A 57671-nucleotide genomic window follows, 5' to 3' on the forward strand; every position below is an offset into this window, starting at 1 on the left:
CCCGCTTCTGCTCGCGATGCTGATGCGTCGCCGTGGGGAGGGCGAGGAGGAGAGTGGTCTCGACCACCCGCTCCTGCTCGCGATGCTGATGCGTCGGCGCAGGGGAGGCGAGGAGAGCGGCATCATGCACCCGCTTCTGCTCGCGATGCTGATGCGTCGCCGTGGGGAGGGCGAGGAGGAGAGTGGTCTCGACCACCCGCTCCTGCTCGCGATGCTGATGCGTCGCCGTAGGGGAGGCGAGGAGAGCGGCATCATGCACCCGCTTCTGCTCGCGATGCTGATGCGTCGCCGTGGGGAGGGCGAGGAGGAGAGTGGTCTCGACCACCCGCTCCTGCTCGCCATGCTGATGCGTCGCCGTAGGGGAGGCGAGGAAAGCGGTATCAATCACCCGCTCCTGCTCTCCATGCTGATGCGCCGCCGCGGGGAAGGTGAAGAGGAGGGCGGCATCGACCACCCGCTCCTGCTGGCCGCCCTCGCGAACCGGTAGTGGCGACTCCCGATCCACGGCAAAAGGAGTCCCTCAGCTCGCGCGAATCGACAGCTGGGGGACAGATCACATCGACCGCAGAGGAGCAACTCATGGCGTCAGAGGAAGCCGCCGATCCGACAGGGCATGACCCGGTGGAGTCGCTGATCGACGACGTCATTCGCGACATCCTCAACGAGGCCGGCCAGTCCACCAAGGGTCTTGCCCGCGGCGGGGACTCCATGGCCACCCTGATCGAAACAGCCCTCACGTCGGCACCGCGCGCGATGCTGAAGTCCTCGGCCATCGAAAGGCTCCTGCTCGCGCAGGTGCTGGCCTCCGCTCTGGCCGATGCCCTCGCGCCCGCGCTGGCAGAGGCGCTGACTCCCGAGATCATGAAGGTCCTGGACCAGTCCACCGCCCACGCCACCAAGGCCGGTGGTACGAAGGCCGCGAGGACGACCACCGCCACCACAGCCAGGGGAAGCAGCACCAGAAAGAAGACGTGAGACGTATTGGGTTGTGGGCACCGGACAACTGGTGCCCACGACTACGTTTTCAACGCGGCGATCATTGGAACGCGTAGCACTCCACCTCGGCCCGGCGGAATGACAGGTGCTTGGCCACGGAGTCCCGTACGCAGGCGCGTTCGCTGCTGCTCAGCTGCAACGTGCCGCACACGGTCACGCTGGAATAGGTCCGGCAGTCCAGCATGGGGTCACGCCGCCCCACGCGGTAGTTCGTCCTGACCGCAGTGCGGCACCTCAACCGTGCGTGCGAGGTGCTGGCGTACCTGCATTGACCGATCAGGACCTCATATTGGGACCTGCTCACCTCGTGCCGGTCGCTGCCGTCCCACGTGTGGACCATGCCGAGCATGGGAATCAGCGACAACCCGGCGGCGGCGATGATGATTTTCATGGCTTCCCTCCAACACACGTGAAGTACTGGCGGGGAGAAGTCGTAGTCCACATCAGCTACCCCTGTCAGGATACTTCAGTCGCAGGTCGTGGCCTTGTGGTGGCTGGCTGTCGCGGGCCGGGTCCTCAGGCCCTGAGGCCGGTTCTGCGGGTGTTCCTGGCGGCTCGGTTCCACAGGGCGGGCCAGCCGCCGTGGCCGAGCCACGTGGGTGGGACGCGCAGGCCGCCGGTGGCGACGCGGTCCCAGAAAGTGGTGAGGTCGGCACCCAGTTCGGCGGCGGCCGGGAGCGCACGGTGCCAGGGGCCGTTCTCGTCGGAGAGGGTGGACGCGGGGAAACCCGGCACGCCGGTGTGGGCGGGCTCGGTGACCGGGACCGTTTCGAGTGGCCAGATCGTGGTGGCGATGACGAGGGCGCAGAGGATGTCGGTGTCCGCGCCCCGGCCGATGGCCTGGGCGAGCACCGGGTCGGCCGCGCGCGCGAGCCGGCCGATGGCCGCCCTGATCCTGCGTACGACCAACTCCGCCGTCCGTGCGGGAGCGATCGCCCGGTGCCGGGCCAGCCCGCGCAGCGATCCGGGCAGCGGCGCGTCCACCAGCAGCAGGCCGAGCTGGTCGTAGCGGTCGCGGAGCCCGGGATCCAACTGCTCGATCGCGCCGGCCAGCGGACGCACCCGCGTCGCCGCCCACAGCTCGCCCAGCCGGACCGCCGCCGACCCGGGCGAAGCCGTCCCCGCTGACGTCGGCCGGGCTGAACCCGTCCCCGATGGTGTCGGCCCGGTTGAGGTCTGTCCGATCGGGGCCAGCGCGGTGCGGCAGGCCTCAGTCAGTCGGCCGGGACGCATCCTCCGCAACGCGACCAGCACCTCACCGCTCGGGCCACCACCACCACTGCCGCCGACGGCGCCGTCCAGCGACTCCAGTACGCGGATCGCCCCCGCGGCCGACGGGGTGGCCATCGCCTGCGCGGCCAGGGCCGCCAGCGGTTCGGCCAGATCGAGGAAGGCCTGGTTCCGTGGGCGCCTGGCGGGCAGCCGTTCGCCGGGTATCCGGGGTGCGGGGGTCTGCTCCGGCAGGGCCGGCGGCGCGATCCCGGCCACGAACCGCAGCACCTGCTCGCCCACTCCGGGCTCCGGTTCGGTGTTGAACCTGGCCTTCATCTCGGTCACATGCCAGCGCCGTGTCGCCAGCCGCAGCTCCACGTTGACGGCGATGACGCCGTCGCGGTCGCGCAGCGCCAGCAGCCCGCACTTCCCGGCCGTCGCGTCCGCCACATAGATGGGGGAGGCGATGCAGTTGCCCATGTACGACGACCATTCGGCGAGCGTCCGCGGGCCGCGCGCCAGCTCGACGCGGAGCCCGGTGCCGGGGACCTCCTGGCCGTCCACCGCGGTCAGCGGCTCCGGCACCTGGAAGGCCCCGGTCAGCGCCTGCGCGAGGTCCACGTCGCCGATGAGCCCGTCGACCAGCTCCTTCCAGGTACGGCAGCGCCGCTGCGCCCGCGCGCCCAGCGAGACCAGTTGCGCCGCACCCGCCACCGCCAGCGGCAGCGAGTCGAGGCGCGGGTCCAGCGGGACGGGCTCGCCGGGCGGCGGGTCGACGGTGACATCCGGCGCCTCCGGGCCGACATGGACGACGATGGCGGCGTCGTGGCCGTGCAGGCGGGCGACCGCGTCGGCGAGCTCGCCGTACCAGAGCAGGTCACCGGCCTCTTCCACCACGTACGGCACCGCGTCCGGCTGCGCCGCCAGCCGTCGCGCGAGCGGCTCCTGCTGACCGGCGACCGGGATCTGCTCCCAGTATTGCGGGGGCCTGGTGGCGGTGTAGCCGACCGCTTCGCGCCACCTGCGCAGGTCGGTGCTCGCCCATGGCCCCAGTCGGTCGCCGGCGGCTGCCAGCAGCTCGGGGACGGCCTCGAGGACGACGAGCCCGTACTCGCGGGCTCTGGCCAGCCGCTGCCTGACGTACGGCTCGGGCGGATCAGCCCTTCTCGCCAGGTCGCGGACGTAACAGCCGGGCCGGGCGGGCAGGCCGCACAGTCCGGGGACCCGGCGGGAGGCCCGGCCCGCCGCCTGGTCGTCGAGCCGGGCGGCGGCGGCCACCAACTGGTCGCGGCAGCCTGCCAGGCCGTCTGTCACGCCGTGCTCGGCCACCGCCACCGCGGTGCGGAGCAGGACGGTCGCGGCCAGCGCGTTGTCGAGCGCCCTGTGCAACACGTGGGCCCAGTGCGGGGTCCAGCGGGCGACGTCGGCGAGTGAGGGGTGCGGGCCCAGCTCCATGCGGACCCGGTCGAGCAGCAGCTCGTCCTCGTGGCTCCGGTAGCGCCGGGTCAGGTCGGGCAGCCGACTCTGGCGGGCCTGGGTGGCCATGAGCCGCTGCTCGCGATGGAGCTCCGCCTGGCGCGCGCCCACCTGGTCCCACAGGTCGAGCAGTAACTCCAGCCGCCTCGGGGCGGGGAAGGGGCTCAGCACGCGAGCCAGGTGGGCGGCCAGGGCGGACGGTGTGACGCGCCCCATCGGGTCCGGTTGCCCGGGAGCGGCGCTCAGCGCGAGGAGGCGTTCGAGCTGTTCGGGCCCGAGCAGGTCGCTGGCCGCCGAGGCGAGCTGGAGCGCGGGCCAGCGTCCGTCGATCGCGGCCTGGCCGGCGGCCGCGGCCACCCGCTTGGTCGTGGCCGGTCCGAACAGGGCGACCAGGATGCCGGTCCGCTCCCCGAACCGGCTCATCCCCGCCGCACCCAGCACCTTGAGCGCCGCCAGAACGGCATCCCGCCGATCGCCCCCGGCTCCGTCGAGCCGCGCGGACCTGAACCCCTGGCTCAGCTCGATCCCGGCCCCGGCGACCACCACGCCGCCCGCCTCGACCAGCCGGGCCAGCTCGGCCGCCGAGCTCCGGGGGTCGCCGTTGGCCGGGCCCACGACCACCGCGGACCCGGGGGAATCGCTCGCGGGACGGCCACGGACGTCCCATACCTCCTGGTCCCGCCCGGACACCACCCCAAAGGCCAATCGCATCACATCCCCATGGTTCTGGCCCAGTACGTGGTGAGGCAACCGGTATTCCGGGGCTGCTGAGCTGACCTCGTTCGAGGGACGCCGCGCGTCAGGTCAGAAGTACTTCGAGGTGAGGTCCGTCGTCGGCCACGTGGTGATCTTGACGGCGTTCATCTGGCCGTCGATCACGTCGAAGTCCGGGGTCCCGGTCTCCTCGCGCCGGTTGAACACCGCCGCGTAGCTCCAGCCGTTCTGCAGCCGCGCCAGGTACGAGAACGTGCCCGGCATCGAGCCGTTGTGCCAGGTGTTGAGGTGCCCGGTCACCTGCCGGACCCACCAGCCGCCGCCGTACCAGGCGCCGGAGGAGTTGACGCCGGTCTCCGGCTTGGCGAACAGCTTGGCGATCGACGCCGAGCTCAGCACCGTGCCCGGCCGGTCGTAGGCGAGCGTCCACCGGACGAGGTCCACGGCCGAGGCCAGCCAGCCGCCGTTGGCGTCCTGGTTGGGCATGTTGAAGCCGCCGTACGGGTACGGCACGACGGTGCCCGACTCGTCCATGACCGACTTGTTGGTGTACTGGGAGTCGTAGATCACCTCGCCCGACGCGGCCTCGGTCCTGAGGCTCTTGCCGAGCCGCATCCGCGTGATGCCCAGAGGGGCGAGCAGCTTCGCCTTGACGTACGTCTGGTACGGCAGGCCCGACACCTTCTCGATGATCCGGCCCAGCAGCATGTAGCCGTAGTTGCTGTAGACCATTTTCGACCCGGGGGCGAAGTCGAGCTGCCGGCCGGTGGCGTACTTGATGATGTCGGCGTGGCTGACCGGCAGCGGCACGTCCAGCGCGGCCGAGATCGTGTGGTCCAGCCAGAGCTGGTCCTGCTTGGAGGTGTCACGGTCCCAGCCGCCCAGGTGCTGCATCAGCCTGAGCACGGTGACCTGGTTCATCCGGGTGTCGGCCGGGGTGAGGCCGAGCAGCGTGGTCACCTTGGCCGAAAGGCTCAGCTTGCCGTCCTGCACCAGCCGCATGATGGCGGCGGAGGTGATGTTCTTGCTCAGGCTGGCGATGCGGAACAGCGACGTCGGCGTCACGGTGGGCAGCGCCTGGGCACCGGTGTTGTAACGATAGCCGCGGGCCAGGACGATCTTTCCGCTCTTCATGACCGCCAACTGGGCGCAGGAGATCTCGCGTTCCTTCACGAAGGTCTTGATCACATTGTCGAACGCGGCCAAGGACGCGGGAGCGGTCCCCGACGTCACCACCACCGGGACGGGCGCGGCGAGCGCCGGCCGAGCCGTCATCGCGGCGGCGGGTACGGCGATGGCCCCCGCCTTGAGCAGACTCCTGCGAGTGAGCATCGTCACTTCTGGCTCCTAGGTAACGTCCGTGCAAAGTAGGCGTCGTATCTTACGGACATGGACCACCCGGCGCAGCCCGGGTTGCCTGGGAAGTTCTGCGCCCCTCTGGGGTGTTATGAGGTGGGACGAAAGCCCCGGAGGGTGTGGGAAACTGATCGTCCGCTAAAATTCGGTCCGTTCCAAAGAGACTTTTCGGATATTTCGCCATATGGGCGATGTTGGAGGGTGTGGCATGACGACGGCTGCCCTGCAGACCGTGTTGACCGTTCCTGAGCGCTTCAGGGGCCCGGCGGGAGTCGCCAACGGCGGCTGGATAGCCGGGACCATGGCGGAGGCGACGGGCGGCCATCGATCAGCGGTCGAGGTCACGCTGCACGCGCCCACCCCTCTGGAGACCGACCTGTGCCTGGAGCACGTCGCCAACACGGTGTACCTCCACGAGGGTGACAGGCTCCTGGTCGAGGCCATCCCGGTGGCCGAGGACCTGACGGCGCCCGAGTTCGTGCCGTTCAACGACGCCGCGCGCGCCGAGGCCGGGTTCCCCGGCTGGCGGGGCCACGCCGTCCCCGAGTGCTTCGCCTGCGGGCTGCGCGAGCCGGGCGACGGGCTGCGGATCTTCCCCGGCCCGGTGGAGGGGACCGACCTGGTGGCCGCTGGGTGGCTGGTGCCGTTCACGGTGGCCGGCGAGGACGGCGTGCCCGCCTCCGTCGTGGGGGCGGCGCTCGACTGCATCACCGGCTGGGCCCACTTCGGGCCCGGCGAGTCGGCGCTGCTCGGGCGGCTGACCGTACAGATCCATCGGCGGCTGTACGCGGGCGGAGCCTACTCCGTCGTGGCCCGCGCGACCGGCCGCGAGGGGCGCAAGCTGTTCGGCGAGAGCGCGATCTACGAGGCGGACGGCACGCTGGTGGCCGCCGCGCGGGCCACCTGGATCGCTCCACGAGAAGCGTAGGAAAGACGTGACGGCCCGGCACGGAATCGTGCCGGGCCGTCCGGCTGTTCAGCGGGATCCGGACGTGAGCCGGTCGGCGACGATCGAGGCGCAGCGGTCGTCGAACATGATCGTGTAGTGGTTGCAGCCAGGGATCACCTCGTCGGCGAGCCCGGGCAGGCGCGCGGTCCACGTGGCCGCCAGCGCGTCGGGCAGCATGCCGATGTCCTGGTCGAGCAGCCCGCGCGGCGCCCTGATCAGCGAGAGCGGCGCCCGGATCGCGGTCAGCGCCGCGCCGATGCGCTCGGACTCGGTGCGCATCCACCGCCCGTCCTCGCGCACCGCCTCACCGGCCACGCGCGAGCGCAGCGCGCCCTCGGTCCCGGTCAGGTCGTAGCGCACGTACGCCTCGGCGTCGGCGTTCCATCCGTGCAGGAAGGCCGGGTGCGCCTTGAAGAAGTCGACGTACGCCTCCGGTGACGGGAACGTCCGGCGCAGCCGCTCCAGGGCCGGTCCCAAGGTGGCCTCCAGGACCGCGTCGGGATCGGCGCCCTCGGGCAGCGGCAGCGGGAGCCCGCCGTCGACCAGCACCACGCGCGCGAACTCGCGTTCGGCACCGGCCAGTGCCGCGACGTAGGCGCCCATGGAGTGCCCGGTCAGCACGGTCTCGGGTCCCGCGCCCACGTGGTCGGCCACGCGCAGCACGTCCTCCGCGTGCCTGGCCAGGCCGTACGGGCCGGGCAGCGCGGCGCTGTGCCCGCGGCCGCGCAGGTCCATCGCCACCAGAGACCAGTCGTCGGGCAGCCACCGCGCCACCGTGGCCCAGGCCATCAGCGAGGCGGTGATCCCGTGCACCGCGATGATCAGGCGCGATCCCGTGCCGAACGTGGCGACCCGCATGCCGTCGACCTCGTCGAGTCTCATAGCCGGATCTTACGGACAAACCTTCTGATACGGCACTCCTGGCACGAAGCTTCGCCACTCGCCGAGGCTCAGCGACCGGCCCGCGCGGGCGCAGATCGCGGCCACCACCTTGCCCGGTTCGACCGGCCGCTCGCGCACGGCCCCTGCCTCGTCCAGGGTGATCACCCCCGAGCCGTCGGCGGTGAACGCCGGGCCGTACAGGTCGCCGCCGTGGTCGCTGTCGCCGAGCGTGCCCAGGTCCGCGCCGCCGGCCAGGTCGACGAGCCGTACCCGGTGGTCGTGCGTGACCAGTGCGACCACGTCCTCGCGGGGTGACCTGGCCGCGACGTCCCCGCCCGCGAGCCGGCCCAGGGCGACCTGGCGTACCCGCTGCCTGGTGGCGGTGTCGTAGACGTTCACGCGACCGCGGGAGTCCACGACCGCCAGCGACCTGCCGTCGTGGGTGAAGACCACGTCGGTGACGGTCGTGCCCTGGCCGGTGCCCCCGAACGGCTTGCCCAGCCGCAGGCCCGACGCCGCGTCGAACAGGTGCTGCTCGCCGGACCCCACCGCCAGCACCTTGCCGTCGGGGGAGAAGTCGGCGTCGTGCACCTCGCCCACCGTGGCCGACCACAACTGGCGCTTCGACTTCCAGTCCCAGACGCTGACCGCGTACCGGGTGGACACGTCCACGTCGCCGTAGCGCAGCCCGGTGACCAGGTTCGTGCCGTCGGGGCTGAAGGTCAGGAAGGAGATCTCGTATTCCGCCAGGTCGCCGTTGGGCGCCGCCTTCGCGAGCGTGCGCCGTGTGCCGGTGTCGAGGACCGTGAACCCGCGGATGCCGCCCACCGCGGCCAGCCGTCCGTCGGGGCTGATCGCCGCGGCGTCCGCCGGGTCGGAATCGGGCCTCTTCAGCACCGGGGCGCCGAGTGGCCCGCGTGGGTCGGCGAGGAAGATCTGGTAGCCGTCCTCGGAGCTCAGGACCTGCCGTGCGCCGGGACCGAACTTCGCCCACGACCACGAGGGCGCCTCCTTCGGCGCGCGCACCGCGAAGTCGCTCAGGTCCGCGGTGAGGACGCGGTCCTCGCTGAGATAGCGCAGCGTGTGGCCGTCGAAGCCGACCTGAGGCAGCGGCACGGAATCATCCTCCGTGCCGCCGGGCAGGGTCAGCGTGGTGAGCAGTTGGTCGTACGCCCGCCAGACCTGGATGTTCTGCCCGGTTACCGAGGCGAGCAGCCGCCCGTCGGCGCTGAAGGTCACCTCACCGCCGTTCCAGCTGTCCACCTCGTTCCCGAGGGTCTCCGCCGGTCCGCCCGCGCGGTCCGTGATCCGCAGTTTTCCGCCCACGGGCCGCACCACCGACTTGCCGTCGGGTGAGACGACCGGGCGCACGGAGAGGGGGCCCTTCGTCCGGGTATCGGACCGCAGGTCCCAGGTGTATTCGTGCTGCTCGAGGCGGATCAGCGCGTACCGGTCGGCCGTCCCGTACCGGACGCCGACCGATGCGCCCGTGTCGTCGCCCACGTCATGGCCGAACGTCCACGTCCCGGCGGTCTTGCCGGTGCGCAGGTCCCACACCCGCGCCCGCTTGTTGGTGGCCACCAGCAGGTTCTGGCCGGTGGGGGAGAGGGCGGCGGTCAGGGGCCGCTCGCCCGCGATGCCCAGCCGGCCGATGCCGCCGGTCCGTCTGCCGGTGCGTACGTCCCAGAGCCGCACCGCGTCGCCGCTCACACTGGCCAGCGTCCTGCCGTCGCCGCCCAACACCCGCAGCGCGGCACCGGAGGCGACAGGATCCTTGAACACGGCGACCTCGCGCTGCGCCAGCGAAGCGGTCAGCGCGGCCCTGGTCTGCGGGGTCCGGTCCAGCCGCCAGGCGGCCACACTCAGCAGCATCGCCGCCCTCGGGTCGCTCTTGCGCAGCGTGCCCGCGAACTGCGCCAGCCGCGCCGCCTCCGCCTGGTCGCGCTGCGCGGCGATCCGGTCGGCCCGCTCATCGGCGACCGCGCTCTGCTGGACGGCCAGGCCGGTCGCCAGCAGCGAGATCACCAGCAGGGCCGCCAGGCTGACGGAGACGAGCCTGGTCCGCCTGCTCCGGCGCCTGGACAGATCGGCGCCCGCGTCGAGGAAGTCGCGTTCGGCGGTGGACAGGGTGATGTTACGGCGGGCCGTGGCCGCCCACCGCAGCGCGTTCTCCAGGCTGCTGCCCTGGAACAGGTCGCCGTCCCTGCGCCCGGCCCGATTCCACCGCTGCGCGGCGGTCAGGATCTCCTTGTGCACGGCCAGGCCGTCCCGGTTGGCGTCGACCCAGCGGCGAAAGCGCGGCCAGGCGAGTGGCAGGGCGGGGCGGGCCAGCCAGACCTCCTCGCCTTCCCTGGACAGCAGGTAGCCGAACACCTCCAGGATCCGGGTGACCGACGAGACCTCGGGCAGCGGCCGGCCTTCGACGAGCTCGGCCAGTTGCGCCCGCCGTACCGCGAGGCCGCCCTGCTCGCTCAGCGTGACCAGCCGGAGGAAGACCTCGGGCGCGAGCTCGCGCTCGTCCGCGGCGAGCAGCGCGTACGCCTCCTCGGCCAGGGTGCCCAGCGCGGGATCGTGGGCGGGGACGCCCGCCCGCGCGGCCTCCTTGCCGCCCGCGGCGAGCAGCAGGCCGGTGTCGAGGCCGCCCTCGGCGCTCACCAGGCCCAGCAGCAGCTCGCGAGCGGACGGGCGCTCCAGCGGCTCCTTGCTGAGCGCCGCGGCCACCAGCGGCCGCAGCGTGGTGGGCAGCACGCTCAGGTCGGGTCTGGCCGACAGCACCCGGTGCATGACCGCGCCCAGGTTCTCGGCCTCGAACGGGTCCGTGCCGGTGGCCGCGTAGACCATGACCGCGCCCCAGGCGAACACGTCGGCGGGCGTCCCCGCCCGCTGCCCGCCGAACACCTCGGGCGCCATGTACGTGGGCGTGCCCGTCACCAGGCCCGTCGCGGTGAGCGACATCTCCGCGGTCCGCGCGATGCCGAAGTCGATCACCCGCGGGCCGTCCGGGCCGAGCAGCACGTTGTCGGGTTTCAGGTCGCGGTGGATCACGCCGGCGTCGTGGATGGCGGTCAGCGCGGTGGCCACGGCCGTCGCGAGCCGGTGCAGGTCGCCGCCGCCGAAGCGACGCCCCTCGGTGACGGCCTTGCGCAGGGTGGGGCCCTGGACGTACTCGCTGACGATGTACGGCCTGGGCCCCTCCAGCTTGGCCTCCAGGACGCTCGCGGTGCAGAACCCGGCCACCCGCCGCGCCGCGGCCGCCTCCCTGGCCAGTTGCGCCGGCTGGTCGCCGTACAGCACCTTGATCGCCACGCGGCGGCCGTCCTCGGCGTAGCCCTCGTAGACCACGCCCTGGCCGCCCGCGCCGAGACGCCCGGCCAGCCAGTAGCCGCCCAGCCGCTGAGGGTCTCCGTCGATCAGCTCGTTCACGGGCTGTTTGATGCGCGTGGTGTGACGAAAGTTTTTGGGCGGATAAATTACTCCGTATGCGCATAACGGTCATCGAGCATGAGGCGGACGCGCCGCTCGGCTACTTGGGCGGCTGGCTGGGGCCGGTCTGCGACGTCGTCCGTCCGTACTTGGGCGAGGAGGTCCCCTCGCGGGCCGCCGACGGGCTGATCGTGCTCGGCGGGGAGGCGGCCGCGTGGGAGGACGAGCGCTGCCCGTGGCTGCCCGCCACCCGCGACCTGCTGGCCCGCTCCGTCGAGGAGGGGACGCCCACGCTGGCCATCTGCCTCGGCGCGCAGCTGATGACCCTGGCCTTTGGCGGCACGGTGGAGCGGGGCGGCGCCGGGCTGGAGGTGGGCGCCTGTGAGGTGGTCGCGCTGCCCGCCGCGGCCACCGATCCGCTGTTGTCGGGTGCCGGCACGGCCGTGGCCGTCCAGTACCACCAGGACGTGATGGCCCGGTTGCCCGAGGGAGCGGTGCCGTTGATGACCGGCGCTCAGTACCCGAACCAGGCGTACCGGCTCGGCGAGGCGGCCTGGGCGGTGCAGTTCCACCCGGAGGCCACGCCGGAGATCTTCACCTCGTGGACCACGGCCTCGGGCATCGACTCGGCCCGCGAGCTCAACGCGGCGGTCGTCGCGGCCGAGGAGGCGCTGGTCGCCACCTGGCGGCCGATGGCGGAGGCGTTCGGGCGCGTGATCCTGGATCTTGGCCGGGAGCCGATTCAGGGGATGTACTAGGTCGTTCCCTGACGCGAGCGGCTGCCGGGCGGTCCTACGCTGCCTCATCGATCGAGCTTTATCGATGGAGCTTCAACGATGGAGCAAGGTAGGACGTTCATGAAACGACGCACGGCAGTGCGCGCAGCCCTGGCGGTGTGCGCGACGATCGGTCTGACCTTGGCGGGGCCGGTGGCGGACGCGGCGGCGCGTTCGGCCCCGCCGGTCGTCAGGGTCTCTTCGCAGACCGGTAAGGACTCCGCGAAAGCGAAATCGGCCCGCGCCCGCTGCCCGCACGGCACGCGGGTGATCAGCGGTGGCGCCTCCATCGAGGGAGGTACGGCGGGGCAGGCGCCGAACGCCACCGCCCAGGTGGTGCTCACCCGGCTGGAGCCGGTGGCCCACGGCTCCGGGCACTTCTTCGAGGCCGCCGCGCACGAGGACGGCAACGGCTTCGGCGGCCAGTGGCGCCTGAAGGTGTACGCGGTGTGCGGGAGACTTCCCGGGCTCGTCTACCTCGTGCAGCGAGGGACGCCGGGCTCCCCGCCCAGCGACGCGCAGACCGTCAACTGCCCGGCGGGCAAGGTCGCGCTGGGGACCGGTGGCCGGATCGACGGTGGTGACGGGAAGGTCTTCCTGACGGAGGTCGGCCTCCAGGACGCCTTCACCTTCGCCAACGCCTACGAGGCCGAGGGCGGGTTCGCGGGAAGGTGGCGGGTGACGGCCTTCGCCGTGTGCGGTGACCAGCCGCCGGGCTACGCGGTGGAGATGCCCGCCCAGGTCCAGGGCAACTCCGTCAGCCCCAAGAGCACCCTCGTCGCCTGCCCGAACCCCGCCCAGCGCATCGTGGGAACGGGCGTCGGCAACGGCGGCCAGCAGAACCAGGTCATCCCGATGGCCGTCTTCCCGTCGGCCGCGTTGAACGAGGCGACCACGAGGGCGGCCGAGGACGAGACCGGCCTGGCCGGGCCCTGGGACACGGACCAGTTCCTGGTCTGCGTCGACTGACACGCAGCGCCGGTCACCGGTCGCCCGGCTCCGGGCGGGCTTCCGGTGGCCGCGCGGCGCGCGGTGGGCTACCGGCGGTGGGTGCGGCGTTTGGTGAGCGCGTGGGCGAGTGCGTGGACGCCGCCCAGGACGAGCGGCAGGGCGGCCAGCCCCGCCAGGGCCGACCGGCCGCTCGCCGCCGGCACACCGGACGCCTTGAGCCGCCGCCACGCCCACACCGTGAACGGGATCACCACCACCGGCGCCGTCACCACGCCGGGCGTGTAGCCACGCGCGACCGCCGACTGCGCCAGATGGCCCACCCCATGCAGGCCGAACCCGGCCAGCACCGCCTGGAACACCGGGCTACGCCCTCCGGTGAGCGCCCCCGCCGCCGACGCCCCGGCCATGACACCGCCCATCAGCCCGATCGCCACGTTGACCTGCCGCTGCGACAGCTCCAGCCGCTGCCACGGGACGCGCGGGTAGCGCCGCTCCAGCTCCGGCCGGGCCTCGCGGGTCCAGCGGGCCATCGTGGCCAGCTCCTCCGCGTCGTGCACCGCCCAGGCCGCGAGCAGACCCCACGTCACCGCCGCCGGTACTCCGTCCATCCCAGAACCTCCATCAAATGCAACGCAACGTTGCGTTTAACTTTAGGCTCCAGAACCGGCGGGCTGTCAAGATGGGGGTGTGCCGAGGATCGAGTCCACCGCCGCCCGCCTGGCAAAGCTCGGCTTCGCCGACGGCGCGCGGGCCGCGACCCTGGTACGACAATCGGGGGCCGAGCTGGACGACCTGCTCAAAGGACTGGTAGCCGTGGCCGATCCCGATCTGGCGCTCGCCTCCCTGGCCAGGCTCGCCGAGCGCGAGCCCTCTGTGCTCGACACGCTGCGCGCGGATGAAGACCTTGAGGCCCGGGTGCTCGCGGTGCTCGGCGTGAGCGCCGCCTTGGGGGAGCATCTGGTACGCCATCCCGAGCAGCTCGGGCTGATGGCCGTACCCGAGCTCGGAGACGCGCGGGCGGAGCTGCTGCGCGCGGTCGGCGCCGAGCCGGAGGAGGACGAGCCGCGCGCGTCGGATCCCGACGCGCTGGTGACGCTGCGGGTCGCCTACCGCGGGCGGCTGCTGCACCTGGCCGCGCGGGACCTCACCGGGCAGATCGGACTGCCCGACGTCACCGCCGAGCTGTCCGACCTCGCGGGCGCGGCGCTGGAGGCCGCGCTGGCCATCGCGCGGGCCGAGGTCGACGCGAGTGACGTACGGCTGGCCGTGGTCGGCATGGGCAAGCAGGGCGCCAGGGAGCTCAACTACATCAGCGACGTGGACGTGATCTTCGTGGCCGAGCCGCGCGAGGGCGCCGACGAGACGGCGGCCCTGCGCGGCGCCACCCGGCTGGCCCAGGCCATGATGCGGGCCTGCACCGCGACCACCCCGGAGGGCTCGCTGTGGGAGGTGGACGCCGGGCTGCGGCCGGAAGGCCGGGCGGGGCCGCTGGTACGCACGCTGGGCAGCCATCTGGCCTACTACCGGCGCTGGGCCAAGACCTGGGAGTTCCAGGCGCTGCTCAAGGCGCGGCCGGTGGCGGGCGACCTCGCGCTGGGCGCGGCCTACGTCGAGGCGGTCAACGAGTTCGTCTGGTCGGCGGCGACCCGGGACCACTTCGTCGAGGACGTGCAGGCCATGCGCCGCCGCGTCGAGTCCCACGTACGGGCCGAGGGCGAACGGCAGATCAAGCTGGGCCCCGGCGGGCTGCGTGACATCGAGTTCGCGGTGCAGTTGCTGCAGCTCGTGCACGGGCGGCTCGATCCGCTGCTGCGGCGCAAGGCCACGCTGCCCGCCCTGGCCGCGCTCTCCCGCGGCGGCTACGTGGGGCGTGAGGACTCGCGCGGGCTGGCCGAGGCGTACACGTTCCTGCGCCAGGTGGAGCACCTGCTGCAACTGCACCGGATGCGCCGTACGCACGTCCTGCCGTCGGACCCCGGCGACCTGCGCAGGCTGGGCCGCGCGCTCGGCATGCACGCCGATCCGGTGGGGGAGTTCACCGCCAGGTGGCGGCGCCACGCGAGGGAGGCGCGGCGGCTGCACGAGAAGCTGTTCTACCGGCCGCTGCTGCAGGCGGTGGCCCGGCTGCCCGAGTCGGAGTCCCGGCTGTCCACCACGGCGGCGGCCGCCCGGCTGCAGGCGCTCGGCTACGTCGACCCCAACGGCGCCCTGCGCCACATCGCCGCCCTGACCACGGGCGTCTCGCGGCGGGCGGCGATCCAGCGGACGCTGCTGCCGGTCATGCTCGGCTGGTTCGCCGACGCGCCCGACCCGGACGCGGGGCTGCTCGGGTTCCGCCAGGTGAGCGACAAGCTCGGTGCCACGCCGTGGTATCTACGGCTGCTGCGCGACGAGACGGCCGTGGCGGCGCGGATGGCGCGGGTGCTCGGCACCAGCCGCTACGCGACCGGCCTGCTCATGAACGCGCCCGACGCCGTCGGGCTGCTGGGCTCCGACGAGGGCCTGGCCCCGCGCTCGCCGGACGCGCTGCTGAAGGAGGCGTCGGCGGCCGTGTCGAGGCACGGGTCCGACATGGAGTCGGCGGTGGCCGCCGTGCGTGCGCTGCGGCGCAGGGAGCTGTTCCGTACGGCCGTAGCCGATATCGCCGGACTCATGAGCATCGAGCAGGTGGGGGTGGCGCTGTCGTCGCTGAACGACGTGACCATCCAGGCCGCGCTGGACGTGGCGATCGGCAAGGTCGAGGTCGAGCGGCGGGCGGAGCTGCCGACCAGGTTCGCGGTGATCGCCATGGGACGGCTCGGCGGCATGGAGTCCTCCTACGCCAGCGACGCCGACGTGATGTTCGTGCACACGCCCGTGCCCGGCGCCTCCGAACGCGACGCCACCGACGCCGCCTACGCGGTCGCCAACGAGCTGCGCCGGCTGCTCGCCCTCCCCGCCCCCGACCCGCCGCTGCTCATCGACCCCGACCTGCGCCCCGAGGGCAGGCAGGGCCCGCTCGTCCGCACGCTGGCCTCCTACCGCGCCTACTACGCGCGCTGGTCGTCTCCGTGGGAGGCGCAGGCGCTGCTGCGGGCCCGCTTCTCCGCCGGTGACGCCGCGCTCGGCGCCGAGTTCATCTCCGTGATCGACAAGCTGCGCTACCCGCCTGACGGCCTGCCCGACGACGTCGTACGCGAGATCAGGCGGATCAAGGCCCGCATGGAGGCCGAACGTCTGCCGCGCGGCGCCGACCCCGCCCTGCACACCAAGCTGGGCCCCGGCGGCCTGTCGGACGTGGAGTGGGTGGCGCAGTTGCTGCAGCTCCGCTTCGCGGCCGGGCACCCCGCGCTGCGGACCACCCGTACCTTGGAGGCGCTGCGCGCGGCCGAGGCGGAGGATCTGCTCGCGAGTGCCGACGCGGCCGTGCTGACGGCGGCCTGGCGCTTCGCCTCCCGCATCAGGGACGCGGTCATGCTGGTCAAGGGCCGTCCCGGCGACAGCGTCCCGGCCGACGTCAGGGAGCGCAGGCTCATCGCCCGCATGCTCGGCTACGCTCCCGACGGCTCGGAGGACTTCCTCGACGACTACCGCCGGGTGACCCGCCGCGCCCGCCAGGTGGTCCACCGGGTCTTCTACGACTCCTGACCCCTGCTGTCACAGCTTGGCTACAAGCCGTGCGGCGGTGCCTCGCCGGGTGTATCAAGGCGCGGGGTGATCGATTGTGCTTTCCATTTACGTTGACCTGGCTTTAGGTCTGGTGCTCGCGTTCCTCATGCTTTCGCTGCTGGTGAGCGGGCTGAACGAGGCTTTCGTACGGCTGCTCGGCATCCGCAGCAAGTTCCTGTGGGCCTACCTCCGCGACACCATGGACGGCAGCGACGCCCAGGGAAGGTCCTGGCTGCCCGCCAAGGTGGCGGACGTGTTCGCGTCGCTGCCGTTCGTCCGCGACCCACGGCCGGTCCACAACGACCAGCCGGCCCCGGTCGAGGCGGTACAGGCGCCCGAGCACGAGACCAAGGCTGAAGACGCCATGACGAAACTCCTCTACCAGCGGGTCCAGGAGATCGACCACCCGAAGCGGGGCCGCACCAGCATCGCCAACATCCCGCCGGAACGCTTCGCGGTGGCGCTGATGGAGATGGCGGCGGGTGAGGAGGGCGGCGTCGAAGGGCTGCTGGCCAAGCTCAAGGCGATGGGCAGCCCGCTGCACGGCCATCTCAAGGGCGTGTGGGACTCCGCGCAACGCGACATGGACCGTTTCCGGCAGGGCGTGGAGACCTGGTTCGACGGCGAGATGCAGCGGCTGTCGATGCTCTACAAGCGCTACGTCAAGTGGGTCGTCGCCCTGCTCGGCATCGTGGTGGTGCTGCTGTTCACGATGGACGGCTTCGAATACGGCAAGACCCTGCTGCGCGACAACGCCTTCCGCGCCTCGGTCACGGCCGTGTCCGAGGCGGGGCCCGACGCCTACAGCGAGCTCAAGGAGCAGTGCGCGCAGTCGAACCCGGTGCCGTGCATCACCGACACGCTGAGCCAGCCCGCGCTGGTCAAGGTGTTCGACCACGCGATCGTCAACGTCGTGATCCCGGCCGAGGGCGACCCGAGCGTCAACTGGAACGGCGGCATGTGGTGGGACCGCCTCACCACGCTCAGCCACTGGCCCGGCTATCTGCTGACGTTCGTGGCGCTGTTGTTCGGCGCGTCGTTCTGGTGGGACCTGCTGCGCCGTCTCACAGGCATCCGCGGTCGCCGTTAGATCTGGGTTAGTGTTGATCGGATGGAGACAGAACGGCTCATCATGCGCAGATGGCGCGACGAAGACAGGGACCCGTTCGCGGCGATGAACGCCGACGCCGAGGTGATGGAGCACTTCCCGGCCCTGCTGAGCAGGGAGCAGAGCGACGGCTTCGTCGACCGGATCGAGGAGGGCTTCGAGGCCCACGGTTACGGGCTCTGGGCGCTGGAGGTGCGCGAGAGCGGCCAGTTCATCGGGTTCACCGGGCTGGTCCTGCAGACGTTCGAGGCGCCGTTCACGCCGGCCGTCGAGGTCGGCTGGCGGCTGGCGAAGGCGGCGTGGGGGCACGGGTACGCGATCGAGGCGGCCAGGCAGGCCGTGCGGTACGGGTTCGACGAGGCGGGACTGGACGAGATCATCTCCATGACGACTGTGCGGAACACCCGCTCGCGCAAGGTCATGGAACGCCTGGACATGACCCGCGACATAGCCGACGACTTCTATTTCCCGGGCATCGCGGAGGACAACCCGCTCCGCCCGCACGTCCTGTACCGGCTCAAGCGCGGCCAGGCGATTTAGCGCGGTGGAGCAGTCGCAGACCATGAGCACCATGGCAACCGGCAACCGCTTCACGGCGTCCAGGATCACCGCACACTAGGACGAACCACGTAAATCCCGCAGGCCCGGGTGGTGGGCAACCTGCGCGCATTATTTAGGAATGATTGTTCTTGACCATTCGTTCCTAAACGCGTATGGTCGTCTCATGGGACGACCGAGAGGGTTCGACGAAACCGAGGTGATCCGGGCGGCGGCGGCGCTGTTCGCGGACCGGGCCTACGACGGTGTCTCCGTCGACGACCTGGTCACCCACCTCGGCGTGCACCGCAACAGCCTGTACAAGACCTTCGGCAGCAAGCGGGGCCTGTACCTGGCCGCACTGCGATGGCACGTGAAGCACCAGGTGCACCCGCTGGTCTCCGCGGTCGGCGCGGCCGGTGACCTCGCCGAGGCGGTGCGCGGCACACTGGCCGCACCCGACGACGGAGGCGCACTGGACCTGCTGCTGATGGCGGCGGCCGAACGAGCCCCCGTGGATCAGGAGGTCCGCGCCGAGGTCGGCGCCGCCTTGGACGCTCTCGACCAGGCCATCGGCACCGCCCTGACCGGCGCCTCACCCGACCGCGCCGACGCGCCGGCGCTGGCCGGGGCACTCACCGCGGCGCTGATCGGGCTCCGGCTACGCGCCAGAGCCACCACCGCCGCCACCGAATCCGACCGGGCGGCGGCGGCTCTGGCACAGCGCCTCGCCCCTCACCCACCATCTGAAAACCAGGAATAAGGAGTACGACATGGCACACCTGCACATCGACGGCGACACGCTGGTCGTGGAGATCGAAGGACTCGACAAGCTCTGGGCGCTGAAGAGCAGCCTGACGATCCCGCTGGCCAACATCCGCGGCGCGACCGCCGACCCCGGCATGATCAAAAGCCCCAAGGGCATCCGCGCGCCGGGTGCCCACATTCCCGGGGTGATCACCGCCGGCACCTTCCACCTCGACGGCGAACGCGTCTTCTGGGACGTCCACGACGCGGCGAAAGCCGTCGTCATCGAACTCGCCGACGAACGCTACGCCCGCCTGGTCATCCAGGTGGACGACCCCCGCGCCACCGTCGACCTGGTGGAGAGCCACATCACCCGCGCATGAGCCGCCCGCCGCCAACCGTCCGGCATGCCCGGGATCGCGCAGCTCAGGCGAGTTCGGCATCGCACGTGGAACGGCCCGGAAGGCGGAGGATCCGGGAGCTGTCCTGCGCGGCTACTGGGCGGCTGTGCCATCGCGCGCCTCGATCAGCGCGGCCATGAATCCCTGGAAACGCGCGAACTGCTGCTGATCCATCTTCAGCGGCACCCCGTTGGTGATCCGGTCGTCGTACCTGGTGCCGATCGTGACCTTGAAGCCGTCACCGTGTGGTTTCGCGTCCACTCCGAGGAACGCCACGTGGTATCGCTTGGCTTCCGCCAGACGGTGGAAGACGTCTAAGGTCCTGCCGTCGTGCACCAGGATGTACTCGCCGATCGCGAACTCCGCTGCCATGGCTTCCCGTTCATGCCGCTTGATGTGCCGGGTGTCAGGGTCATCCCGGGGCACACGTCATGAAGGGAGACTCTTCTCCATTACACCGCAGATAGCTGACGCCGACCCACGCGGGACTCTGTACCTCCGACGGCGATCACCACCGCCGACAAGCCCGGGTTCTCACCTCCGACCCGGACGACCTGGAAAAGCTCCTCGGGCCGCGCGGCGTCGGAAACTCCAAGGTCAAGGTCGTTCCAGTCTGACCCACTGCGCCGAGTTCGCGGAGACCTGCGCAGGGTCCCGGCGGGAAGTCAGTGCTCAGGGGTCCCCACTCGTTCTCATGGTGAAGCCGACGACGGCTCCGCCTTCCGGGCGGAGCGTGGCGAAGGCGGTGCCGCCATGGCGGAGCGCGACCTCCTTGACGATGGCCAGGCCCAGGCCCGAGCCGGGCAGACCGCGGGTGGCGACGGCCCGGTAGAAGCGGTCGAAGACGCGTTCCAGGTCGTGCTCGGCGATGCCCGGACCCCGGTCGCGGACCTCGATCCTGTCGCCTTGCGCGACCAGCTCGATCGGTGCGGTGCCGACCGGGTCGAACTTGACGGCGTTGTCCAGCAGGTTGGAGATGGCGCGCTGGAGAGCCGCCGGGCGCGCCGTGACCACGGCCGGAGTGGCACGTACGCGGATCTCCCGCCCGCTGCGCCGCCTGGACATGGCCGCGGCCTCCTCGGCGAGTTCGGCGAGCTGGACCTCGACCGGTTCCTCGTCCTCGCGCTCGTCGACTGCCAGCTGCACCAGCTCGTCGACCAGGTGGGTCAGCTCGCGCGCCTCCTGAGCCAGGTCCCGCAAGAGAGAGTCTCGCTCTTGAGGCGGCAGTTCAGTGACGCGGTGCAGGACCGAGATGTTGGTACGCAGGCTCGTGAGCGGCGTGCGCAGCTCGTGCCCCGCGTCCTGGACCAGGCGCTGCTGGTCGTGCTTGGAGCGGGCCAGGCGGGCGAGCATACCGTCGAAGGAGCGGCCGAGCCGGCCGATCTCGTCCTGCCCGGTGACCGGCACGAGCACGTCCAGCCTGCCGGTGGAGGCGACCTGCTCGGCGACGGCGGTCAACCGGATCAGGCGGCCGGTGCTCCTGCGCGCCAGCCACCATCCCGCGGCCGCCGCGATGACGACGACGGCCCCGGCCAGCAGCATGACGCGCCGCCCCAACTGCGCCAGGAGGTCGTCGGTGTCGCTGAGCCGCTGGGTGATCCTGACGGCGCCCCGGCCGTCGCCGAGCGGCATGGTCGCGGTGCGATAGCGGACGCCGCCGATGGTCACCTCTCCCGCGACGCCCTGCCCGGGCGGCCGATCGGCGCCCGGCCTGCCCGAGAGGAGGGGGACAGCGTGGGGGCCCAGGATCTGGATGCTGATCCGGGAGGCCCGGAACAGCCCGGGCAGGAGGTTCTGGCCGCGGTCGTCGGTGGTGAAGTCCTCGGCCGCGAAGCGGCCCTGCCGTACCTGGATCCACAGGTCGTTGCGGATCGCCGCGAAGACGGCCGCCTCGTCGGCGCGCACCATGCCGGCGGCGGTGGCGTAGCTCAGCCCGCCGACGAGCACTGTGACCAGTGCGCCCATGGCGGCGAAGGCGAGTGCCAGAGTGGTGCGCAGGCTGCGGCGGCTCATGGCCGTCTCAAGGTGTAGCCGACGCCGCGCACGGTGTGGATCAGCGGCGGCTGCCCGGGCGGGTCGAGCTTGCGGCGCAGGTAGCCGACGTACACGGTGAGGTTCTTGGCCCCGGGCCCGAAGTCATAGCCCCAGATGCGCTCGTAAATCGTGGCGTGGCCGAGCACGATGCCCTGGTTGCGGGCCAGCAGTTCGAGCAGGTCGAACTCGGTGCGGGTGAGGGCGAGCTCACGCGGGCCGCGCCAGGCGCGCCGGGCGGCTGGGTCCAGGCGCAGGTCGGCGAGCTGGATGACGGCGCCGTCCGCCTTGCCGTGCCCGGCGCGGCGCAGCAGCGCGCGCAGGCGGGCGAACAGCTCCAGCGGCTCGAACGGCTTGGGCAGGTAGTCGTCCGCGCCGGCGTCCAGACCGGCGATCCGGTCGGAGGTCTCGACCCGGGCGGTGAGCATCAGGATCGGCGTCTGGTCGCCTTCGGCGCGCAGCACCCGGCAGACGCCGAGCCCGTCGACGTCCGGCATCATCACATCCAGCACCAGTACGTCGGGGCGCCGGTCGTGCGCCGCGGCCAGCGCCTGGACGCCGTCGGCCACGGCGATCACGTCGTACCCCTCCAGGTGCAGGGCCCGGACCAGCGAGTCCCGGATGGGCCGGTCGTCCTCGGCGAGCAGCACGGTGTAAGTCACTCGCGAATTGTGCCAATGACGATAGGTATGTCGGCGTTTTCTTACCTTCTTCTTGCCTCGCTCACGTGGTCCTGTTGTCCGGCCCGGCCAGGCTGGCACACCATGGTCACGGAGAACATCGCGGGAGAGCCCGTCATACGGGTGGACGCCCTGCGCAAGGAATACGGCGAGGCCGCGGCACTGGACGGCGTCTGCCTGGAGATCCGCGCCGGAGAGTCGGTGGCGGTCATGGGCCCCTCGGGCTGCGGCAAGTCGACCCTGCTCAACATGGTCGCGGGCCTGGATCGCCCGACCTCGGGCACGGTCCTGGTGCACGGGCAGGACCTGGGCGGGCTGGACGAACGGGGCCTGGCGTTGTTCCGGCGCCGGCACGTCGGCATGATCTTCCAGTTCTTCAACCTCATCGACGACCTGCCCGCGCTGGACAACGTCGCCCTGGCCGCGCAGCTGGCCGGCACCCCGGCCAGGCAGGCGCGCCTGCGCGCGCTCGAGCTGCTCGGCGAGCTCGGCGTGGCCGAGCGCCGCGACAGCTACCCGTCGACGCTGAGCGGTGGCGAGCGTCAGCGGGTGGCCGTCGCGAGGGCACTGATGAACCGCCCGGCCCTGCTGCTGGCCGACGAGCCGACCGGAGCGCTGGACAGCCGCTCCGGCCGGCAGGTGATGGACCTGCTGGTCGAACTCAACCGGCTCGGCCACACCCTGCTGATCGTCACCCACGACCCGCAACTGGCCACCCGCTGCGCCACTCGGCTGGTCGAGTTCGCCGATGGCAGGGTGGTGCGCCAGAGCGCGCTGGAGCCGACCTCATGAGCGCGGTGTGGCAGGCCGCGCGGGCCGCTGTGTGGCGGCGCAGGCTCCAGACGGTGGTGATCGCTCTGGTCGTGCTCTGTTCCAGCACCACGGGCATGCTCGCGCTGGGGCTGCTCGACGCCGCCACCTCCCCGTTCGACGAGGCCTTCGGCAAGCAGAACGGGGCTCACGTGGTCGCCGCCTTCGACACCGCGAAGGTCTCGCGCGCCCAGCTCGAGAAGACCGTACGGCGGAAGGGCGTCGAGGCCGCGGCCGGCCCCTTCGACCAGACGACGGTCACCGTCCCCAAGGGGTCGCCCGCCGTACCCGCCGGACCCCTCGTCGTGGTCGGCCGCGCCGATCCCGCAGGTGCGGTGGACCGCGTCGAGGTCGTCAACGGACGCTGGCCCGCCGCCCCCGGCGAGATCATCATCAACCAGCGCTTCAACGTACCGCCCAAGCCCGGTGCCCTGGGCTCGAAGCTCAAGCTTCCCGGGGGCATGTCGCTGACCGTCGTCGGCTTTGCCACCAGCATGAGCCAGTCGGCCGGCGCGTGGGTGCGCCCCGGGCAACTGGCCTCGCCGGCCACCAGCCAGATGCTCTACCGCTTCACCTCGGCCGCGACGGAGGAGCAGATCCGCGCGAGCCTGGCCGCCGTCACCGCGGAGCTGCCCAAGGGGGCGCTGGGGACCTCCCGCTCCTACCTCTCCGTCAGGAAGGCCTTCTCCGGCCAGAGCGACGACTACCTGCCCTTCATGATGGTCTTCGGCGTCCTCGGGCTGGTGGTCGCGGTACTGATCGTCGGCAACGTGATCAGCGGCGCGGTCATCTCGGGGTTCCGGCACATCGGCGTGCTCAAGGCACTGGGCTTCACCCCGAACCAGGTGGTCGCGGTCTACCTCACCATGGTCTGCCTGCCCGCGCTGGCCGGCTGCGTCCTGGGGACCGTGCTCGGCGGCCTGCTGACGAAGCCCGTTCTCAAGTCCGCCTTCGCGGGGATCGAGACCGGCAACGCCACCATCGGGGTCGGCTCCTGGGTTCCGGTCGTCGTCCTGATCGCCATGCCCGTGCTGGCCGCGCTCGCCGCGCTGATCCCCGCCATGCGGGCGCGCCGGCTCTCGGCCGCCCGGGCCATCAGCGGGGGCAGCGCGCCGCGCGCCGGCCGGGGGCTGCGCGCGCAGCGTCTGCTCGGCGCGACCCGGCTGCCGCGCTCGCTCAGCCTCGGGCTGGGGCAGCCGTTCGCCCGCCCTGGACGTTCGCTCATGACCATGGGCGCCGTCATCCTCGGGGTGACCACGGTGGCCCTGTCCACCGGCTTGAGCAGCACTCTCGTCGTCTTCGCCAAGGCAAGCAGCGGCGGGGCCACCGAGTTCTTCGTACGCGCCGGCCGACCGGGGATGGGCCCCACACGGAAGCTGAACGACCCGGAGACCGAGAAGATGCTGCGCTCCCTGCCCGGCACCCTCAAGGTCACCCCGGGCATCTTCGTCGGCGTGCACCTGGCCGGCTCCCAGCAGCCGCTCGACGTGCACTTCCTGCGGGGAGACACGCCGAGCCTGGCCTCCCAGATCGTCGAGGGGCGCTGGATGGAAGGGCCGGGTGAGGTCATCGTCTCGCCGGCGTTCCTGGTCGAGCGGGGCCTGAAGATCGGTGACCAGGTCACGCTGACGGTCAAGAAGAAGCAGGCGCGGGCCACCATCGTCGGCAAGGTCATGGACGGCGGCGCGCGGTTCATCTGGTCCTCCTGGGAGACGCTGGCCGCTCTCGCTCCGCAGATCCCGGCCGACGTCTACAAGGTCCAGCTCAAGCCCGGCACAGACACCAAGGCCTACGCCCGGGCGGTCCGGTCCGCCGACCCGGGTCTGCGCGCGGAGATCGACGCGGACGAGGGAGAGTCCATCAGCACCCCCACCGTGGTCGGCTTCTCCTCGGTCTTCACCGTGCTGCTCACCCTCGTCGCGGCGCTGGGCGTGTTCAACACCGTCCTGCTGAACACCACGGAGCGCCGCCGTGACCTGGGCATGCTCAAATCGATCGGCATGACACCGCGGCAGGTCATGGTGATGATGATGGCCTCCATGGCGCTGCTGGGCACCGCGGCCGGGGTGCTCGGCATCCCCCTCGGGATCGCCGGGCACCGCGTCCTCGTGGACAGCGTCGCCTCCGTCGCCTTTCCCGAGTCGGCCAAGGAGATCTGGCACGCGCCGCAGCTCGCTCTGATCGCCCTGGCGGGCGTGGCGATCGCCGTTCTCGGCGCGCTGGTTCCCGCGCGGTCGGCGGCGCGGCTGACCATCGCCAAGGTGCTGCACACCGAGTAACGGGACTCCGGCGCCGCATCCGGCCGCGGCGCCGAGGTCAGCAGTCTCAGGCCCGCTCAGACGCTCATCGCGTACAGCACGTCGCGCAGGGCGGCCTCGCGGCTGCGCAGCCAGACCAGCCGCAGGGCCAGCGTCGGCGCGTCGTAGTCGAGCGGGACCGGTACGCCGGAGTCCGGCGCCGTCTCCAAGGGGCGGTCGCGGGGGACCGGCGCACCGTCCTTCTCGGGCGTGAAGTCGAGGGGGAGCGGCGCACCACGCGTCTCAGGGGTGAGGTCGAGCGGGATCAGCGCGCCGGAGGCGAGGTCCGCTTCCAGGACGAAGTCGGGGAGCAGCGCCCTCCCGAAGCCCTGCCTGGTCCACTCGCGAGCCGTGGCGATGCTGGTCAGCTCTCTGCGCGGCACCCGGGCACCGAACAGCTGGTCGGCCGCCAGCCGGATCGAGCAGCCCGGGGTGCTGACCAGCAGTGGCTCCCTGTCACCGTCCGGAGCCGCCACCAGCAGCAGCCTGACCTCGCCCACGTCCAGGAAGTCCAGGTCGGCCGGAGGAGTGAAGCCCAGGCCGCCGATCCGGGGACCGGAGTCGAGCAGGAGCGCCGCGTCCAGACCGCCGCCGGCCACCTCGGACAGCAATGCCTGCCTGGTCAGCGAGCATACGTCCACGTCCAAGTCGGGGCGGCGTTCGGACAGGTGGCGGACGATGGCGGGCAGCTTGGCCGCGGCCAGCATCTCCAGCGCCCCGATCCGAACCCGGTGACGCTCGCCGGTGACCGCACGCCGTACCTCGTCCGCGTGATCGAGCAGGTCCTGCGCCCGCGTGAGCAGGGTGACGCCGGGTCCGGTCAGGCGCATGCCCTGGGGCGTGCGCTCGAAGAGCGCGACGCCGAGGCTGTCCTCCAGTCGGCGCACCTGTTCGGACACCGAGGCCGGGGCGAGACCGAGGGTGTTCGCGGCCCCGGTGACGGTGCCCGCCCCTGCCACCGCCACGAACCCTCGCAACTGACGCAAGTCCACAAATGTCAGCATACGGTTTTCCCGAATGCCCCCTGCGGTTGCGCCTGTTGAGGGGAAATATCATCTTTTAGCAGGCTGAGGGGCATGAAGATGTTCGGTTTCTCCCTGGCCTACTTCTTGGTGATCCTCGACACGACTGTGCTCACCATCGCGCTGCCCGATCTGCGTGCCTCTCTGGGCGGCTCGCTGGCCGGGCAGCAGTGGGCGGTGAACGCCTACACCGTCGCGTTCGCCGCGTCGCTGCTCACCGGGGGAGCGGTCGCCGACCGGTACGGCGCCGCGCGGATCTTCAAGATCGGCGTGGTGGCCTTCGGCGTGATCTCGCTGCTGAGCGCCGCGGCGCCCCATCTCGGCGCACTGATCGTGTTGCGCGCCCTGCTCGGCGTGGCGGGCGCGCTCTGCACGGGCGGCTCGCTCGGCCTCCTGCCCGAACTCTTCCCCGACCCGGCCACCCGCGCCCGCGCCACCGGCCTCTGGGCCGCCATCACCGGCACCGCCCTGGTCGCGGGCCCGCTGCTCGGCGGCCTGCTGGTCGACTTGTACGGCTGGCGGGCCGTCTTCCTCCTCAACCCGCCCCTCGCCCTGATCAGCCTGCTGGCCATGCGGAAGGTCCGTTCAGGCCGTGGGCACCGCCTCATCGACTGGTGGGTGCAGGCGCTGGCCTGCGCGCTCCTCGGCCTGCTCGCCGAAGCCCTGATCGACTCGTCATTGATCGCCGGGCTGTCGGCCTTGGGCGCCTTGGCCGCGCTGGTGTTCGTGGAGCGCCGTAGCCACGCCCCCGTCCTGCCCGGTGGCCTGCTCGCGGTGACCTGGCCGGAGCTGCTGGCGGGCGCGGTGGCGAACTTCGCCTTCTCCGGCGCCCTGTTCGTCCTGACCCTGCTCCTACAGGACAGCCGCCACCTCACCCCGCTGGCCACCGGGCTGGCCTTCCTGCCCCTCACCCTCCCGATGACGGTGAACCCGCTGCTCACCGGCCGCCTGGTGGCCCGCTACGGCCCCCGCCCACCGATCCTCGGTGGCCTCGCCCTGCTCGCGATCGGCCTGGCCGGCGTCTCGCTCACCGACCTTTTGGCGCCATGGCTGGTCGTGATGGGCTTCGGGCTGTCGTTCGTGCTGCCCGCGCTGATGGCCGGCGTGGTCACCAGCGCGCCGCCCGGCACGGCGGGTACGGCGGGCGGTGTCCTCAACGCCTCCCGCCAGGTCGGCGCCACCCTCGGAGTGGCCGTACTCGGCGGCCTGGCCCACCCCCTGCCGGTGGCCGCCACCCTGACCGCACTGACCTGCGCCTGCTACGGCCTCGCGGCCCGCGCCCGACGGACGGTGCCGGCCGTTGGCTCACCGAAGGCGGTTGGACTTCCCGGGAAGTAATCGCGCGCTGGTCGTCACGAACGGCCGCTCAAGGGCGGGCAAAGAGGCGCCAAAGCCATGCTCTAGCGTGATCACCATGACGGCGGCTCGGTATCTGTGCTGGCTGGCCTGGGCGCAGAAGGGCCGGGTCGCGCTGGGCGCGACGCTGGGAACCCTCTGGATGGTGGGCCTGACGCTCCCGCCGTACCTGGTGTCCAAGGCGATCGACGACGACCTGGCGCCCGGCTGGGTGCTAGCGCTGCTCGGCGCGGGCCTGGTGAACGCCTGGCTGGCGATGTTGCGGCACCGCACGATGACCAAGATCCGGATGGACGCCAACTTCCGCACCGTGCGCGCCCTGGTCGAGCAGATCAACAAGCTGGGCGCCGACCTGCCCAAGCGCGCTTCGACGGGCGACGTGGTGACGATCGGCATCGGCGACGTCATCACCATCGCCGCCTCGCTGACGGTGACCGGCCCCGGCGTGGGCGCGGTGATCAGCTACGGCGTGGTGGCGGCGCTGCTGCTGCAGGTCTCCGTGGTGCTGGCCGTGGTGGTGCTGCTGGGCGTGCCGCTGCTGGCGATCCTGCTCGGCCCGCTGCTCGGGCGGCTGATGAAGGTGCAGAACGGCTACCGCGAGAACCAGGGCAGGCTGACCACCCGCCTGGTCGACCTGATCGAGGGGCTGCGGGTGCTCAACGCCTTCGGCGGCAAGGGCACCTACGCCGAGCGGTACCGCGCCGACTCGGCGAGTCTGCGCGAGCAGGGCTACCGGGTGGCGTCGCTGACGAGCTGGATCGGCGCGCTGGGCGCCGGATTGCCCGCCCTGTTCCTGGCCGCCGTCACCTGGCTGGGCGCCCGGCTGGCCGCCGAGGGGGCGATCACGGTGGGCGAGCTGGTCGGGGTGTACGGGTACATCGCCGTGCTGGTGGTGCCGGTCTCCTTCTTCATCGAGGGCAGCTTCCAGATCAGCCACGGCCTGGTCGCCGCCCGCCAGGTCACCCGCTTCCTCGCGCTGCGCGCCGAGGAGCGGCTCGGGCCCACAGGGCCGGAGGTCGCACCGGGGAGCCTGATGGGGCTGGTCAGCGCTCGTCCCGAGGAGAGTGTGGCGCTGCTCGAAGGGCTGGGCGGGTTCGACGGCACCGCCCTGATCGCCGACCACGACGCCGCCCTGTTCGCGGGCACGCTGCGCGAGGTCCTCCAGGGCCGGGGCGAGGCGGACGACGAGGCCATCCACCGGGCCGTGCACGTCGCCGCGGTGCAGGACGTGGTCGCGGGGCTGCGCCACGGGCTCGACTCGATGATCGAACCCGGCGGCCGCAACCTGTCGGGCGGCCAGCGTCAGCGCGTGCGCCTGGCCCGGGCGCTGCTGGCCGAGCCCGAGGTGCTGCTGGCCGTGGAGCCCACCTCCGCGCTGGACGCGCACACCGAGTCCCTCCTCGCGGGGCGGCTCCGTACGGCACGCGCCGGCCGTACGACGGTCGTGGCCACCACCTCGCCGCTGCTGCTCGCCCAGGCCGACCAGGTGCTGTACATCGAGGACGGGCGGGTGGCCGCCGCCGGCACCCACCGCGAGCTGATGGAGTCCACCCCCGCCTACCGATCGGTGCTCGCATGAACCGCGACCTGCCCATCGCCGACCGCCGGCAGGTACGGCGGGCCGCCTTACGCCTGGTCAGGCGCGACGTGCCGGGCTTCACCGCGACGCTGCTGCTCAACAGCCTCGCGGCGGCCGTGGCGCTGGTCAGCCCGTGGTTGCTGGGCCGCATCATCGACTCCATCAGCGCCGGAGGCACGGTCGACCTGCTCGCCGCGATCGCCGTGGGCGCGGCGCTGGCCCAGCTGGTCCTGTCCAGGTACGCCGAGAAGACCGGTACCCGCTTCAGCGAGCGTGTCCAGGAACGCATCCGCGCCGAACTCCTGGACCGCGTACTGGCCCTGCCCGCCGCCACGGTCGAGCACATCCGAACCGGCGACCTGACCGCCCGCGGAACCACCGACGTGGCCGTCGTCGGCAGCACCCTGCGCGACGCCGCCCCCGCGATCCTCGTCTCGAGCCTGCAGGCGCTCTTCCTGATCGTCGCCGTTTTCCTGGTCGACCCGGTCCTGGGCGCCTGCGGCCTGTTCGCACTGGCCGGCATCGTGGCCGCCTCCCGCTGGTACCTTCGCCGCGCCCGCCCCGCCTATCTGGAGGAAGGCGCCGCCCGCTCGGAGCTGGCCGAGCACCTGGCGGCCAACGCCGCGGGCGCCCGCACCATCGAGGCCCTGGGCCTGCAGGCCCAGCGCACGCGGGCGGTGGAACGGGTGATCGAGCGCAGCCGGGCCGCCCAGCTGCGGACCCTCTTCCTGCGCGGCGTGCTCTGGCCCTCGGTGGAGGTCTCCTCGCTCCTGCCGCCCGTGCTGGTACTGCTGCTCGGCGGGGTGCTCCTGGACCGCGGCCAGGTCACGCTGGGCGCGGTCGTCACCTGCGTGCTGTACCTGCGCCAGCTCGGCCAGCCGATCGAGACGATCCTGATCTGGCTGGAACAGCTGCAGAGCAGCGGCGCCTCCTTCGCCAGGATCGAGGGCCTCGCGACACCGGTGCGGGAGGAGGTCGCCGCCGCGGCGCCGCAGGGCGACCGCATCGAGGCGTCCGGCGTGCACTTCGCCTACGAAGGCGGCGACGACGTGGTGACCGGCGTCGATCTGACCGTACGGCCCGGCGAGCGCCTGGCCGTCGTCGGCCCCTCGGGAGCCGGCAAGTCCACCCTGGGCAAGCTGCTGGCCGGCATCGACCGCCCCCGCCTGGGCACGGTCACCGTCGGCTCGGTGCCCGTCGCCGACCTCTCCCCCGCCCGACTCCGCGAGCACGTCGTCCTGGTCACCCAGGAACAGCACCTGTTCCTCGGCACCGTTCGAGACAACCTGCTGCTGGCAGATCCGACGGCCGGCGACGACCGCCTGGGCAAGGCGCTGGCGGCGGTCGGCGCCGACTGGATCGCCTCGCTCGACGACGAGCTGGGGTCCCAGTCGTCCGGCGTCACCCTCGGCCCGGACCGGGTCCAGCAGCTCGCCCTGGCCAGGGTCATCCTGGCCGACCCGCACACCGTCATCCTCGACGAGGCCACCGCCATGCTCGACCCTCGTACGGCCAGGCGCGCCGAACGCTCGCTCGCCGCCGTCCTGGAGGGGCGGACCGTCATCGCGATCGCCCACCGCCTGCACACGGCCCGCGACGCCGACCGGGTGGTGGTCATGGACGACGGCCGGGTGGTGGAGGTCGGAGCCCACGACGAGCTGGTCGCGGCGGGCGGGGTGTACGAGGCGCTGTGGAGGTCGTGGCACGGCTCGCGGAGTGCCGGCGCCGAACACTTGAGCGGCAGCCGGCCTTCCCACGATCCGGCTTGACTTCGAACAGCCACCATGCCGAAGAATTCGAGCTGTACTGCGGTTGATGATTAGGCGCGACTTTCGTGCGGATGCTCGTCGACCTCCGTGATACCCCGGAGTCGCCATTGGCCACTCCGGGGGTTTGGCCGCGTGCCTCGCTAACCGTCTGAGCAGTTTCTCGTTGAGCTGCCAGACAGGAAAGTCTCTTCCATTCGCTCAGCAGGGTGTGAAGAAGATTTTCTGCGTGCCCGACAGCGTCCCCCACTCGCCAGGAGGCTGGCCGCAGCCGCTCCAGCGCTGGCCGACGACCTGGTCCCCGTCGTAGTAGCTGATGACGATGAGGAGGTCGCCCCCTGGCGGGGGAGGAGGAATAGCTTGAGCCGGGGTCGAGCCGAGAGCGAGCGCGCCGGCAGCCAACACCGCCGCTAAAACCCCTCGCTTGATGTTCATGGACGTTCCTCCAGATCCACCGTGCTTTTCAGGCCAGAGCGAATGCCAAGGCCATGTGCGTGATCTGACATCACGGTAACCGCCTTTGATCAACGCTGCCAGGAGCATGTCGATCATTTGTGTTCGGAGTGCCGGCGTGACGCTGCTGCGCCCACGCCGTCGCCTACCGGATCGCCTCTTTGCTGGAGCTATGCGGTTTGCGCCGGACGTATCCCGCCTTTTCCAGGCGGTCGATCATGTGCGTGACCGCGCCGGTGGGGGCGCCCGAGCTGAGTGCGCCGGCGGCGGGAAGGACAAGCACTACGCGGAGCGTGGTCAGTCGTCCCACGAGCACAGAAACGGCCCGGCATCGATCATGATGCCGGGCCGTTTCTGTGCTGGCCGAGGTTGCTCAGCGACGACGATCGCCGCCGGAAAACCGTGCCGTCACACGTCGTAGTAGAGCTCGAACTCGTGCGGGTGCGGACGCAGCCGGATCGGGTCGACCTCGTTCTCGCGCTTGTAGGCCACCCACGTCTCGATCAGGTCGGGCGTGAAGACGCCGCCTTCGAGCAGGTAGTCGTGGTCGGCCTCCAGGGCGCTGAGGACCTCGGGGAGGGAGCCGGGCACCTGCGGCACCTGGCGGGCCTCCTCCGGAGGCAGCTCGTAGAGGTCCTTGTCGACGGGCTCCGGCGGCTCGATCTTGTTGCGGATGCCGTCGAGGCCCGCCATGAGCATGGCCGAGAAGGCGAAGTACGGGTTGCACGACGGGTCCGGCACCCGGAACTCGATGCGCTTGGCCTTCGGGTTGGACCCCGTGATCGGGATGCGGACGCAGGCCGAGCGGTTGCGCTGCGAGTAGACCAGGTTGACCGGGGCCTCGTAGCCGGGGACCAGGCGGTGGTAGGAGTTGACCGTCGGGTTCGTGAACGCCAGCAGCGACGGGGCGTGCCGGAGCAGGCCGCCGATGTAGTAGCGGGCCGTGTCGGACAGGCCCGCGTAGCCGACCTCGTCGTAGAAGAGGGGCGAGCCGTCCTTCCACAGCGACTGGTGGCAGTGCATGCCGGAGCCGTTGTCACCGAAGATCGGCTTGGGCATGAACGTGACCGTGTGGCCGTACTCCAGGGCCGTGCTCTTGATGACGTACTTGTAGAGCATCAGGTTGTCGGCCGTCTTGAGCAGCGTGCCGAACCTGAAGTCGATCTCCGCCTGACCGGCCGTGCCGACCTCGTGGTGCTGCATCTCGACATCGATGCCGGCCTCGATGAGGTTACGCACCATTTCCGAGCGCAGGTCCGTGAAGTGGTCCATCGGCGGGACCGGGAAGTATCCGCCCTTGTAACGGGGCTTGTAGCCGAGGTTGCCGCCTTCGGTGGCCTTGCCGGTGTTCCAGGCGCCCTCGATGGAGTCGATGTAGTAATAGCCGGCGTTCTGCCTCGTCTCGAAGCGGACGTCGTCGAAGATGTAGAACTCCGCCTCGGGACCGAAATAGACGGTGTCGGCGATGCCGGTGCCCTTGAGGTATTCCTCCGCCTTGCGAGCCACGTTGCGCGGGTCGCGGCTGTAGGCCTCGCCGGTCAGCGGGTCGTGGACGAAGAAGTTGATGTTGAGCGTCTTGTGCTGGCGGAACGGGTCGATCACGGCGCTGGACGGGTCGGGCAGCAGCAGCATGTCCGACTCGTGAATGGCCTGGAAGCCGCGGATCGACGAGCCGTCGAACATGAGGCCATCGGTGAAGACGCTGGCCCCGAAGTTCTCGACCGGGAAGGTGAAGTGGTGCGTCGTCCCCGGCAGGTCGGTGAACCTGACATCGACGAACTGCACCCCTTCGTCACTGATGAACTTCAGGACGTCGTCGGCGGAGTTGAACACTCTCGAACCTCCCTGAGGACATGACTATCAGGCCGACATTAAGTCGTGGCCGTTTCCGAACGGTATCTCGGTTGTTTCGCACATGTTAAGCGGCTCATGTCGGATCCGAAGCGCGACACTCGCCCTTACGGTCTTCTTCGCCGCCCTTTTCCTCGTGCGGATCGTAGGGGTCGGACGGTGGACCGCTCGCTCCCACCGCGTCCGGAGCCGAGTCCGCGTAGGAGGGGTGGATGAAGGCGTCGTCCACGTCGCAGCGCGCGGGAGTGCTGCTGTGGCCCCAGTTCTCCAGCAGCAGGACGAGCTCTCCCGCCTCGCGGTAGACGAACACGCTGCCGGTGGGGTGAGCGACAAGGCGGATCGTCGTGGCGGGCTGTCCCGGGCGGTGCACGGCGTACACGACGAGGTGGTTCAGCTTCAGCAGCGCGCCGCTGCGGCCGTATTTCCTGGCCTTGGCCAGAGTGGTCCTGCCGCTGACCTTGATGACGTCGGTGGAGAGCCGGGCGGTCTTCGGGGCGAAGCTGATCACCCAGCCGCGGCTGTCGAAGTCGTCCTTGTCCTTCTTCCGCAGGTCCAGGTTCTTCCGGTACCAGGCGCGCTGCTCGCGATCGAGCAGCTTCATGAAGGCCGACGGCTTGCCGCCCATGAGCGTCTTGTGGTCGAGGTAGGCCGCGGCCATGAGGTCGCGGGTGCGGTCCAGGGCCTTCGCGACCTCCTTCTTCGACACGCCGCCGAGCGCCTTCGCCTTCGGCATCACGAAGCCCGCCGCGCCGTCGGCGTACTTCTCGGCGGGGGAGCCCGCGAAGGGATCCGCGGCGGTCTCCTCTCCCGGGGCCGCGGTCTGTACGCCGGTCGCCGCCGGGGCGGCCATCACCGGCTGGGTCTCCTCGGGGACCGGGCCCGCCGGCCGTACCGAAGGAGACAGCAGGTCGGGGCGGAAGGCGACGACCGCGCCCGCGGCGGCGATCACCGTGATCACCGCGACGGTGGCCAGCAGCCCGCGGCCGGCCCGCCCCAGAGGCCGCATGGCCTTGTCCGAGCGCGGCGGCCGGCTCCCCCGGGTGGCCGCCGCGCGCATCCTGCGCTGTTCGTCCGCGTCGATCTGCGCGATGAGCTCGTTGAAGCGCGCGTCTAAGTCATCCCCGTTCGTCATGGCGAACATGATGGGGGAGAAAGGTGATCTTTGTGGCGCGGTTGGGTCACGATCCCGACCGGCCCCCTGGCCGGATACCGTGGAGGGCATGAGCAGGAACGAACCGCGCTGGACCCAGACCTGGCTGGGGGGCGTCAGGGCGGCCGGGGTCGATCTCGGGTACCCGGGCGAACGCCTCGGCCTGCCCGAGCAGGGGAGCGGCTCGATCGCCGGGTGGGGGCGGCGCGTCGCCGCGCTGGTCATCGACTGGATGATCTGCACCTGGGTGGTCGTGCAGTTGGTGCTGAGGATGAACCCCGCGGAGTCGCCGTGGGCGGTCGCGGTCGTGTTCGCGGTGCAGTACGCGCTGCTCGTCGGGCTCATGGGGCAGACGTTCGGGCACCGGCTCGCGGGCATCAGGGTCGCCGCGCTGGACGGCGGCGATCCGCGGCTGCTGCCCGTGCTCATCCGCACGCTGCTGGTCAGCCTGGCCGTGCCCGCGCTCATCTGGGATCGCGACCACAGGGGAGTCCACGACCGCGCCTCCAACACGATGGTCGTTCGTATGTGAGCCTCATTGACAACGTTGTCTTCTCGGGATCTGCTGTTGACAACGTTGTCAGGAGGCGACATGCGGAGAGCACATCTTGCGGTCGTGGCGGCCGTGGCCGCACTGGGATTCGCCGGGTTATCCGGGGTGGCGGTGGCCGATCCGCCTCCGTCACCCCTGCCGTCGGACGCGCCGTCGGCGGCCCCCACGCAGCCGACGCCCATCGAGGAGGTGACGCCGTCCCCGAACGCGAGACGCGGGGCCGTGCGCACCGCCCCGCCGGGGGCGCTCTTCTACTCCTCCCTCGAAACCGCTGACCCGCAGCCCGCCTGGCTCAACACGGTGGACGAGGGCAGGAAGGCCGAGGGGATCACCGGCAGCACCACAGGCGGCATCCCGGGCAACATCACCGACGAGGTCGTCGACATCGCCGCCAGCGGCGAGAACACCGCCTCGGGTGAGGTGAAGGAGAACCTGCTCGACGGCGACGTCAACACCAAGTGGCTGGCGTTCACCAGCACGGGCTGGGTGTCGGTGAAGCTGTCAAAGCCCATCGCGGTCACCCGGTACGCCATGGCCTCCGCCAACGACGCGCCCCAGCGCGACCCGGGCGACTGGGCCCTGGAAGGGTCGGCGGACGGGCAGACCTGGACGGCCGTGGACACGCGGGCCGGAGAGGTGTTCGACGCCCGGCTCAAGACCCGCGAGTTCGACGTGGCGCATCCGGAGTCCTTCCTCTACTACCGGCTCAACGTCACGCGGATCGGCTCGGGCTCGATCGTCCAGCTCGCCGAACTCCAGCTCTCGGACGGCGACACCGCCCCGAAACCGCCCTCCGACATGCGCAGCCTGATCGGTCCCGGGCCCGGCAGCGGCTACACCGCCAAGCCCCGCGCCGGCTACACGGGCCTCAAGGCGCTGCGCTACTCCGGCAGCACGACCACCAGCGGCGGCGGCCACTCGGCCAACAAGGTGTTCGAAACGGACATCGAGGTCACGGCCGACACCGAACTGTCGTACGTGGTGTTCCCCGAGTTCACCGGGGCCTCGCTGAGCTACCCCAGCACGTACGCGAGCGTGGACCTGGCCTTCGCCGACGGCACGTACCTCAGCGATCTGAAGGCCAAGGACCAGCACGGCATCACGCTGACGCCACGGGCACAGGGCGAGTCCAAGACCCTCTACGCCGACCAGTGGAACTTCCAGCGCTCCCGCATCGGCGACGTGGCCAAGGGCAAGCGGATCAAGCGCATCCTGGTCGCGTTCGACGCGCCGGCCGGGCCGCTGCCGTTCAAGGGCTGGCTCGACGACATCACGCTCGTCAACGCCGAGCCGCAGCGGGTCGCGAGCCTGGCCGACCATGTGGTGACGACGCGCGGCACCCAGTCGACCGGCGGCTTCTCGCGGGGCAACAACTTCCCGGCCACGGCCGTGCCGCACGGGTTCAACTTCTGGACGCCGATGACGGGCTCCGGGTCGAACTCGTGGCTGTACGAGTACCACCGCAACGGCAACGCCGACAACATCCCGACCATCCAGGCGTTCGCCGCCAGCCATGAGCCGAGCCCCTGGATGGGCGACCGGCAGTCCTTCCAGGTCATGCCGTCGCTGCTGGCCACGCCGAACCCCGACCGGGTCGCCAGGGCCACCCCGTTCCTGCACTCGGGCGAGACCGCCAAGCCGTACTACTACGGGGTCGACCTGCTCAACGGCATCCGTACGGAGATCGCGCCCGCGGACCACGCGGCGGTGTTCCGCTTCACCTTCCCCGGCGACAGCGGCAGCCTGATCTTCGACAACTACAACAACAACGGCGGTCTGACCATCGACCAGGGCGTCGTCACCGGCTTCACCGACACGCGGAGCGGCCTGTCGGCGGGCGCCACCCGGATGTACGTCTACGCGGTCTTCGACCAGCAGCCCACCGCCGGCGGCAAGCTGACCGGCGCGGGCCGCGACAACGTGACGGGCTATGTCGCCTTCTCCGCCAAGCAGGTCACGATGCGCATCGCCACCTCGTTCGTCGGTGTGGAGCAGGCCAAGCGCAACCTTGAGCTGGAGAACGGCACGTTCGACGAGGTCAAGGCACGGGCCCAGCGCGCCTGGGAGGACAAGCTGGGCACCGTCGAGGTCGAGGGCGCCACGCCCGACCAGCTCACCACCCTCTACTCGAACCTGTACCGGCTGTTCCTCTATCCGAACTCGGGCTTCGAGAACACCGGCACGGCCGCCACCCCCGCCTACAAGTACGCCAGCCCGGTTTCGGCCAGAACCGGACCCGACACCCCCACCCAGACCGGGGCCAAGATCGTGGACGGCAAGATCTACGTCAACAACGGCTTCTGGGACACCTACCGGACCACCTGGCCCGCCTACTCGCTGCTCGCGCCCGAGGCGGGCGAGCTGATCGACGGGTTCGTCCAGCAGTACCGCGACGGCGGCTGGATCGCCCGGTGGTCCTCGCCCGGCTACGCCGACCTCATGGTCGGCACCAGCTCGGACGTGGCCTTCGCCGACGCCTACAGCAAGGGGGTGCGCGGCTTCGACGCCAGGTCGGCGTACGCGGCGGCGGTGAAGAACGCCACCGTCGTGCCGGCGAACTCGGCCGTCGGCCGCAAGGGACTGCAGACCTCGATCTTCCGCGGGTACACCGCGCTCAACGAGGTAGGCGAGGGCCTGTCCTGGGCCATGGACGGATATATCAACGACTTCGGCATCTCGACCATGGCCGCGTCCCTGGCGAAGACCGCCACCGGCGCGGAGAAAGCCAGGTATCTGGAAGAGTCCGAATATTTCCGTAACAGGGCCCTGAACTACGTCAACATGTTCGATCCGGAGGTGGGCTTCTTCCAGGGCCGCGACTCCACGGGCAAGTGGCGGCACACCAAGGCCGACTACGACCCCCGCGTCTGGGGCTACGACTACACCGAGACCGACGGCTGGAACATGGCCTTCCACGCACCCCAGGACGGCACCGGACTCGCCGCCCTCTACGGCGGGCGCGCCGGCCTGGCCAAGAAGCTCGACGACTTCTTCGCCGACCAGGAGACGGCCACCTTCCCCGGCTCGTACGGCGGCGTGATCCACGAGATGCGCGAGGCCAGGGACGTCCGCATGGGCCAGTACGGCCACAGCAACCAGCCCTCGCACCACATCATCTACATGTACGACCACGCGGGCCAGGCGTGGAAGGCGCAGGCCAAGGTCAGGGAGGCGCTGTCGCGGCTGTACCTGGGCAGCGAGATCGGCCAGGGCTATCCGGGCGACGAGGACAACGGCGAGATGTCCGCCTGGTACGTCTTCAGCGCCCTCGGCTTCTACCCGCTGCAGGCCGGCAGCCAGGACTACGCGATCGGCTCGCCGCTGTTCACCAAGGCCACCGTGCACCTGCCCGGCGGCAAGGACCTGGTGATCAAGGCTCCGGCCAACAGCGCCAAGAACGTCTACGTCCAGGGTCTCAAGGTGAACGGCAAGGCGTGGAAGTCCACCGCGCTGCCGCACGACGTGCTGGCTCGCGGGGCCGTACTGGACTTCGCGATGGGGTCCAAGCCATCCACGTGGGGCGAGCCGCCCGAGTCGATCACGCCTGACGGCGAGACGCCCCGGCCGATGCGCGACATCCCGGTCACCGGCGGCCCGGCGGCGCTGTCGGACGACACCTCGCTGACCGAAGCCACCATTTCCGGAAATATCACCCTCCAGGCGGGGACGCGGGAAAAGGTGGACTTCTACACCATCACCTCGGCGGCCGCCGGTGCCCTGTCGTGGCAGCTCGAAGGCTCCTACGACGGCACGACCTGGACGGTCATCGACCAGCGTGAGGGCCAGGCGTTCGACCAGGCGAAGCAGACCCGGCCCTTCAAGGTCGCCCGTCCCGGCCGGTACGCCCAGTACCGCCTCACCACCTCCGGCACGCTGGCCGAGCTGGAGCTGCTGGCAGTACCGGATCCGACCTGCACGCAGACCGTCACCGGCACCCACAGCGGACCGCTCACGGCCGGCACCGGCGTGACCTGCCTGGCGGCGGGCGCGGACGTGACCGGCCCCGTCGTCGTACGCCAGGGCGCGTCGCTGATCGCGCGGGGCGCCACGATCGGCGGGCCGGTCACGGCGGTGGGCGCGGCCCGGCTGGTCCTGGTGGACACCTCCGTGGGCGGACCGCTCACGGCGACCTCGGTGAAGGAGCTGGCGTTGGAGAAGTCGACGGTCGGCGGGCCGGTCACGCTGATCGGCGACAGCGGGCCGCTGATCGCCGCCAGTACGGTCAAGGGACCGCTGACCTGCGCGGGCAACTCACCGGCACCGACCGGGAACGGCCTGCCCAACACGGTCTCCGGACCGTCGGTGGGGCAGTGCAAGGGTCTCTAGCCGGGCAATAAAACCGTACCGGGTTAGATTTTAAACCCGGTACGGTTTATGCTGCCCTCATGATGATGGCGGGGCTCAGGGAGAAGAAGAAGGAGCAGACGCGGCGGCGGATCGCCGAGGTGGCGCTGCGGATGTTCGCCGAGCGCGGCTACGAGGCCGTGACGGTCAACGAGATCGCCGAGGCGGCCGAGGTCGCGAAGGTCACGCTGTTCACCTATTTCCCGACCAAGGAGTGCCTGGTCCTCGACGTGGTCAAGGACGACACGGCGAAGATCGTCACCGAGCGGCGGCCGGGGCAGACGCCGCTCGGGGCGCTGCGCGAGCACTACCGGGCGTTCGCCGCCGAGGGGCTGGGGGAGGTCGACGTCGAGGGCCTGCTGACCCGGATCCGGGTGATCTCGGCCAGTCCGGCGTTGATGGCGGGGCTGCACCAGACCCAGGCGGGGCAGCGCTACGAGCTGGCCGCCGCGCTGGCGGGCGCGCGAGGTGTGCCGGGCGGGGTGTGCGAGCTGCTGGATCAGCTCATGGCCGCGCAGATCACCGCCGTGATCACGACGCTGCAGGAGGGGTTCTTCCAGCGGCTCGTCGCGGGGACGCCCATCGCGGAGGCGGGTCGTCGGCTGGCGGGCGACGTCGCGCTCGCCTTCGATCTCCTTGCGCACGGCTTTACCGACAAATAAGGGGATATTTCGTGAAAAAAGGCATCAACTATGACACGGGGTTCCTGCCGGGGGAGAGCCTGTCGCGCGCGGCGTTCGACGCCGAGACGGTCGGGCGCGAGATGCGGGTGATAGCCGATGAGCTGCACTGCGCGGCCGTACGCGTCTCCGGCGGCGACCCGGTGCGGCTGAGCGTGGCGGCCGAGCAGGCCGCCGCTGCCGGGCTGGAGGTCTGGTTCGCGCCCTTCCCCGTCGACCTGCCGACGGAACGGATTATCCCCCTCTACGCCGACTGCGCCGAACGAGCCGAGGCCGTACGGCGGAGCGGCGCCGAGGTGGTGCTGGTCACCGGCTGCGAGACCAGCGCCTTCTGCGAAGGGTTCATGCCCGGAGCCGACTACAACGAGCGCATGCGGGCGATGATGTCGGCCGACATGGAGTGGTGGCAGTCGCTGGGCACGATCATGGGCCGCTTCAACGGCTTCCTCGGGGAGGCCGCCGAGACGGTCAGGCCGCTGTTCGGCGGCCGGATCACCTATGCCTCCGCGCCGTGGGAGTTCGTCGACTGGACGCCGTTCGATCTGGTCGGCGTGGACGCCTACCGTGCCGCGTACAACGCCGGCAGTTTCGTGGAGGAGCTGCGCGGCCATTTCAAGCACGGTAAGCCCGTCGTGGTGACCGAGTTCGGCACCTGCGCCTACGAGGGGGCGGGGGAGCGCGGGGGCATGGCGTGGGTCGTGCCCGACGGCTCCGAGCGCGACGAGGGCGAGCAGGTCCGCTACCTGAACGAGCTGCTCGATGTCTTCGAACAGGAAGGCGTCGACACGGCCCTGTGGTTCACCTTCGCCTCCTACAACCGGCCCGGCGACGCCGACCTCGGCGCGTACGGCGTGGTCAGGATGCTCGACGCGACCCGCTGGCAGCCCAAGGCGGCCTTCCACGCAATGGCGGCCAGGTACGGGCGCGACTGACTCCGTCCGGCTAGGGCGCGTGGCCGGGCGGCCGGTCACGCGGTCGCGCGGCGGGTTGCGCGGTTGCGCGGCGGGTTGCGCGGTTGCGCGGCGCGTCAGCCGGTCGCGCGGCCGGTCAGGCGCGTGCGCAGCTGAAGATGGCGGTGCCCGGTATGTGCTGGCCGCGTAGCGGACTCCAGCCGCCCCACACCCGGTCATGGCCCGCCGGCCACTCGGGCTCCAGCAGCCCCGTCACGGTCAGCCCCGAGGCGACGATCAGGCCGACCCAGTCGCCCATCGTCCGATGGTGCTCGACGTAGGTCGGCGTACCGTACTCGTCCATCTCGACATAGGGCGAACGGTCGAAGTAGGACCGGTCGGACGTCAGCCCGCGCGGCCCCGGATCATCGGGGAACGCCCACCGGATCGGATGGCTGACCGAGAACACGAACCGGCCCCCCGGCCTGAGCACCCTGCCCACCTCCCGGAACACGGCCAGCGGATCGGCCACGAACGGCAGCGCCCCGAACGCCGAGCACGCCAGATCGAACGACCCGCCGGCGAACGGGAGCACCTCGGCGTCGGCCTGCACCACGGGGACGTGCACGCCGGTGTCGAGGTCGATCCGCTGCGAGTGGCGCAACTGCCGGTGCGACAGGTCGAACGCGGCCACCTCGGCCCCCTGCCCGACCAGCCACCGCCCGCACTGTGCCGCGCCGCAGCCCATCTCCAGCACCCGCCGCCCGCGCACCTCGCCCAGCAGGTGCGCCTCGGCCTCGTCGACGCCCTCGGGGCACCAGACGAAGCCGGAGTCACGCAGGAACTCGCCGTGTTCGACCTGGTAGTCGTCGGCGTTGCCGTCCCACCAGCCGCGGTTGGCCCGCGACGAGTCCGACAGCATCGGCGCACTCCTCAACGGCACTAGCGCATCTTGGGGCCGCGCGGCACGCGCGCGCCCCTGGGCATCGGGCCCTTGGGCATCGGCATGTTCTTGGGGAGGGAGCGCAGGCGGTCCTTCACCTCGTTGACCGCGGGCTTCTTCAGGTTGCGCGGCAGTTTCATGATGTGGCGCTGGAGCTTGCCCAGCGGCACCTGTCCCTCGCCGTCGCCGCACTGGATGTCGTAGATCTCGACGCCCAGCACCACCCGCGCGACGCGCTTCTTCTCGGCCGCGAGCATCTTGGCCACCCGGTTGCCGGGCCCCTCGGACACCAGCACGACACCCGGGAACCCGATCACGAGGTGGATCAGGTCCTGGTCACGGTTGACCGCGATGGCCGGAGTGACCTGCCAGTTGCCCCGCATCCCCTGCAGCACCGCGGCGGCGGCGCCGGTCTGGCCGTGCAGGATCGAATACTGGGCTTTCTGAGCCAGTTGCCCGAACACCACGAGGCCGACGGTGAGCGCGGCGAGCACGCCGAGGAACACCGAATACCACAGATAGTCCGTGACCAGCCCGATCACGACGACCACAGCCAGCGTGCCGACCGCCGAAAGGAAGACGATCGGCAACCCCTTGGGGTTGGCCTGCTTGATGATCTGCGCGATCATGCGGAACTGCTTGATGCGTCCCGGCTTCTCTGGATCCTCGGACTTTGCCATGCTTCGAAGAATACAAACCAACCGCCCGGGATACGAAAACGCCCATGGTCAATCGGGCAATTTTCTTTTACGGCAGAGCACGGTGAGCCCCAGTCGCCGTCCGGGGCCGGGCTCTGTCCAGGGGGACGCTCCTCCGGTGATGCGGGGCCGGGCGCCGTGACGAGACGGTGAGACCCCGGCCTACGTGATCGTGCGGGCGGGTTCTCCCAGGTGCAGGGGCTGACCGGTGATCGTTTGCCCGGGATCTGCCCGCACCGTGTCAAAGACCACGAGCCTGGTGCCAGGGCACTGGGTCGGTCACCGCCACCGTGACCGAAGTGTCATCGGCCGTTATCGAATCGTAGGACGAGCGGACGCCTCCGAGGTGCGTACCGCGGTCCGGCCGGAGCTGCCGGCGGTCACTATGCACGGCGCGACACGAAGAAGACCGCCTCCTGACGGAGACGGTCTTGACCGCGGCCCGGGAGCTTCAGGCGCTCTGGCGGGCCTCGATGGCCTGCTTGTAGAGCCGGCCGGCACGGTAGGAGGAGCGGACGAGCGGGCCCGACAGCACGCCCGCGAAGCCGATCGCCTCGGCCTCCGCCTGGAGCTCGACGAACTCCTCCGGCTTGACCCAGCGCTCCACCGGGTGGTGGCGGGGCGTCGGGCGCAGGTATTGGGTGATCGTCAGCAGGTCGGTGCCGGCGGCGTGCAGGTCGCGCATCGCCTCCACGACCTCCTCACGCGTCTCGCCCATGCCCAGGATCAGGTTGGACTTGGTGACCAGCCCGGCCTCGCGGGCCATCGTGATCACACCCAGCGAGCGGTCGTAGCGGAACGCGGGCCGGATGCGCTTGAAGATCCGCGGCACGGTCTCGACATTGTGCGCGAACACCTCAGGCTTGGCCGAGAACACCTCTTCAAGCTGCTCGCGGTTGCCGTTGAAGTCGGGCACCAGCAGCTCGACCCCGCAGCCGGGCAGCAGCGCGTGGATCTGCCGCGCGGTCTCGGCGTAGAGCCAGGCACCGCCGTCGGGCAGGTCGTCGCGGGCCACACCGGTCACCGTGGCGTAGCGCAGGCCCATCTGCTCGACCGACTCGGCCACGCGGCGCGGCTCGTCCTTGTCGTACTCCTTGGGCTTGCCGGTGTCGATCTGGCAGAAGTCGCAGCGGCGCGTGCACTGGTCGCCGCCGATGAGGAACGTCGCCTCGCGGTCTTCCCAGCACTCGTAGATATTGGGGCAGCCCGCCTCTTCGCAGACCGTGTGCAGGCCCTCCCGGCGCACGAGCGATTTCAGCTCGGTGTATTCGGGGCCCGTCCTCAGCTTGGTCTTGATCCACGGGGGCTTGCGCTCGATAGGGGTTTCGGCGTTGCGCACCTCCAGGCGGAGGAGCTTTCGGCCTTCAGGAGCAACGGTCACCGCCCCAGCTTACGTCGCGCCGCACGCTGCCCCACTCCCAGGGCGGCCTGTCGGGCGGGCGCCTCGGATGATCCTCGGCCTCCAATGATCCTCAGCCTCAGATGACGAGGCCGAGGCTGCGGATCGCGCGGGTGTAGTGGCGGAGCAGTTCGTCGTCGATGCGATCCGACTCGGCCGAGCCGAGCAGCTCTGAGCCGGGCTCGGCGGTGAGGACGCCGTTGGGCGTCAGCAGCGCGGGGAAGCCATCGGGGGCCGGCGGCGCGGGGGACAGCGCGGCCTGCCTGATCGACGTCACGTTCTCGCCGCGCAGCGCGGCCGACTGCATCGGGGCGACGTAGCTGCCGCTCGCCAGCAGCCCGTCGATCTCGGCCAGTTGCCCGGCCGTGAGGACCCGCAGGGCTCTGACCCGCCGCTGTTCGTGCTTGCGGGCATCGCCGGAGCGGGCCAGCCGTTTCAGGCAGTACTCGGTGAGCAGCACCGGGCCACCGAGCACCCGCCCGATGATCCGGCCCAGGAAGCCGGCCACCTCGTAGCTGGTGCTCCTGGCGCCCAGCGCGCCGAGCGATGAGGCGATCTTCGTCTGGGCCTCCTCGCGCACCCGCAGCGGTGCCGCTCCGAGGAGCGCCTCCCGCCATTCGCCCAGCGTCGAGAGCGCGCCGTTCACGATGAGTTCGTCGCCGGTCGGCAGCTCCGCGTACGCGCCGGCCAGCAGCGCGACCCGCTGCCTCGGCGACAGGGCCAGCCACGAGGGCAGCCCGATGACCAGCACGGGTGTCCTGAGCAGGCCGTTGCGCGAATAGCCGGCGCCCAGGACCAGATCCCTGACCGCCACCTTCTTGGGACGCCGGACGCCGATCCGGTCGGCCACCCGGTCCGCCATGCCGTACAACTGCCTGGCCGCGGAGGGATCGAGGACCTCGGCGTCGGCGGGCAGGCGGCCGAGGCGCGGCCGCAGCATCCACCCGAGGGCGATCAGCAGGCCGCCGAGCGCCCACGCCGCGGCGAACTGGGCGTTGACCACGATCGTCCACCCGCCCAGCACGACGAACGCCAGCGTCAGTGTGTGCACGATGAGCGCGAGGACCAGAGCCGCGAGTCGCTTCACAGCCCGATCGTAAGCAGGCAAATGCCAGATTTCACCGTGATTCCCGCACCGCTTCGGTTACCGGTCGGCTAGCCGTGTCCGGTCATACGCATGAGGTCTTCTTCGTGCAGGTCGTACGGCTCCAGGCCCAGCGCCTCGGCCAGCCGTTTCTCGGCGATCGGCAGAACCTCATCGACCACGATCCGTCGGCCCGTCTCGGCGGACAGCGAGGAGACGCCCACGTCAGGGATGCCGCATGGAACGATCCGGCTGAACCACCGCGGATCGTTGGCGCAGTTGAGCGCGAAGCCGTGCATCGTGACGCCGCGCGAGACGCGGATGGCGACCGCGCCGAGCTGACGGTCGGGCAGGCCGAGGCTGGGATCGCCCGCGGCCCAGACCCCGGCCCACCCCGGCACCCGCCTGGCCGTGACGCCGAAGTCAGCGCAGATCTGGATCATCGTGTCTTCGAGCCGGCCGATGTAGCGGGTCACGTCGCCGACCTCGATGATCGGGTAGGCGACGAGCTGGCCGGGGCCGTGCCAGGTGATGCGGCCCCCGCGGTCGACGTCGATCACGGGGGTGCCATCAGAGGGACGTTCGTGCGGAGCGGTGCGCTTGCCGGCTGTGTAGACGGGCGCGTGCTCCAGGAGCAGGACCGTGTCGGTCAGCTCACGGGCGACTCGCTTGCCGTGCACCCAGCGTTGCAACTGCCAAGCCTGCTCGTAGGGGACGTCGACGCCGAGGCGGACGATGGCCAATGCGTGGGGGTCGACCCCGTGCTTGGGGCGCATGTGTCCATTGTGCCGTTCCCTCACGCATCAAGGGTAATTCAGGAGGTCAGCAGCCGGGGCTCGATCCGGAACTCCTTTGCCCCTTCGGCCCCGTCATGCTCGATCCTGTAGGCATATCCGGCTGGATCGGTGGTTACGGCCTGGATGAACTCGGTGCCCACGTAGTGCAGCGCCACGCCCTCGTCGGCGGCGTAGCCCTCGGGCAACTCCCCGCTGGCCACCGACTGGTGCAGCAGCGGCCGGCGTTGCGGCTCGGAGTTGTAGTGGACGCCGCAGGAGTAGGGCAGGAAGGCCAGGCCGTCGGCCCACACGTTCAGCTCGGGGCCGAAGGAGTCGGTGTTGCCGCCGACGTGCCAGCACAGCGCGCCCGCGCTCTGCCCGGACAGCACCACACCGGACCGCCACGCTTCCTCGAACGCCTCGTCCAACCCGTGCAACCGCCAGAGAACCGCCAGGTTGGCCACGCTGCCGCCGCTGACATAGATCATGTCCTGCTCGAGCATCCACGCCCGGGGATCCTTGACATTGGGCATCGGGAACACGGTCAGATGGCTCAGCTCAACGTCCCACCCGGCGAAGGCGCCGTACATCTTCAGCAGCCAGTCGGCGCTGTCCCCCGTCGCGGTGGCGACCAGCCCCAGCTTCGGCCGGTCCTGGCCGGTCAGGTCGAGGCCGTAGCGCAGCAGCGGGCTCGCCTCCAGAAAGCCGTGACGCTCGGTCGGGCGGAACGATCCACCGCCGATGGCAAGAATGTGTGACTGGCCGGAGCTGGTCATGTTGATGTCTCCCACATGGTAAAGGACGAACGGCACTTTAGATTATGGCGCTGAACGCCGCGTCGAGGTGGCTATGGGTGAATCTGTAGCCGGTATCGGACAGTTTTCCGGGCAGAATCCGGTGGCTGGGCAAGAGCCCTTCCCGCGCGAACTCACCGAGGCCGATGCTCAGCGCGAAGGCCGGAACGGGCATCGGCACAGTGCCCTTACGCAGGGCTTTCCCGAGCGTGGTGGTGAACTCGGCATTGGTGACGGGATTCGGCGCGGTCACATTAACCGCCCCCACCAAATCCCGATTTTTCAGGATATGCAGTACGGCCTGCACCCAATCATCCTCGGATATCCACGACCAGTACTGCTTCCCACTCCCCAGGGGCGCGCCGAGCCCCATCTTGAAGATAGGCAGCATCCGCCCGAGCGCCCCGCCCCGCCCGCTCAGCACGAGGCCGGTACGCACCTGCGCGGCCCTGACCCCGAGCTCCCCGGCGGCCCTGGCCTCACCTTCCCAGAGCTCGCACAGGTCGGCGAGGAACCCGGTGCCCTTCCCCTGGTACTCATCGATGACCCGATCCCCGGTATCGCCGTAGAAGTCCACCCCGGAGGCCGACACGAGCACCTCGGGGGGCCGCGAGAGCTGGCGTAGCGCGTTGACGAGCACACGAGTCCCGTCGACCCGGCTCCGCACGAGCTCGCGCTTGTACGCCTCACTCCACCGCCGGTCGGCGATGGGCGCTCCGGCCAGATGGACGACCCCCTCGGCCCCTTCGAGCGCCGAAAGATCGATCACATCCTCCCGAGGCTCCCAATAAGCCTCTTCATCACCCTCCGGAGGCCGCCGCACCATCCTGACAACCCGCTGTCCCTGACCTTGAAGAGCCTCGGTCAACAGCCCGCCGAGCAGCCCCGACGCCCCCGTAACGATGATCGTCATACTCCCACACTACGCCGGGGCCTCCCCACGACTCACCCGCTCCCCGTCTGGAGTGTCGACCGTCTGACACCCACCACCCGTAAGGAAGTTGACCGCCGTACCACCGAAAGGACCTGGGGGAATTTCGGCGGCCCGATAATTGGCCTTTTGGAGGTCTTGACGGGCGATTGCCCCGCTGCTTGACTCCGTTGTGATCAAGAGCCTGCCGCGTTCGGAAAGGGGTGAGGGGGCGCTCGCTCTTATTCTTCAGGGTTAGTTCGGTGGCCAGGCTCTGCCCCGGAAAGAGGCGGAGTGCGGCGTATCTAACCAGCGTCTACAACGCTCTTGATTCATGCCTGCATGGCGCCAAGAACGCATTTCAGGCATTCCCGGGTCGCATTCTAGGAAAATGCGAAATTCACCGTTCTGCATTCTCGGAAGTGAGGGCTTCATGCGTATTTTAAAGGAACTCGGTGGCCGTATGGTCGCCGCCCGGGTGGCATGCTCGTGATGAGTAGATCGTGATGGTTTTTGCTCTGTGGGCGGCAGTGTTGGTCCTCAGCCTGTTGACCGTGCTCAATCTGGTGCTGATGCTCGGTGTCATCCGCAGGCTGCGCGATCACACGCAGCGGCTCGACGGCCTGTACGAGCGGACCGGCAGCCCGGCGACCGGGCTGGAGGCCGGCGAGGTGGTGGGCGAGTTCGAGACCACGACCAACGAGGGCGAGACGCTGTCGGCCGCCTCTCTGGGAGAGCGGACCCTCATCGGCTTCTTCTCTCCCTCGTGCGCCGTGCAAGGATCTCGCGCCCAAGTTCGCCGCGCTGGCCGCCGGGCTTGACGGGGTGATCGCCGTGATCGCTGGGTTCCCTGATGAGATGGGCGACCTGGTCGACGAGACCCGCACGGTGCTGGCCGCCGGTCACACGCCCGACGCGCTGGACGGTGTCCTCACCCCCGCAGGTGGCTGACCGCTGACCACGCGACAAGAGTCGGTGCTCGGCGCCGCGGTGACCGGCGACATCGTGGTGATCCGCAACCCCAGGGGCGACCCGCCACTGCTGGTCAAGCGGCTGGTCGCGGCCGCGGGCGAGAAACCGCCCGCGACTCGGCGGATCTCCCAGCAGATCAACTGCCTAGTCCGTCAGGCTCCAACGCTGTCCGAGCCTCCAGGCTCATGCAGATGCGTCAATACGCCGAGCTAGCGCAAGGTAGCTGTCGATCGCGCCCGGCAGCACATCAAGATGAACGATCGTGCCGTTCGGGTGTGAAACCAGATCAGCCACAACAGCGACAGCCGGCGCATCTTCGTCACCAGCGATGACCAGCGCACCTGGGGTGATGATCGATGGATCACGCGCTTCGTCGAGGAACGTCCATACATACCCGGTCTGATCTTCTGCATTGAGATCGGCGGTGATGTCAACGTTGATCATCTTGATCGCCTCCTCGCACGGTGTCCCATCTCACCATGCCGGGGGTTCTCTTGAGGCGGCCCAAGCAGTTTCAACAACGTCTCGACTTGATCCAGAGCGTCGAGCAGCAGCGTCACGTGGGGACGGTCAAACGTCGGCAGCAACGTGAATCCCGCCTCCAATACCTGCCCGACCTCCACAAGATGCACAACTCGATATGTCGAGACTTTCCGGCCTGGATCCCGTCGAGAGACGCGGGTCCGATGTCATCCAACGCGGCGAACAGAGAGATGCCTAGGACGGGAACGCCGTCAAGAACAAACGCTCGTCGCACACGTTCGGCATGGGACTTGAGTTTCACCTCCGAGTCGGGACCACCGCGCACGATCAATGTCACCTTCGGGGGGACGATCTCCGCTCGAACGAAGTCTCTAAGGTCCGGGAGCTTCGACGCTCAGGCACCATACCGACAGCCGATTGCCCTGCGCGGCTCGACAGCAGATCTGGACCGCATGGCCCTTGGTTTCGTACCTCCATTAGCCACAGATGCGACATTTTGCAGTCGGGTTTCGAACCGGCCGATCTCAAGAAACTCGGCTATGCGCGAGCTATCCGACCAGCCGCCTGCTAAGACGAACGTGCCGCCCCCGCCAGCGAGATCAAGCCACCAGCGTCCACCGGCGTGGCCCCGTATGAGCGCCTGCATGTCACCCGGCGCAGGACCTGTCGAGTGGTCTGGCATGCTGTCGAAGCCATTTGCTGATCTTTTTCGGCGCGTTCTGAGGCAGGGCCTGACCATGGAGTGAGCGCTCCTACCGAGGAGCGCAGTGCATCGGCAACTAGCCGGAATCTTGGCCGATACCCAGACCATGGAGGTTTCATAGTTCCATGGAGACGATTCCGATCAGCGAAGCGAAGGACCGACTGATCGAGCTTGCCGACCGGGCCGCCCGCGAGCACGATCACTTCACGCTCACCCGGAATGGGCGGCCGCATGCCGTTATCGTGTCCGTGACCGAGTGGGAGTCCCTGCAGGAGACGCTCGAGATCCTCGCCGACCCGGAAATGCGCGCAGACCTGGTCGAGGCCGCTGCCGCTGAGGCGCGCGGCGACGTGACCACCGAGGAGGAGATGACCGCCATCATGACGACCCGCCTCGGCAAGGCGAGCGCGTGAGCGACCGCCACACCATCCTCCTGAGTCCACCGGCCCGGCGCGCGCTCGCCTCCGGCCTTCCCGGGACCGTAGCGGCTGCGGCCCGGGAGTTGATCACCGGCACCGTCGCTCACCAGCCATGGCGCGTCGGCAAGCCTCTCCAAGAGCCGTACAAGGGACTGCATGTCGCCCGCCGGGGGACCTACCGCGTGGTCTACCGCATCGACGAAGACAAACACACCGTGACGATCCAGTCCATCAAACACCGGCGAGACGCCTACCGCCCATAGAGCCCGCTGCTGCCCGGCCCTCCTGCCGGTACGCGCCAGGTAGCAGGCCGTACGCGCGCTTCCAGGCGTGAGCGAACGCGAACTCCGAGATGTGCCCGCCACCGCCTTCGAAATCGCGTCCGAGTCGCACAGAAGGCGGGGCCGCGACGATCCCACGTGAGATACGTCAGGGGGTACGGGCCGACCAGGGTCGTGGAACCGCCGGGCGAAGGCCGCGCGACCGCACGGCGCTCCGACGCGGCTGCCCAGACGGGTGGAAGGCCTCTCCACCTCATTCCCTTCATGTGGAGTGGGGCGTTGGCGGCGTCGGTGTGGCGGATGCGAACAGGGCGGCGTCCAATCCGGCGGCGAGCACGGTGTAGGCCTGATCCGCGTCGGCGAGTGCCTCGGGACAGGCGTCGTCGGCCGTACGGCCAGACACGATCTTGCGCCAGTTCTCGCGGCCGAGCACCTGCTGGACGGTGATGAGATGGGTGGCGACCAAGCGCAGGATGACATCGCCGACGTCGGCGTGGCCGGTCTCGCGCAATGCCGCGGTGAGCAGGTCGATATCGCGGCCGGTGTGATGCAGCAGCCGGGTCTCCAGGCTCGGGGTCGTGTAGATCAAGTGCTGGAAGGCCAGCACCGACGGAGCGTCGTTGAGGCCGGTGATCGGGTCGCGGTCGCGTAGCCCGGCGAGGAAGTGGTCACGCAGCGCGGCCACCGGTGTCTGCCCGACGGCGCGGGCGCGCACGACCCGGGCCGCCTCGCCCTGATGATCAGCGAAGCGCGCGAGCACGAGGTCGTCCTTGCTGGCGAAGTAGCGGAACAGCGTCGGCTTGGACACCTCTGCCGCCACCGCGACGTCGTTGACCGAGACCGCGTCGAAGCCGCGCTCGAGGAACAGACGCAGCGCCGTGTCGGCGATCAGCCGGCGCGTCCGTTCCTTCTTGCGCTCACGCAAACCCACCGGTGCGTCCATGGCGTCCAGCCTAGCCCAGAAAACACAACTCGGAAAAATTTGATACCGAGTTGCGTTTTTTGGCCGGCAGGTGTTTGCTGATCCCACCGAAACGGCGGAGGGAACATCATGACGAACGTGTTGATCGTGGGAGCCGGACCAACCGGCCTCACTCTGGCCTGCGAACTCGCCCGCCGCGGCGTTGACGTACGCGTCATCGACGCCGGCACGGCCCACCACCGCGACTCGCGCGGCAAGACTCTGCAGCCCCGAAGCCTTGAGGTACTGGAAGACCTCGGCGTAGTGGACCGGATCCTCGAGGCCGGTGTCACCCACCTCGCCTTCCGCAAGTACTTCAACGGCCAGCACGTCAGCGACGCCGACCCGTTCGACGGTGACGGTCCCACGCCCGACGCTCCCTACGACAGCGGGGTCTTCATCGGACAGTGGCGCATTGAGGAGATCCTGCGCGACAAGCTCGCCGAACACGGCGTGACGGTCGAGCTCGGGACCGAGCTCATCGACTTCACCCAGGACGACGACCATGTGGTGGCCACGACTTCCGGCGGGCAGCGCATCGGGGCCGACTACCTCGTCGGCTGCGACGGTGGGCGTAGCACCGTCCGCAAGCTACTCGGCGTGCGCTTTGACGGGCACACGGAGCAGGTCCAGGCCATGGTCTGCGGAGACGTCGAGGCCGACGGCATCACCCGCGATGCCTGGCACCAATGGTTCACGCCCGAAGGCGCGATCATGCTGTGCCCGTTGCCTGGCACCAACGCCTTCCAGCTGCAGGCGACACCCGAACTCGACGACCGGGGCGAGCCGTTGCCGCCCTCGCTGGACAGTTTCCAGCGCCTGTTCGACCGGCACGCCCGGGTGCCCGGCGTCCAGCTGAGCCGGCCCACCTGGCTGTCGACATGGCGGGTCAACGTCCGCATGGCCGAGCACTTTCGGGTGGGGCGCGTCTTTCTCGCCGGAGACGCCGCACACGTCCACCCGATCGCCGGCGGTCTTGGCATGAACACCGGCATCCAGGACGCCTACAACCTGGGCTGGAAGCTCGCGCTCGTGGCGGCCGGACAGGCCGGTCCCGGACTGCTCGACACCTACGAAGAGGAGCGCCTGCCGGTCGCCGCGTGGACGCTGGAAATCACCACCGACAGGCTGCGGCACGTACTGGAGGCGATCAAGGAGCCGGGCGCCGGGGTCGAGGCCGCCGCGACGCCCGCGATAGGCCGCGGCTACCGGTGGAGTTCGCTTTCTGCGGCAACCGGCGCGGGCGATCCCGCCGTCCTGTGCGCCGGCGACCGCGCGCCCGACGCGCCATGCATCGATTCGGCCGGCGAGCCGGTACGGCTCTTCCAGTTGTACGCCGGCCCGCGATTCACCCTCCTCGGGTTCGGCCCGGGCAGCGCCCAGGCACTGCGGGACGTCACCGCCAAACACCAGGGCCTCGTACAGGCGTACGCGGTGGATGGCGACGAACCGGGGCTTCGCGACCGCGACGGACATGCCCGGCGCGCCTACGGCATGACCGACGACGCTTTGGTGCTCATCCGACCCGACAACCACGTCGCCCTCGTCGCTCCTGCCCGCGAGACCGCCGCCGTCCTCACCTATCTGGACGGCCTGCATCGTGGATACAAGGCGGAAACCCGCATGGCCGTTTTCGACGACGGCGGGAGGAAGTCCTCTCAGTAGCCCTCATCAGGTCCCGGAAAGCCGCATCAGCGTCGTGTGCGAGCCATCTCAGTGCCCTGCCGCAGTGTGGGCGGCATGAACGCGACGATGTACGCCATCCAGGTAGAGGGCCTGGTGAAACGGTACGGGGAGACGACCGCGCTGCGCGGGGTCGGCTTCGCCGTGCGGCCCGGCACGGTGCTGGGGCTGCTCGGGCCCAATGGCGCGGGTAAGACCACGGTGATCCGGGTCCTGGCCACCCTGTTACGGCCGGATGAGGGCGTGGCACGGGTGGGGGGCTTCGACGTCACGCGGCGGTCGGGGGAGGTGCGGGAGCTGATCGGGCTGACCGGTCAGTACGCGGCGGTCGACGAGGACCTCACCGGGCACGAGAACCTGATGGTGATCGCCCGGCTGCTGGACCTGTCCCGTGCGGATGCCCGCGGGCGCGCCGAGGACCTGCTCACCCGGTTCGGCCTGATCGAGGCCGGGCGGCGCTTGGTGAAGACCTACTCGGGGGGCATGCGGCGGCGGCTGGACCTGGCCGCGAGTCTGATCGGCCGCCCGCGTGTGCTGTTCCTGGACGTCGCCAGGCCGAGCAGGCGGGCGGCCTCGCGAGACTCGCCTTCCACGATCGCCAGGTCGGCGAGGGCCTCGGCCGCTCCCGCGATCACCGAACGCTCTCCCACGGCCAGTGTCCGTCGCAGCCCCTCGCCGAGGTGGGCACGGGCGGCGGCCAGGTCGCCGTCTTCGGTGGCGGCCCGGCCCAGGGCGATGAGGGCGAGGGTCCGGGTCTGGGCCGGGTTCGGCTCCGCTTCCGAGGAGCGGGCCAGGACACCGGTCAGCACGGATCGAGCCCGGGCGAGGTCGCCGGACCTGCGGGCCAGCTCGCCCAGCCCGATGTCGGCGAACGCGAGAGCCATGGGCGAGCGGCGCGCGGCCTCGCCCGCCTTGACCTCGTCGAAGTCGGCCCGCGCGGCCGTGAGGTCGTCGGCGCGCAGCAGCTCCATACCGCGTTCGACCAGCATCCAGGCGGCGTCGCTGTCGGAGCCGAGCGTCCTCATGAACCGGACGGCCTCGGTCATGGCGGCGATGGCGGTGGCGTGGTCGCCGTTGATGCTGTGGCAGCTGCCGAGCGAGCCCACGGCGGCCGCCATGCCCCAGCGGTCGCCGACCGCGGCGAACGCGTCCCTGGCCGCGGTCAGGTGCGCGGCGGCCTCGGCCGCGCTCCCGAAGGCGGCCGAGGCGAACCCGTGGAAGAGCCGGGCGGCGGCGGCCAGCCAGGGGTCGGGGTGGCTCGACAACTCCGCGAGCTGGAGCAGCGCGGCGTCCCTGTCCGAGTCGGTATGAACCGGGTGCAACTTGGAGAGAACATTCATGAGCGCGACCGCCGGTTGACCGGCCTTCATGTCATCGGCCAGCCCGCGAGCGATGGACGCCGACCGCAGGGCACGCTCGGTCTGCTGGAGCGCGAAGTTGTGCATCGCGTCATAGGCGTACGCCGTCGCAAGGCTCTCACCCCGACCGGTCGGGTCGGCACCGGGAAGGGCCAGGGATTCGCGGAGCCAGGTCGCCGCCTCGTCGTGGGCGCTGCGGATGTTCCAGAACCAGCCGAGCGCCGCGGTGAGGCGGACCGCCGTCTGGGTGTCGGCGGTGTCGACCGCCCAGCGCAGGGCGGTGGTGAGATTGCCGTACTCCCTGGCCAGCCATTCCAGCCGGCGCAGTTGCTCGGGGCCACGCAGGGCCGGTTCCGCCGTCTCGGCGCATTGGGTGAAGTACGCGGCGTGCGCCCGCCGTACCGGCTCGGCCTCGCCGGATTCGGTCAGCACGCCGGCGGCGTACGCGCGGATCGTGTCCAGCATCTGGTAGCGCGGGAGAGCACCGGGGGTCTCCAGCAGTTCCACGAAGGACTTGTCCACCAGCGAGCCCAGCGCCTGCAGGACATCCTCGGCGCGCAGCGGCGCGATGCCCTCGGTCAGGGGCCCGCCCCTCGCGTCCGAGCACACCGCCTCCACCGACGCCAGCGTCGCGCCGCCCGCGAAGACGGCCAGCCGGCGGGCCAGCACGCGCTCCGCCTCGCCGAACAACTCCCAGCTCCACTCCACCACGGCGAGCAGCGTCTGATGCCGCGGCAGCGCGGTACGGCTGCCGCCCGTCAGGAGCCGGAACCGGTTCCCCAGCCGTGCCGCGATCTCCTCCACCGGCAGGGAACGCAGGCGTGCGCAGGCCAGTTCGATGGCCAGCGGAAGGCCGTCGAGCCGCCGGCACACCTCCGCGACAACCGGCAGGTTCTCCATAGTGAGGGCGAAGCCGGGGCGTACCGCGGCCGCCCGGTCGGCGAACAGCCGGAGCACCGGGAAGCCCGAAGCCGTCGCGAAGTCCGTCCCGGGCGACGGCACACGCAGCGGAGCGACGGTGTGGAGCACCTCGCCGCCGATGGCCAGCGGTTCGCGGGACGTCGCGAGAACCCGCACCTGAGGGCAGCGGCTCACGACCGCCTCGGCCAGTTCGGCGCACGCGTCGATGAGATGCTCACAGTTGTCCAGCACGATCAGCAGGCGCCGTTCGCGCAGCGCCTCGGCGAGACGCCCGACGGGCTCGCGCGCCCGTTCCGCCTCCGGCCCGGCCGTCGCGGGCCCGGAGTGGAGCAGCCCGCTCTCATACAGGCCGAGGGCGGCCGAGACCGTCGCGGGGATCTGGCGGGGATCACGTACTCCGGCCAGTTCGACCAGCCAGACGCCGTCCCGGACGCTCGCGGTCCGCCGCGCGGCGATCCCGGCGGCGATCTCGGCGGCGAGCCGGCTCTTGCCCGCTCCGCCCGGCCCGACCAGCGTCACCAGCCGAGCCTCCGCCAGCAGCTTGCCGACCCGCTCCAGCTCCTCCTCCCGCCCGACGAAGCTGGTCAGAGCGGTCCGCAGGTTGGTACGCCGGGACGGCGGCGGCCCGGCCGGATCGGCGGCACCGCGCAGGATCGCCAGGTGCAGCGCACGCACCGGCGGCGACGGATCGCTGCCCAGCCTCTCCGCGAGTGTCCGGCGCAGATCCTGGTACGCGCCGAGTGCCTCCGCCGCCCGCCCGGCCGCGTACAACGCCCGTATGTGCAGCTCACGCGGCCGCTCACGCAACGGCTGCGCCCTGATCAACCCCTCCAGTTCGGCGATCGTCTCGTCCGGCTCGCCGAGCGCCAACTCCACCTCGGCGCGGTCCTCGACCGTACGCAGCCTCAGCTCGGTCAGGCGGGCGGCGGCGGCCTCGGCGAAGTCCACCGCGCCGAGCTCGGCCAGGGGCGGTCCGCGCCACAGCCGCAACGCCTCGGCGAACCGCCGCGCCGCCATCGGGAGATCACCCGATTCCCGGGCGACACGCCCCTCGGCCGCGAGCTTCTCGAACCGCTCGGTGTCGACCGTCCCCTCGACCGTGCGCAGCCGGTATCCGCCCGGCGCCAGCTCCAGTCGTACGACGTCCTCGGCGGGCAGCGCCCGGCGCAACCGGGAGATCAGCGACTGCAGCGCGTTGGTGGCGCCACTCGGCGGCTCGTCTCCCCACACCGCGCCGACGAGCCCTTCCGCCGAGACGGGTCGCCCGCCGGCGAGTACGAGCCGGGCCAGCAGCCGGCGCAGCCGCACCCCGGCGATCTCGACGAGCACGCCGTCGTCGTCGCGTAACTCCAGCTCACCAAGAAGCGCGATCCGCACGCCGTCAGCGTCTCACGAAGCCCGGATGCCGGGCCGCCCCTGAGCGCCCGGACGGTCACGCGTCCACGACAGGATCCGCGCCGCCAGGTCGGCGACGTCCTCGCGCCCGCTGTGGAACACGGTCGGGATCAGCGCGCGGCCTTCCGCGGCGTCCGTCATCGCCTCCTCGACCCACTCCGGCGGCGAGCCGCGATCCCGCAGCCGGTCCTGCCGCACCTCGTCGGGGTCGTACGCGGGCCACCCGGGCGCGGCTTCCGGCACCGCGATGGGCACCCCGAGCAGCGCGCCGTCGTCGAGCAACTCGTCCGAGGCTCTACCCGCAGGTGGTGCTGGCCCGGTAGGAGTCGCGTAGGCGGTGTTCCGCGTCGGGGCTCGCGCCGAGCCGGTCCAGGCCCAGCAACGCGGCGCCCACGGCCGGAGGCACCTCCACCACGCGGGCCGTCGCCTTCGGTGCCACCTGCTCAAAACCGGTGTGGATGCGGTCGAGCAGGTACTGATCGCCACCCGTGAGCACGCCGCCCCCGAGCACGATGTCCACCGGAACGTGCAGCAGATCCAACCGGCGCAGCGCCGCCGACGCGAGCAGGACCACCTCCCTGGCCAGCCGGTCGACCACTTCTCTGGCCACGGTGTCGCCGGACCCCGCGGTCGCCAGCAGCAGCGGATTGAGCTCCTGGAGCCGGGCGCGGCCGACCTCCCCGAAGTGGAGCCGCTCGACGAGGTCGGCCACCGAGGACACGGCGAAGTGATCGGTCACCACCCGCCGCAACGCGGTGTCGGGGCCGCGACCGTCTTCGGCCCGCACCGCCCGCCACAACGTCTCGTCGCCCAGGAACGAACCGCCGCCCCAGTCGCCGGACAACCGGCCGATCGCGGGGAACCGCAAGGTCCTGCCGTCCGGCGCCACACCGACGCAGTTGATGCCCGCCCCGCAGACCACGGCGACCCCGGGCCCAGGGGTACCGGCGCGCAGCAGCGCGAAGATGTCGTTGTCGACGGTGAGCCCCTCGGACCAGCCCAGCGCGGCCAGCTCCCGCGTCAGCGCCTCCTGTTCCCGGCGGAAGTCGACTCCGGCGAGGTAGGCCGCGGTGTGCCGGGCGTACGGGGCGCGCGCCGCTGGATCGACCTGCCGCGCCGCCTGCCGCACCAGCGCGTCGAGGGTGGTGGCACTGGCGGCGATCCCTACGTTCTGCGCCGACGCCCCGGGGCCGCGCACCCGTGACAGCACCGTGCCGTCGGCCGCGACGAGGAGGACGTCCGTCTTCGAGTTG

49 protein-coding genes and 1 pseudogene (1 of these 50 cut by a window edge) are annotated in these 57671 nt (G+C 70.6%); 24 read left to right on the top strand and 26 right to left on the bottom strand.

Features of this window, described 5'->3' with window-relative positions; genetic code table 11:
• Positions 1-487, top strand: a 487-nt coding sequence (locus tag AB0F17_RS44590; RefSeq protein WP_358036189.1) for a hypothetical protein, incomplete at its 5' end; no start/stop codon positions are given.
• Positions 488-579: 92 nt separating this feature from the next.
• On the top strand, positions 580-975 hold the full coding sequence (locus AB0F17_RS44595) for a hypothetical protein (protein WP_358036191.1): 396 nt from the start codon (positions 580-582) through the stop codon (positions 973-975).
• Positions 976-1036: 61 nt separating this feature from the next.
• On the opposite strand, the gene AB0F17_RS44600 is transcribed toward AB0F17_RS44595, so the two are convergent.
• The 3 genes from AB0F17_RS44600 to AB0F17_RS44610 all read right to left on the bottom strand — a co-directional run bounded on the left by AB0F17_RS44600 (position 1037) and on the right by AB0F17_RS44610 (position 5730).
• Positions 1037-1387, bottom strand: a complete 351-nt coding sequence (locus AB0F17_RS44600) for a hypothetical protein (RefSeq protein ID WP_358036193.1) — start codon at positions 1385-1387, stop codon at positions 1037-1039.
• A gap of 125 nt (positions 1388-1512) precedes the next feature.
• Positions 1513-4395: a hypothetical protein gene (locus tag AB0F17_RS44605; protein WP_358036195.1), complete on the bottom strand. Its 2883-nt coding sequence runs from the start codon at positions 4393-4395 to the stop codon at positions 1513-1515.
• Between the two features lie 93 nt (positions 4396-4488).
• A complete protein-coding gene (locus AB0F17_RS44610) occupies positions 4489-5730 on the bottom strand; it encodes a serine hydrolase domain-containing protein (protein WP_358036456.1) in 1242 nt (413 codons plus the stop codon).
• 232 nt (positions 5731-5962) lie between these two features.
• Between AB0F17_RS44610 and AB0F17_RS44615 the strand changes: the two genes are divergently transcribed.
• On the top strand, positions 5963-6682 hold the full coding sequence (locus AB0F17_RS44615) for a hypothetical protein (RefSeq protein WP_358036197.1): 720 nt from the start codon (positions 5963-5965) through the stop codon (positions 6680-6682).
• Between the two features lie 48 nt (positions 6683-6730).
• On the opposite strand, the gene AB0F17_RS44620 is transcribed toward AB0F17_RS44615, so the two are convergent.
• Positions 6731-7585 carry an alpha/beta hydrolase gene (locus AB0F17_RS44620; protein WP_358036199.1) on the bottom strand — a complete coding sequence of 285 codons (855 nt, stop codon included), beginning with the start codon at positions 7583-7585 and terminating at the stop codon, positions 6731-6733.
• A 9-nt stretch (positions 7586-7594) separates the two neighbouring features.
• Positions 7595-11008: a serine/threonine-protein kinase gene (locus AB0F17_RS44625; RefSeq protein ID WP_358036201.1), complete on the bottom strand. Its 3414-nt coding sequence runs from the start codon at positions 11006-11008 to the stop codon at positions 7595-7597.
• 56 nt (positions 11009-11064) lie between these two features.
• Between AB0F17_RS44625 and AB0F17_RS44630 the strand changes: the two genes are divergently transcribed.
• Entirely contained in the window at positions 11065-11766 is a 702-nt protein-coding gene (locus AB0F17_RS44630) for a type 1 glutamine amidotransferase (RefSeq protein ID WP_358036203.1), read from the top strand.
• A gap of 99 nt (positions 11767-11865) precedes the next feature.
• Positions 11866-12753, top strand: coding sequence for a hypothetical protein (locus tag AB0F17_RS44635; RefSeq protein WP_358036205.1), 888 nt, complete (start codon positions 11866-11868; stop codon positions 12751-12753).
• Between the two features lie 68 nt (positions 12754-12821).
• Here AB0F17_RS44635 and AB0F17_RS44640 read toward each other — a convergent pair whose 3' ends face one another.
• Positions 12822-13343, bottom strand: coding sequence for an HXXEE domain-containing protein (locus AB0F17_RS44640; protein WP_358036207.1), 522 nt, complete (start codon positions 13341-13343; stop codon positions 12822-12824).
• A 79-nt stretch (positions 13344-13422) separates the two neighbouring features.
• On the opposite strand from AB0F17_RS44640, the gene AB0F17_RS44645 reads away from it, so the two are divergent.
• The 5 genes from AB0F17_RS44645 (at position 13423) to AB0F17_RS44665 (ending at position 19158) form a co-directional block, all read left to right on the top strand.
• Entirely contained in the window at positions 13423-16362 is a 2940-nt protein-coding gene (locus tag AB0F17_RS44645) for a bifunctional [glutamine synthetase] adenylyltransferase/[glutamine synthetase]-adenylyl-L-tyrosine phosphorylase (protein WP_358036209.1), read from the top strand.
• 76 nt (positions 16363-16438) lie between these two features.
• Positions 16439-17473, top strand: a complete 1035-nt coding sequence (locus AB0F17_RS44650; RefSeq protein WP_358036211.1) for a hypothetical protein — start codon at positions 16439-16441, stop codon at positions 17471-17473.
• A 21-nt stretch (positions 17474-17494) separates the two neighbouring features.
• The gene (locus AB0F17_RS44655) at positions 17495-18031 is read left to right on the top strand and encodes a GNAT family N-acetyltransferase (RefSeq protein ID WP_358036213.1); all 537 of its coding nucleotides are present in this window, start codon (positions 17495-17497) and stop codon (positions 18029-18031) included.
• Between the two features lie 184 nt (positions 18032-18215).
• Positions 18216-18791, top strand: coding sequence for a TetR/AcrR family transcriptional regulator (locus AB0F17_RS44660; RefSeq protein ID WP_358036215.1), 576 nt, complete (start codon positions 18216-18218; stop codon positions 18789-18791).
• Between the two features lie 10 nt (positions 18792-18801).
• Positions 18802-19158: a hypothetical protein gene (locus AB0F17_RS44665; RefSeq protein WP_358036217.1), complete on the top strand. Its 357-nt coding sequence runs from the start codon at positions 18802-18804 to the stop codon at positions 19156-19158.
• A 111-nt stretch (positions 19159-19269) separates the two neighbouring features.
• Here the strand turns inward: AB0F17_RS44665 and AB0F17_RS44670 are convergent, their stop codons facing one another.
• The 3 genes from AB0F17_RS44670 to AB0F17_RS44680 form a co-directional block, all read right to left on the bottom strand.
• Positions 19270-19548 carry a hypothetical protein gene (locus AB0F17_RS44670; protein WP_358036219.1) on the bottom strand — a complete coding sequence of 93 codons (279 nt, stop codon included), beginning with the start codon at positions 19546-19548 and terminating at the stop codon, positions 19270-19272.
• A 300-nt stretch (positions 19549-19848) separates the two neighbouring features.
• Entirely contained in the window at positions 19849-21189 is a 1341-nt protein-coding gene (locus AB0F17_RS44675; protein WP_358036221.1) for an ATP-binding protein, read from the bottom strand.
• Positions 21186-21869 (bottom strand): response regulator transcription factor, encoded by a 684-nt coding sequence (locus AB0F17_RS44680; RefSeq protein ID WP_358036223.1) that lies wholly within the window; start codon positions 21867-21869, stop codon positions 21186-21188. The genes AB0F17_RS44675 and AB0F17_RS44680 overlap by 4 nt, the downstream gene beginning before the upstream one ends.
• Positions 21870-21971: 102 nt before the next feature.
• Here AB0F17_RS44680 and AB0F17_RS44685 point away from each other — a divergent pair, with 102 nt between their 5' ends.
• Entirely contained in the window at positions 21972-22679 is a 708-nt protein-coding gene (locus tag AB0F17_RS44685; RefSeq protein ID WP_358036225.1) for an ABC transporter ATP-binding protein, read from the top strand.
• Positions 22676-24976 (top strand): FtsX-like permease family protein, encoded by a 2301-nt coding sequence (locus AB0F17_RS44690; protein WP_358036227.1) that lies wholly within the window; start codon positions 22676-22678, stop codon positions 24974-24976. Before AB0F17_RS44685 ends, AB0F17_RS44690 begins: the two co-directional genes overlap by 4 nt.
• A 56-nt stretch (positions 24977-25032) precedes the next feature.
• On the opposite strand, the gene AB0F17_RS44695 is transcribed toward AB0F17_RS44690, so the two are convergent.
• Positions 25033-25986 (bottom strand): LysR family transcriptional regulator, encoded by a 954-nt coding sequence (locus AB0F17_RS44695; protein ID WP_358036229.1) that lies wholly within the window; start codon positions 25984-25986, stop codon positions 25033-25035.
• Positions 25987-26070: 84 nt separating this feature from the next.
• On the opposite strand from AB0F17_RS44695, the gene AB0F17_RS44700 reads away from it, so the two are divergent.
• From AB0F17_RS44700 to AB0F17_RS44710, 3 genes are all read left to right on the top strand, one after another.
• Complete coding sequence (locus AB0F17_RS44700) at positions 26071-27354, top strand: MFS transporter (RefSeq protein ID WP_358036231.1); 1284 nt, start codon at positions 26071-26073, stop codon at positions 27352-27354.
• A 76-nt stretch (positions 27355-27430) separates the two neighbouring features.
• Complete coding sequence (locus AB0F17_RS44705; RefSeq protein WP_358036233.1) at positions 27431-28951, top strand: ABC transporter ATP-binding protein; 1521 nt, start codon at positions 27431-27433, stop codon at positions 28949-28951.
• A complete protein-coding gene (locus AB0F17_RS44710) occupies positions 28948-30720 on the top strand; it encodes an ABC transporter ATP-binding protein (protein WP_358036235.1) in 1773 nt (590 codons plus the stop codon). Before AB0F17_RS44705 ends, AB0F17_RS44710 begins: the two co-directional genes overlap by 4 nt.
• A 198-nt stretch (positions 30721-30918) precedes the next feature.
• On the opposite strand, the gene AB0F17_RS44715 is transcribed toward AB0F17_RS44710, so the two are convergent.
• From AB0F17_RS44715 to AB0F17_RS44730, 4 genes are all read right to left on the bottom strand, one after another.
• Positions 30919-31152 (bottom strand): hypothetical protein, encoded by a 234-nt coding sequence (locus AB0F17_RS44715; RefSeq protein ID WP_358036237.1) that lies wholly within the window; start codon positions 31150-31152, stop codon positions 30919-30921.
• A 163-nt stretch (positions 31153-31315) separates the two neighbouring features.
• Positions 31316-31390: a hypothetical protein gene (locus AB0F17_RS44720; protein ID WP_358036458.1), complete on the bottom strand. Its 75-nt coding sequence runs from the start codon at positions 31388-31390 to the stop codon at positions 31316-31318.
• A gap of 188 nt (positions 31391-31578) precedes the next feature.
• Positions 31579-33003, bottom strand: a complete 1425-nt coding sequence (gene glnA, locus AB0F17_RS44725) for a type I glutamate--ammonia ligase (RefSeq protein WP_358036239.1) — start codon at positions 33001-33003, stop codon at positions 31579-31581.
• Between the two features lie 94 nt (positions 33004-33097).
• Positions 33098-34153, bottom strand: coding sequence for a hypothetical protein (locus AB0F17_RS44730; RefSeq protein WP_358036241.1), 1056 nt, complete (start codon positions 34151-34153; stop codon positions 33098-33100).
• An 88-nt stretch (positions 34154-34241) separates the two neighbouring features.
• On the opposite strand from AB0F17_RS44730, the gene AB0F17_RS44735 reads away from it, so the two are divergent.
• Genes AB0F17_RS44735 through AB0F17_RS44750 form a run of 4 tightly spaced genes read left to right on the top strand, consistent with a single transcriptional unit; the run spans position 34242 to position 40680 of the window.
• Entirely contained in the window at positions 34242-34703 is a 462-nt protein-coding gene (locus AB0F17_RS44735) for an RDD family protein (RefSeq protein WP_358036243.1), read from the top strand.
• A 60-nt stretch (positions 34704-34763) separates the two neighbouring features.
• A complete protein-coding gene (locus AB0F17_RS44740) occupies positions 34764-39050 on the top strand; it encodes a GH92 family glycosyl hydrolase (protein WP_358036245.1) in 4287 nt (1428 codons plus the stop codon).
• Between the two features lie 59 nt (positions 39051-39109).
• On the top strand, positions 39110-39730 hold the full coding sequence (locus AB0F17_RS44745; protein ID WP_358036247.1) for a helix-turn-helix domain-containing protein: 621 nt from the start codon (positions 39110-39112) through the stop codon (positions 39728-39730).
• A gap of 11 nt (positions 39731-39741) precedes the next feature.
• The gene (locus AB0F17_RS44750) at positions 39742-40680 is read left to right on the top strand and encodes a hypothetical protein (protein WP_358036249.1); all 939 of its coding nucleotides are present in this window, start codon (positions 39742-39744) and stop codon (positions 40678-40680) included.
• 115 nt (positions 40681-40795) lie between these two features.
• Here AB0F17_RS44750 and AB0F17_RS44755 read toward each other — a convergent pair whose 3' ends face one another.
• From AB0F17_RS44755 to AB0F17_RS44785, 7 genes are all read right to left on the bottom strand, one after another.
• Positions 40796-41560 carry a methyltransferase domain-containing protein gene (locus AB0F17_RS44755; protein WP_358036251.1) on the bottom strand — a complete coding sequence of 255 codons (765 nt, stop codon included), beginning with the start codon at positions 41558-41560 and terminating at the stop codon, positions 40796-40798.
• A 20-nt stretch (positions 41561-41580) separates the two neighbouring features.
• The gene (locus AB0F17_RS44760; protein WP_358036253.1) at positions 41581-42261 is read right to left on the bottom strand and encodes a DUF4191 domain-containing protein; all 681 of its coding nucleotides are present in this window, start codon (positions 42259-42261) and stop codon (positions 41581-41583) included.
• A 469-nt stretch (positions 42262-42730) separates the two neighbouring features.
• The gene (gene lipA / locus AB0F17_RS44765; RefSeq protein ID WP_358036255.1) at positions 42731-43660 is read right to left on the bottom strand and encodes a lipoyl synthase; all 930 of its coding nucleotides are present in this window, start codon (positions 43658-43660) and stop codon (positions 42731-42733) included.
• Positions 43661-43757: 97 nt separating this feature from the next.
• Positions 43758-44765, bottom strand: coding sequence for a hypothetical protein (locus AB0F17_RS44770; RefSeq protein ID WP_358036257.1), 1008 nt, complete (start codon positions 44763-44765; stop codon positions 43758-43760).
• A gap of 68 nt (positions 44766-44833) precedes the next feature.
• Complete coding sequence (gene lipB / locus AB0F17_RS44775; RefSeq protein WP_358036259.1) at positions 44834-45538, bottom strand: lipoyl(octanoyl) transferase LipB; 705 nt, start codon at positions 45536-45538, stop codon at positions 44834-44836.
• Between the two features lie 38 nt (positions 45539-45576).
• Complete coding sequence (locus AB0F17_RS44780) at positions 45577-46314, bottom strand: peptidase E (protein ID WP_358036261.1); 738 nt, start codon at positions 46312-46314, stop codon at positions 45577-45579.
• 37 nt (positions 46315-46351) lie between these two features.
• The gene (locus AB0F17_RS44785; RefSeq protein ID WP_358036263.1) at positions 46352-47245 is read right to left on the bottom strand and encodes a TIGR01777 family oxidoreductase; all 894 of its coding nucleotides are present in this window, start codon (positions 47243-47245) and stop codon (positions 46352-46354) included.
• A 551-nt stretch (positions 47246-47796) separates the two neighbouring features.
• Here AB0F17_RS44785 and AB0F17_RS44790 point away from each other — a divergent pair.
• The gene (locus AB0F17_RS44790; protein ID WP_358036265.1) at positions 47797-48063 is read left to right on the top strand and encodes a hypothetical protein; all 267 of its coding nucleotides are present in this window, start codon (positions 47797-47799) and stop codon (positions 48061-48063) included.
• Between the two features lie 334 nt (positions 48064-48397).
• Here AB0F17_RS44790 and AB0F17_RS44795 read toward each other — a convergent pair whose 3' ends face one another.
• The gene (locus tag AB0F17_RS44795) at positions 48398-48658 is read right to left on the bottom strand and encodes a hypothetical protein (RefSeq protein ID WP_358036267.1); all 261 of its coding nucleotides are present in this window, start codon (positions 48656-48658) and stop codon (positions 48398-48400) included.
• A gap of 867 nt (positions 48659-49525) precedes the next feature.
• Here AB0F17_RS44795 and AB0F17_RS44800 point away from each other — a divergent pair.
• Together AB0F17_RS44800 and AB0F17_RS44805 are read left to right on the top strand one after the other, a co-directional pair.
• Entirely contained in the window at positions 49526-49813 is a 288-nt protein-coding gene (locus AB0F17_RS44800; RefSeq protein WP_358036269.1) for a type II toxin-antitoxin system Phd/YefM family antitoxin, read from the top strand.
• The gene (locus AB0F17_RS44805) at positions 49810-50082 is read left to right on the top strand and encodes a type II toxin-antitoxin system RelE/ParE family toxin (RefSeq protein WP_358036271.1); all 273 of its coding nucleotides are present in this window, start codon (positions 49810-49812) and stop codon (positions 50080-50082) included. The genes AB0F17_RS44800 and AB0F17_RS44805 overlap by 4 nt, the downstream gene beginning before the upstream one ends.
• A gap of 280 nt (positions 50083-50362) precedes the next feature.
• On the opposite strand, the gene AB0F17_RS44810 is transcribed toward AB0F17_RS44805, so the two are convergent.
• On the bottom strand, positions 50363-51043 hold the full coding sequence (locus tag AB0F17_RS44810) for a helix-turn-helix domain-containing protein (protein ID WP_358036273.1): 681 nt from the start codon (positions 51041-51043) through the stop codon (positions 50363-50365).
• A gap of 108 nt (positions 51044-51151) precedes the next feature.
• Here AB0F17_RS44810 and AB0F17_RS44815 point away from each other — a divergent pair, with 108 nt between their 5' ends.
• Together AB0F17_RS44815 and AB0F17_RS44820 are read left to right on the top strand one after the other, a co-directional pair.
• Complete coding sequence (locus tag AB0F17_RS44815) at positions 51152-52726, top strand: FAD-dependent oxidoreductase (RefSeq protein ID WP_358036275.1); 1575 nt, start codon at positions 51152-51154, stop codon at positions 52724-52726.
• 75 nt (positions 52727-52801) lie between these two features.
• Positions 52802-53290 (top strand): annotated as a pseudogene (locus tag AB0F17_RS44820) (ATP-binding cassette domain-containing protein); the annotation flags it as partial.
• Here the strand turns inward: AB0F17_RS44820 and AB0F17_RS44825 are convergent.
• The 3 genes in view from AB0F17_RS44825 to AB0F17_RS44835 are tightly spaced (at most 13 nt apart) and all read right to left on the bottom strand, a layout consistent with a single transcriptional unit that may run on beyond the window.
• Positions 53215-56400 (bottom strand): BTAD domain-containing putative transcriptional regulator, encoded by a 3186-nt coding sequence (locus tag AB0F17_RS44825; RefSeq protein WP_358036277.1) that lies wholly within the window; start codon positions 56398-56400, stop codon positions 53215-53217. The pseudogene AB0F17_RS44820 and the gene AB0F17_RS44825 sit on opposite strands and share 76 nt — an antisense overlap.
• 12 nt (positions 56401-56412) lie before the next feature.
• Positions 56413-56700, bottom strand: coding sequence for a hypothetical protein (locus AB0F17_RS44830; RefSeq protein WP_358036279.1), 288 nt, complete (start codon positions 56698-56700; stop codon positions 56413-56415).
• Between the two features lie 13 nt (positions 56701-56713).
• Positions 56714-57671 carry the 3' portion of a BadF/BadG/BcrA/BcrD ATPase family protein gene (locus tag AB0F17_RS44835; RefSeq protein WP_358036281.1) on the bottom strand. The gene runs 32 nt beyond the window's last position, so 958 of the gene's 990 nt are visible here — the last part of the coding sequence; its start codon lies off the right edge, out of view; it ends in the stop codon at positions 56714-56716.

It is taken from the genome of Nonomuraea sp. NPDC026600 (genome assembly GCF_040638335.1).
GTDB lineage: Bacteria > Actinomycetota > Actinomycetes > Streptosporangiales > Streptosporangiaceae > Nonomuraea.

Bases quoted from the DNA above. Each gene is read 5' to 3' on its own strand.
- AB0F17_RS44700 (WP_358036231.1), top strand. From the start codon at position 26,071: ATGAAGATGTTCGGTTTCTCCCTGGCCTACTTCTTGGTGATCCTCGAC.
- AB0F17_RS44640 (WP_358036207.1), bottom strand. From the start codon at position 13,343: ATGGACGGAGTACCGGCGGCGGTGACGTGGGGTCTGCTCGCGGCCTGG.
- AB0F17_RS44615 (WP_358036197.1), top strand. From the start codon at position 5,963: ATGACGACGGCTGCCCTGCAGACCGTGTTGACCGTTCCTGAGCGCTTC.
- AB0F17_RS44715 (WP_358036237.1), bottom strand. From the start codon at position 31,152: ATGAACATCAAGCGAGGGGTTTTAGCGGCGGTGTTGGCTGCCGGCGCG.
- AB0F17_RS44595 (WP_358036191.1), top strand. From the start codon at position 580: ATGGCGTCAGAGGAAGCCGCCGATCCGACAGGGCATGACCCGGTGGAG.
- AB0F17_RS44745 (WP_358036247.1), top strand. From the start codon at position 39,110: ATGATGATGGCGGGGCTCAGGGAGAAGAAGAAGGAGCAGACGCGGCGG.
- AB0F17_RS44670 (WP_358036219.1), bottom strand. From the start codon at position 19,548: ATGGCAGCGGAGTTCGCGATCGGCGAGTACATCCTGGTGCACGACGGC.
- AB0F17_RS44705 (WP_358036233.1), top strand. From the start codon at position 27,431: ATGACGGCGGCTCGGTATCTGTGCTGGCTGGCCTGGGCGCAGAAGGGC.
- AB0F17_RS44760 (WP_358036253.1), bottom strand. From the start codon at position 42,261: ATGGCAAAGTCCGAGGATCCAGAGAAGCCGGGACGCATCAAGCAGTTC.
- AB0F17_RS44675 (WP_358036221.1), bottom strand. From the start codon at position 21,189: ATGAGCCGCCGCAGCCTGCGCACCACTCTGGCACTCGCCTTCGCCGCC.
- AB0F17_RS44785 (WP_358036263.1), bottom strand. From the start codon at position 47,245: ATGACGATCATCGTTACGGGGGCGTCGGGGCTGCTCGGCGGGCTGTTG.
- AB0F17_RS44795 (WP_358036267.1), bottom strand. From the start codon at position 48,658: ATGATCAACGTTGACATCACCGCCGATCTCAATGCAGAAGATCAGACC.
- AB0F17_RS44780 (WP_358036261.1), bottom strand. From the start codon at position 46,314: ATGACCAGCTCCGGCCAGTCACACATTCTTGCCATCGGCGGTGGATCG.
- AB0F17_RS44605 (WP_358036195.1), bottom strand. From the start codon at position 4,395: ATGCGATTGGCCTTTGGGGTGGTGTCCGGGCGGGACCAGGAGGTATGG.
- AB0F17_RS44800 (WP_358036269.1), top strand. From the start codon at position 49,526: ATGGAGACGATTCCGATCAGCGAAGCGAAGGACCGACTGATCGAGCTT.
- AB0F17_RS44620 (WP_358036199.1), bottom strand. From the start codon at position 7,585: ATGAGACTCGACGAGGTCGACGGCATGCGGGTCGCCACGTTCGGCACG.
- AB0F17_RS44690 (WP_358036227.1), top strand. From the start codon at position 22,676: ATGAGCGCGGTGTGGCAGGCCGCGCGGGCCGCTGTGTGGCGGCGCAGG.
- AB0F17_RS44635 (WP_358036205.1), top strand. From the start codon at position 11,866: ATGAAACGACGCACGGCAGTGCGCGCAGCCCTGGCGGTGTGCGCGACG.
- AB0F17_RS44815 (WP_358036275.1), top strand. From the start codon at position 51,152: ATGACGAACGTGTTGATCGTGGGAGCCGGACCAACCGGCCTCACTCTG.
- AB0F17_RS44730 (WP_358036241.1), bottom strand. From the start codon at position 34,153: ATGACGAACGGGGATGACTTAGACGCGCGCTTCAACGAGCTCATCGCG.
- AB0F17_RS44740 (WP_358036245.1), top strand. From the start codon at position 34,764: ATGCGGAGAGCACATCTTGCGGTCGTGGCGGCCGTGGCCGCACTGGGA.
- AB0F17_RS44810 (WP_358036273.1), bottom strand. From the start codon at position 51,043: ATGGACGCACCGGTGGGTTTGCGTGAGCGCAAGAAGGAACGGACGCGC.
- AB0F17_RS44665 (WP_358036217.1), top strand. From the start codon at position 18,802: ATGGCACACCTGCACATCGACGGCGACACGCTGGTCGTGGAGATCGAA.
- AB0F17_RS44685 (WP_358036225.1), top strand. From the start codon at position 21,972: ATGGTCACGGAGAACATCGCGGGAGAGCCCGTCATACGGGTGGACGCC.
- AB0F17_RS44630 (WP_358036203.1), top strand. From the start codon at position 11,065: ATGCGCATAACGGTCATCGAGCATGAGGCGGACGCGCCGCTCGGCTAC.
- AB0F17_RS44735 (WP_358036243.1), top strand. From the start codon at position 34,242: ATGAGCAGGAACGAACCGCGCTGGACCCAGACCTGGCTGGGGGGCGTC.
- AB0F17_RS44755 (WP_358036251.1), bottom strand. From the start codon at position 41,560: ATGCTGTCGGACTCGTCGCGGGCCAACCGCGGCTGGTGGGACGGCAAC.
- AB0F17_RS44655 (WP_358036213.1), top strand. From the start codon at position 17,495: ATGGAGACAGAACGGCTCATCATGCGCAGATGGCGCGACGAAGACAGG.
- AB0F17_RS44610 (WP_358036456.1), bottom strand. From the start codon at position 5,730: ATGCTCACTCGCAGGAGTCTGCTCAAGGCGGGGGCCATCGCCGTACCC.
- AB0F17_RS44660 (WP_358036215.1), top strand. From the start codon at position 18,216: ATGGGACGACCGAGAGGGTTCGACGAAACCGAGGTGATCCGGGCGGCG.
- AB0F17_RS44600 (WP_358036193.1), bottom strand. From the start codon at position 1,387: ATGAAAATCATCATCGCCGCCGCCGGGTTGTCGCTGATTCCCATGCTC.
- AB0F17_RS44710 (WP_358036235.1), top strand. From the start codon at position 28,948: ATGAACCGCGACCTGCCCATCGCCGACCGCCGGCAGGTACGGCGGGCC.
- lipB (WP_358036259.1), bottom strand. From the start codon at position 45,538: ATGCGCCCCAAGCACGGGGTCGACCCCCACGCATTGGCCATCGTCCGC.